The following is a 56,192-nucleotide window of genomic DNA, read 5'->3' as shown; positions in this document are numbered from 1 at the left end:
CCACAGACGGCGGGGAAATCCGTCTGCATGTCCGCGTGCTGCTCGACGGTCTTGCTGGTCGAGCGTGTGGCTGTCGGGGGCCTGCCAGCGTCGGTGTCACGGCGGCGGGACCCGATCAGAACGCATCCGGGGTTCCCGGATGCAGGAAGAGTCCCAGCCGGGAGCGGCCGTGAGGTCCGCATCGGCAGACCAAACGGAGGCGGACATTCGTCCGGATGCGACGACGTCCTCGACGCACCGCGATCGTGTCCGCGGTCACCATCGCTCGACGGCGCGAACGGGCAACGCAATGGTCATGTACCCGGCTCAACCTGCACCGGAAGCCACCCGATCGAGCGACTTGCCCTCCGGCTCGCACCTGTTCCACTGACATGATGTGGAAGCAGCCGGAACAAGGCCGCTCCCGGACAACGGAGTCGCCCGGCCCTGCCGTGGAGTTCACGGACATCACGACGATGCTCGACGAGTCCCCCGTGCTCTACCGGCTGGGGCTCCGCCTCGAACCGGGGCAGGTCACCGTCGTGATGGGCCCGTCCGGAGCCGGCAAGACCACACTCGTACGGCACCTGGCCGGCCTGACGCAGCCGGGACGAGGAGCTGTCACCGTCGACGGCCGTGACGTCTGGACTGCGGACGAGGCCGGACTCCGGAGCATCCGGCAGGATTTGAGTGTGCTCTTCGGCGGGCCATCCGTGTTCGAGGCCGGGCTGTTCGGTTCGTTGAGTGTGTACGACAACATCGCGTTCGCACTGCAGAGCCGTGGAATGGACGACGATAGCGTCGGTCGCATCACCCGCTACCGGCTCCGCGAGATGCGCCTGCACGACCGGGCATCGGCGATGCCGTCCGAGCTCGCTGCGCACGGCCGCAAGAGACTCGCTATCGCCCGCACCCTGGCAGTCGAGGCCCCGCTTCTCGTGCTCGACGAGCTCGAGGTCGGACTGGACTCAGCTCACGCGTCTGCTGTCGTCGGCGCGGTGCGCGAGCAGCACGAGCGCATCGGCGCGACGGTCCTGATCACGACGCACGACATCGATCTGGCCCGCGAGCTGGGCGACACCGTCGCGATCCTCTGCAACGGACACATCGTCGCTTCCGGTACTCCCGCCGAGCTGCTGAACGGGATCACCGACTCCGAGACCTTCGAGCACCGGTTCCGGACGTCCGACTTCCTGGGGCCACCCGACACGGATTCGACGCTGGCCGAGCTGGAACGACGCGAGGGCGGCCGCATGATCCAGCTGGAGCCTCAGCAGGTGATCGTCGCGCTGCTCGCGATCGCCTTCGTCACCTCGTTCTGCGTCTTCCTGTTGATGACGAGATGACACGGGGCGCCGGCCGACGGGAGGGTGCAGCTCCCGCCGACCGGCGCTGTCTATCGGCTCGTACCGGCGAGCCAGGCGTGGGCTCGGCCGAAGAGGAGCAGCGACGAGCCGACGATCAGGAGGACGATGGCCGGCACGGTGGTCCACTCCCCGTTCGACGCCAGCAGCACGACTCCGAGCGCTCCCAGGGCGACGAGCGGGATGATCAGCTTCGCCTGACGCCCCACGACCGCGAGTGCCCCCACCAGCAGCGTCCCGGCAAGCAGGACGAAGACCAGTGCCGGGATGCCTGTCGACTCGTGCTGGGCGACGGCGGAGTCACCGAGCTGGCTCTGGATCTGCGACACGGTGGCGTCATCCGGGGACTCCTCCGACCGGTAGCCGACCGCGCTGAGGAGCAGCAGCAGGGCGTAGAGCACCCAGGAGCCGACCGAAACCGGTATCTGCCAGGGTGTCTTCTGTTTGGGGCGATTGGCGTACCGCGAGGTCTGTTGGTGGGCGAGGTCGTCATTCTCCCGAGCCATCCGGGCAGACTAGGGACACGCGAACGCATGACGCGTCGTCGCGGTAGACGGAAAACCAGACGGAACTCCGCTACGAAGGACAGTTGAGCTCCGTCGCGCAGTTCGTCGCCGGTCAGATTCCTCGGTACTACCACGCTGGCCTCATCCATTCGGGGGTCGAACCGACGACCTACGGCATGCCGACCTGCCTCTGACGGTCACATCGCGCACTGACCTCCCGGTTGCGCAGGCGCCGATCCCATGGTGTGCAGCCCGTATGTGAGTCGCTCGGCCCGACTCCGGTCCCACTAAGAAATTTGCGAGATTGGATCTGAAGCCTCACGCCATCTCGATTCGAGCTACCCGGTGCTGCTCTACCGGATCCACCAGACCGCTCATACCGTAAGCATGATCGTGAGAGGTGACATCGCACTCGAGAAGGCTCCATTCCGCGTGCCTGTCCACACGCCGCCGGGAGGTAACGAGCCAGTCCGTAAAGCTACGAACCAGCGGTAGCGCATCTGAGACACCAGCGAGACGGACGCTGCTCCGGCAAGCGGACTCATCGATCATCCGAGATCTCGCTTAGCTCCCCATCAGCGGAACGACACCAAGCCCTCCCCCTGCTGTCGATAAATCTCACCGTGAGCGATAAATCGCCCGATTCATATAGCTGGGACCACAAGAGATTCCCATTTTCTCGGTCAGATAGAGCATCCATAAAAGCCTCACGGAGCCGCTCTGTCGCGTAGCCTAGAAGCTTTGGCGACGAGTCAGGACCCTTCACGGCATACCTGACTTCTGCATTCAACAAATTCTCGCCTGCTAAACTGGCGAAATCCGTAGCGTGTAGACCGGCAATCCGCTGCCATTAAAGCATACGACACCGGGCGTGCCCGATTCAACCATGCGAATCCAGACCGCAACCCGGCTCGCCTGCTCCCGGTCTTCGTTGGCGCGATGCAGCTCATCCGCACGCTCAAGCCGCCGAAGCTGCTTCAGCTGAACCTGATTTGCAACCCACGCCGCCCGGGCGGCTATTCCAGCGAAAACGACAGCCAGGATCGCCCCAGACCCGGCCAACCAGTCAGGGAACGTACCCCAGTCGATTCTCATTGCCCGTCCATTGGCGACTCAACAGCGACGAATGACCGAACAGATCCGCTTCGCAGCGCAACCAACGAAGCCGCATCCGCCGCCCACCCATCACGCTCGTCGACACAAGCATCCGGTCCGACGAAAAGAACTAGCGACCGTTGCTCGTCGACCCTGCTCGACGCCCAGACGATGCCTTCGATTGGCGATCTCCCCTCGGACTCCAGTGCGAATCTCTCGTGTAGGTACTCAGCGACAACTTGAGTAGGCACATAATCTAGGTGCTCCATATCATCCGGCCGTGCGACCCGGGCGACGTCGCTAGAGAAATCGCGTAAGAAGCTGATTGCTCCCCGAAGATGCCGCATCTCTTCATCGAAGAGAGATGGCAGCGCAGGCAGGCTTGCTAGATCCAGAATCGATACCTCTCGCGCCGTAATGAATGTGCCCAGCGCAATAGCACTGGCAGGCACCGCGTAGCCGCGAACCTCCGCAAGGGCACATTCCTCAGTCATCGCTGCATAGAATCCACTAATCCCTGCCGGCGTCATCCTGTTTGCTTTCGCACGCTCCCGAGGTGGCGCTCCCAGCTCTAGCGCCGTTCTCGGGTTCTCGCTGACCGAGTGCACCCGAGCACGAATGAGGCAGGTGCCAGCCGGAAGTGGCTTAACAAGGTCGGTGGCGTCGATCGCTCGCGCGAGGGCAAGCAGCATATCTTCGGGCGGAATCTCGCCGTAGTCACGCTGCTCTTGTGACTGCGCGTCAGGGAGTAAGAACGTAAATCGCTTTCTGTACATGACGTGCCTGCGAAATGCTTGCCATCCCCAGCTGAGTGCCTGGTGAGGACTCGGACGATAAGGGTCCTTCTGGCACCAGAGCTGGGTCTCGATTACATTTGTCAGATCGCTTATCAGTTTGCCCGAATCAGAAACGTCATGCTCATGAAGCAGATCGAATGTGTCTTGGTACGGCATAAGGTAGCCGCCTTCACGGCTATCATAGCCAACTTGAATTATTGGGTCTTCGTACTCAATAGACAGGCCATCGCTTATGGCTGCCGCCAATACATCAATAGATGCAGCTACTAGCTCGCCATCATCTGCAACTCTACCGCAATATCCGCACTCGGCTTCGGACAATGCCTCCTCTACATTTCACATCAAGGCGCGATCGTTCACACAGCTAGTGCATACGCCCGTCAACCTCGGCCACCATCCCGGTCCCATACTTTCCTGATTCTCGCCTCACGCGGCTCAAAGGATACTCCGGCAAGCAGTCCAGTTCAGGCATGCCACGCAGACCGACACCTCCATGCTGCTCACCCAGGAGCTGATCGCGGTGGGGACAATACAAGGAGGCTGGACTACTCCAACCGTACTCATCAAGTCCGGATTCCGACACCTGCGACGACTGCTCTTTGGAGACGGCGCAAGCTGATCCCTAATGCCGTGTCCAGAATCCGCTCGCTATCTTCCGCAGAGTCCGTCCTCCTCACAGCTACAGACCGCAAATCTAGTTGGCGAGCAATTCTAGGGTCGGTCGACTCTCATCTACCCCTAGCATCTGCCTCAGCTGTGGCACAGTCCACGCGAGTTCCCGCGCCAGCCCCCCGATCGTCATACCGTTCTCACAGGCGAGACTGAATGCCTTCGACAGAAGCGCCGGAAGCTCGCCAAGATAACCGGCTGGGGACTCAGGGGCAAATCCAGGTTGCCCTTTCAGGCTGTGCAGACGCTGATAGGCACGGCTCGCGGAGGAGTCGGACAGCAGACCGAGCTCCCGGGATCGGTAAAGCAGCGAATGGATCGACACCCCCCAGGTGCTACGCACTTCAGCAAGTCTATGAAAGTCGACTCGTTCTGGGAGTTCGGCAATTATCGCATCGCGAGGAGTCAAGAACTCAGCCGCGAAGGTGTCGGCCTCCCGCTCCTGATTGATATCCCCAGCCGCAGCCTCCCCGTGAAGAAGCAGATGACCTAACTCGTGGGCCGCACTAAATCGATGTCTGTAGATATCATTCGTTCGATTCGGCGTCAGAACGATCACCGGCCGCGGGAGCCTCGATGTGGAGAACGCATCAACTGCCCACATGTCCTCGTCCCGGTGTGGCGTTTGCACAACAATTCCCTGTGCTTCGAGCCGCCGAATAAGATGTGTTATTGGCCCCTTGCCTAGCCCCCACGAGCTCCTCAGAGCCCGGGCGGCGGCTACCGGCTCGGCGGGCAATTCTAGACCAGGATGGACTTCTCCACCAGTAAAGCCTGGCAAGTCTACCGGTGGCAGCTGTACACGCTTCTCCAGTGCATAAGCCAGCTCCCATACCATCTCGGTCAGAGCGATAGCCTTGGCTCGCTGATACGCACGCGTCGATCGGAGACTTCGGAAATGTGCGGCTGAGGAGTCGAGCCTCGCGTGAGGGCGGCCGGACAGAAAAAATGCAAGCGGTACGTCTAGGATCTCAGCGAGCGCTGGGAGGAGGTCAGCACGAGGACGATTTGTGCCCATCTCGTACTGGCTGACCGCCGCCGGACTCACACCAAGCTCGTCTGCGAGCCGCCGCTTAGTGAGACCAGCAAGATTACGGGCCTGAGCAAGCCTGACAGGGTCGAACGCCTCGTGTACTTCGAGTGGGCTCAGCTGCCCGCCGGCCCCCCGCTGCCGACGACGTCGATCGGACGATGCAGCGAAGAGCGACCGCTGCGAGTCGTCACTCATCGCCGGCTTCCGCCACGTCGTCCCGCTCTTCGAGTTCAGCCGACGGCAGCTCCACCGTCGCCGTACGCGCGGTAACTGTCAGAGGCGGCAGCTCACCTTGTGTGAAGCCCGCCCCGGACACGCCCCCACCCACGACCTGGGGACCGCCTGGTTTCGCAGCCTCGGTTGCCGCGACGGCCACGTCGATCGGTTCCGGATTCCAATTCATTGTGCCGTCGACTTCAAGCGACATGGGGGTGCCCCACCAGGCGGCCAAAATGTCATCGCTGTCGGCGTTGGAAACGTAACCGACGTAGACGACAGTGAGGTTCTGGCGGTGAGCGGCCGCAGCTGCCTCGGCCACAGTGAGATCTGTCTCCGCACCTTCTACCTCGAACAGCGACAGCGCTGGCGCCACTCCGTTCTCACGCGATACCGCGCGAGGAACTTTTGCGTCGAGCTTAGCCCGTGAGATCGGAACCTTGAGCGAAGTCGCGTGGCGGAAGGGGATCAACACCCGCCCACTGACTACCGCGAGACTGTACGAGGCTCCCTTCGGCCTGATCACTTGGTAACTCGGGAGATCGGCCAGCTCGAACTGATCGACCACGATCTTGTAGCGCGCCGCCCACATGCTGCCGTATGCCCGCTTGTCGCCGGCTCCTTCGTTAGAAGCCACCTCCTGCACGACTCGAGCAGAGCGCTGTCCCCGGATCAAACCCACCACGACGTGGCGTGCCACGTCGGATGCAGAGTCACCAAACTGGGCAACAGCCCAGTCCGACGGCGGGGCCTGCTGAACCATCTGACCTCCGAGCTACTGCCAGCCCCGCTCCATGTCGGGCGCGGCTTACTTTACCGAGCTGAGGGTACCACCTGAGCTTAATTTTTCTACAGCATCTGCCCATCGGGATGACGTCTCCCCCCTAGAAGGTCCTCCGGGGACAGCGGGTCCCACCGATCCGTTGGTAGCCGAGAGCGGTCGGCTGCTACTCAAGGCGCAGTACGTCCCGCTCGCCAGATCCGTCGTGTTGAACTCGCAGGGACGACGTCGCGCCGGAGATCGGGACCGAAACGACGGGCTCGCCGCGGGATATCGCCAGGCCTCGAGCCATGGCCTGATCGACCAGGTCGGCCGGGAGGTCGAGGACTGCGGCGATAGTGCGCATCAGCTCGTTCGCGCTGCCGATGAGGTACCTCGGTGGGGTGATCCAGACCTGCGGACCGTTCGCGTCGTCGACGTCGTTCGGGGTGAGCTGGGCGTAGTAGTAGTCGTCGTCAAGCCCCCACACACTCGTGTCGTCCCAGCCGTCGAGTAGGAAGATGTTGGCGCTCACGGTCGCCACACCGGCTGGCCGGAGGAATTTTGGCCGGTTTCACGGACCCGTTCGAGATTGCGGTGAGCAGTCAGGGAGCGCTGGGGCGGGACCTCGGTACGGCCGAGCGTCACCCCGGCGTCGGTGAGTATCAGTAGATCCAGGTGCCGGGTGCGCGTGGAACGCTCGGTCCACAATCGACCAGCCCGACGTGCCGGACCTGATATCTGGCGAGGACCGGTCGTACGGATCGGGTTCGTCGTGGTCTCGTTCGTTGTCATGTGCGCTCCCCGACGCCGGCGGACGTGGACCTGGCCGACTCAAGGATGACAGCGGGCACCGACATCCTCGTCCGTACTGCGAAGGAGGCCGGCCCGTTCGGGCCGGCCTCCGTGCGATGTGGTGCCGGTCAGGACATCGCGTCGTCCTCCCAGGAGTCGTCGGCGTGGTCGGCGGCGGCGGTGTCGTCGGTGTGCCAGCGGGTGAGCTGGGCGGCTCGTTCGTCGTTGTCGGGCTCGTCGGTGGAGTCGCGGTAGGCGATCTCGTCGAGGACCCGGCGGGCGTGCTGGACCGACTGTTCGGTCTGTTCGGCTTCCGGGACCCGCACGATGTCCTCCCCGGTCTGGATCGGTGGCACCTCGCGCACGTCCTCTCGGCCTGTCTCGGCGGCGACCGGATCGTCCGGGCGGTCGTAGTTCAGGTGGTCGGTGATGTCGTCTTCGGTGATCGGGCGGTGCTGGTCGTCCTCGGCGACGGCGGTGTCGTGGGCGGTCTTCCATTCGGCGGCGGTGACCCGGTCGTCGGGGTCGTCGTCGGCGTCGCGGGCGGACAGCTCGGCTTTGGACAGCTCGGCCTGGGCGCGGGTCTCGGCGGTGTGGGCGAGCCACCGGCTGCGGGCCTGGTCGACCTCGGCAAGCTCGGCCGCGCGCTGTTCCAGGACCGCGGCCAGGGCAGTGGCTTGGGTGGCTTCGTCGGTGAGGCGTTGTCGTTGGGCCGGGTCGGTCGCGGTGTCGGCTTCGGCGCGGCGCAGGGCGGCGTCCTGCTGGTGGCGGGTCGCGGTCTGGCGGGTGCCGGCGAGCTCGTTGGCGACGTAGCGGGGCGCGGCGGCGAGCTCACGCTCGTAGGCACGCACGCGCATCCGGAGCTGGCCGTTGGACAGCTCCAGGTGTTCGCGGTCGATCTCGGGGCGTCCGAGGTCGCGCCACGCGGCGCGGTAGGCGGCGAACTGCTCGACCTGCCCGGGCTGCGGGGCCGGGCCGAGGGCGTCGTCGGGGTCGTCGTGCCCGCGCGCCTCCCGGTAGGCTGCGACCCTCCCGACGGCGTCGGCCCACGCGGCTCGGGCAGGTGCGTCGGCGGGGGCCTCGCCGAACGCGGCGATGGCCCACGGCTGGGGTTCGTCGGCCTGCTCGGCGCCGAGCGTGCGGGCGCGGTCGTCAGCGGCCTCGGCGAGCGCAGCGAGGTAGGTGTCCCACTCCTTGTCGTCGGTGCGCGGGGTCCAGTCGGCCCAGGATTTGCCGGTCGGGTCGAACCGGTGGGCGTCGCGGATGCGGGAGTAGACGACGTTGGACACGTTCCGTGCGCCGGTGAGCGGGCCCCGTTCGACGGCGTCGGTCAGCACGGTGTCGGGGTCGTGACCGGCGAGTTCGGCGCGGCGCAGGATCCGCGTCAGGGCGCCCGTGCCGTCCTCGGCCGCGATGCGGGTGCGCTGCTCAACAGTGAGCGCTCCAGTGTCGACGAGGCGGTCGAGGGCGTCGCGGGTGCGTTCGGTCGCGGCGAGCTGGGCGGCGTCGGCGAGCAGGTCAGCGGCGGTGCGGGCGCTGCCGGCTTCGGCGACGGAGTCGGCAGCGAGAGTGAGTGAGGAGCGGGTCACGGCCTGCTCGCTGGTGTCGAAGATCGCCGCGAGGACGGCGACGGGGTCGCGGTGCAGGCTGTGCTCGGTGGTGGTGCCGCGGGCAGGGTCGTCGGGGCCGGTCCGGGTGGCGACGTGCGCGGTGTTCGCCTGCCGGCCGCGGGACATGCCCACGTAGAGCGCGGCGGGGGTGGTGGTCTGGGTGGCCACGGTGTGGGTGGTGTCCACGGTGGCGCCCTGGGCTGCGTGGACGGTGGTGGCGTAACCGAGGGCCAGGTGGGCGTCGACGTAGTCGGCGGGCAGCACCAGCCGCTCCCCGGCGCCGGTGCTGCTGGCGGGGTCGGTGGTGACTTCGAGTGCGCCGTCGTCGCGGACGGCGGTTACGCGGTAGGTCTCCCGGTTGATCGGGCCGCGCCGGTTGCCCTCGACACCGATGAGGTTCCAGCCGTTGCTGCGCGCCTGGACCAGGTCCCCGACCCCAGCGAAGGTGCCCTGCATTCCGAGCGGGACACCCTGCTCGGCGACGTGTCCAAGCCGGACCAGGTCGTTGCGCAGCTGCGCGGACAGGCGCGCTGCCTGGTCGTTGGTGTCGACCAGCAGCAGCGACCGGCGCCCGTCGAGGGTGTCGGCCAGCCACGCCCGCGCGGCCGAGGTCTCGGCGTCGTCGCGGGTCCCGCCGTCGATCAGCCGACCCTGCTGGTGGTACTCGCGCAGCACCGTCTCGTCCCCCGCCCGCAGGCGCAGCGACGCGGCGCGCTCCCACCCGCCGGTGAAGCGGCGGGCGTCGGTCAGCTCGTAACGCGACCCGGCCGCGGCGAGCATGTCCATCCCGCCGCCGGCGCCGACAGCGGCGAGCTGCTTGTGGTCCCCGACCAGCAGCAACTTCGCCCCCGCCGCGTGCACGTGGTCGTGGATCGCGGCGAGCGCGGCGGTGTCGGTCATCGCGGACTCGTCGACGACGACGAGATCGCCGTCGCGCAGCCGCCACGCCTCGCCCCCGTCGACGGTCCGGCGCTCCGACACCGCGTCTGCGAGCCGGTCCTGGGTCGCGAGCCACTGGGTCCCATTCCGCGCGGTCAACCCCTCGCCGGTCAGGACGTCGGTGGCGACCTGGCTGGTCGCCAGCCCGAACGCCCTCCTGCCCGAGTCGGGGTCGGTCCAAGCGCGGGCCAGGGTGCCGACGACGAACGACTTCCCCGTCCCGGCCGGCCCGATGAGGGTCTCGACCCGGGCGCCAGAGGTGAGGATGCCGCGCACCGCGGCGGCCTGATCGGCACCGAGACGCACCCCATCGCCGTCGAGGCGGGACAGGAACTCGGCCGCGGCCGACTCGGTGAGCGCGGCGCCGTCGCGAGAACCGGTCGCGGCCAGCAGGATCCGCTCGGAGCGGACCTGGTCGGGGGTGGAGTAGATCCGCCCGCCCGGCGCGCGCATCGCGGACTCGCCGTTGTCGAGACGCAGCTCGGGCGGCAGCAGGTCCTCGCCGGGACGTTCGGCGTCGATCGCGACCGCGTACTGCAGGGCCTCGTCGGTGAGCTGGTCGAGCAGCTCCCCGACGTCGGCGCCGTCGGCGACGCCGAGGTAGTCGGGCAGGGCGGCGTTGATGGCACGGGTCAGGTCCGCGCGGGTCCACCCCGCCTTGCGTGACGCGACATCGGCCAGCGCCAGCTCGATCACCGCGTGGGGGTTGAAAGCCTGTGGGGTGACGCCGTCGCGGCGGGCGGCCAGCGCGGCGTCGGCGACCGCGGCCAGACCGCCGTCGATGTCGGCGCGCATCCGGTTGTTGATCCGGTCGAGGAATTCCTCGCGGGTCTCACCGTCGTGGGATTTCGACGCCCTCGTGGCGAACGTGGCCTGCCGCGAGATCCGGTCGCGCTCGGCGGAGTTCGGGGCACGGCCGTAGCGGGCCTCGAAGAGCTCGAACAGCTCCGCGGTCTTGACCGTGACCGCGCGACGACGGGAGGAGAACAGGGCGAGGGCCTCCTCGGCGATGCCGACGACCTCGCGGGACTTGCCGTCCGGGCGGGTCGCCAGCCCCATCCCCAGCGCGTGGGTGATCCGCTCCTCGGTCGTGCGCTCGGCCACCGCCGCGGCCGCGGGCCGCCACCGGAACAGGCTGCGCCCGTCCAGGGTGCGCCACGCCCCGTCGGGGCCCTCGACGCGGTTGAGGATCGTGTTGTGGATGTGCAGCTGCGGGTCCCGATCCCGGGAGTCGTGCTGGAAGAACGACGCCACGACGAAGGCGTGCGAGTCCACCCACCGCCCGGCCGCGCCGCCATGGTGCCCGATCCTCGAGTAGCCCGCCTTGTCCTGCAGGTAGGCCAGGGCAGCGTTGTTACCGGCCCAGATCGCGTCCTCGACCGCCTGACGGAACTCACCCCACGCCGCCGCCGTCTGTTCGTCGCCGGCGTTGCGGGCGGCGACCTCGCGGGCCTCGAACGCGGTGTGCAGCAGCGTCACCGACTTCTGCACGGAGAACGTCGCGTCCAGGAACGCCACGTTGTGCCGGGCCGCCCTCCCCGCCTCGGTCCACAGTTCCGCGCGGCGTTCCGCCGCCGCGTCCGGTTCGCGTTCCAACGCCGCGGTGTAAAGGTCGTCCTCGGACAGGTACTTGCGTCCCGCGTGTCCCAGTGTCCCGACCTCGTCCCACCGGGACCGGTCACCGAACCCCTCGTCCCGCGGGTCGAGGAACCGCTCGTAGACCGCGCGCATGTCCTGGGCATCGACCAGTCCGGTGAGCCCCAGCTTGTTCGCGCCGGCGCCCCACCAGCGGCCCGGCGGCTCGCCCTCGGCGACCGCGCCGGTGTAGTAGTTCTCCCGCCCGGCCGCGACCTCCTTCAACAAGTACTCAGGGCTGTAGCCCGAAGCGACGCTCAGCACCCCGACCACCCCGAAACGATCTTGAAACGGGCCCGGTCACGATCGACAGCGCGTGGGGTGCCGCGTGGCCGGCCGGAGGCCGGCCCGCCCCTTCGGATCGTGATGCATCGGTGTGCTCGCTTTGATCTTGATCTGCTCTTGGTCTGTTCGGTGTAGTCGCGCTCGGTTCCGGTGCTGTGCTTGGTCGCGTCGGGTGCGCGCGTGCTCGGGTGGCTCTGTCGGGTGGAAGTGGTCATGGCTGGGTCCTGTCGTGGGGCTCGTCGGGGACCAGGTGCAGGCCGCCGGCGGTCTGCGGTGGGTGGTCGCGGAGCTGTTGGAGGGCTCGGGCGGCGGTGCCCCGGCCGACCTCAGCGAGGTCCTGGAGCTCGCGCACCGTGGGCAGAGCTCCATGGGTGTCGCAATGGCGCTGGGCGGTGCTGCGGGCGCGCTCCCGCGCGCCCGCACCCGCCCCGTCCCCGGGACGGGACGCCGGGCGCTGCGCGGGCTGGGACACCGGCCGCGGCGGCGCCGGGATCACCGGCCCGTCCAGCGCGGGCGGGACGCCCGACGCGGGTTCGACAGGGTCCGGGTGGGACGGGGGTGTCCCGTTGTCCCGTGGGACGGTGATGGTCGCCGGCACACGTGGCCGGGAGGATTTGTTCTCCTCGTTGCGCTCCGCGGCTGGCCGTTCGTCGGTGTCGGCGGGGTGGTCGGCGGCGAGGAGGTAGAGCAGGTGCGCCACGACGGCGGCGGCGATCGCGGGCCAGGCCCCGACCCCGAACCGCAGGGCGGGGCTCACTTCCAGCGCTCCGCCGGTGGTGACGGTGTCGGAGGCGAGATAGACCGCCTGGGCGAGCCCGGACAGCCCGGCGGAGACGATCACGACCGCCCAGGCGTAGCGGGCACCCGAGCCGCGCAGGCGCGCGGTGGCGCCGTAGGCGACCAGGGCCAGGCCGTCGGTGATCAGCGGGTAGATCCACGCGACCCCGACCGGGACCCGGGCGGCGACGGCGACCTCGAACAGGCCGTGCGCGGTCGCCACCGCCGCACCGATCGCCACCGCCAGGCCGGGCAGCCACAGCGCCACCCGCGACCGCGCCCCGCGCGTGGAGGCCGCTGTGGGGTGGGCGCTCACCGCTGATCGTCCTGTCCGTCGTCGGTCCCCGTGCCTCGCCACGTGTCCTCGCACGAGCCACGGGCGGTCTCGTCAGCGTCGTCGAGCAGGTCCAGCCGGACTGCGGCCAGCGCCTGGCGCGCTTGCTCGAGGGGATCCGGCACCAGACCACCGGCCCCGCCCTCGTCACCGCCGTCGCCGGCGGCGTCTGGCCGGGATGGATCGGCCTCGTCGCTCGGGCGCAGGTCGGGAGGGTCGTCGTCAATGGGTGAGTCGTCGAGTTCATCGGGCTGGCCGTCAGTCTCGGTCTGCCACTGCTGGCGGTCCCGCTCGTCATCGACGCCGGCGACGATCCAGTCCAGTTCATCGGCCTCGTCGAACGCGGCCTCCCACCGCTCCCGTTCAGCAGCGGTGATCTCCTTCAGCACCTCGGCAAGTCCGTCGAGGTCCGGGTCACGTAGTCGCTGGGCGTCCTGCCACGGCGGCCAGCTCGCGACCACCGGCCCCGCTTCGCCCGCAGCCTCGGTGGCTCGGGCGTCGACCACACCAGCGGTGTCCGCATCGTCGGTGCGCTCGATGAGGGGCTCCTCGGCGGCGGCCTCCGCGGCACTGTCCTCGGGGAACTCCCGGGTCTGTTCGGGCACCGGGCAAGTGCGGTCGTCGACCTTGTCGCTGTCCGGGTAGAGGCTGTAGGCCGTGGTGGCGGTCTCGGCCACCTCGCGGGCCTGCTCGATCAGCCAGGCGCTGTCCACCGGTCGGCCCCGGAGCGCATCGAGCAGGTCGGCCCTGGCCTGGTCGACCAGCGCGAACGACCGGTCTGCGCGCTCGTCTGCGACGTCGGTATCTCCTCGCCGCTGATCGACCAGCTCCCGGTACTCTTCATCGCCGTCCAGGTACGCCTCGGCCCGAGCCCGCATCTGCTGGGTGTCGATGTCGTAGGCGCGCTTGACCTCCCGTATCGCGGCCGCCGCTGCCCGCGACCGGGTCCAGTAGCCCTGCCTGGTCATGACCGATCACCCCCGACCGGCCCGGCGGGTGTGGTGGGCTCGGGTGGGGCGCTGTCGCGGGATTCGGCCCACCAGCGGGTGATCAGCTCGGTGTGTTCGACGCCGGGGGCCGTGACCGGGGTGCCGGGTGGGGTGTTCCAACCTGGGCGGGTCTGGTGGGTCTCGATCGAGCAGGACCCGACCGACTTGCGTAGCCGGGCCACGACACCGGGGCGCTGGCGGTCGTGCCAGTCCCCCGCCGCCCCGACCGAGGCGGCCGGACCCTGGTAGGCAGCGCACCAGGCATACATCAGCCAGAGCAGTTCCTCGACGACGTCGGGATGCCACAGCCAGCACTCGGCCAGCACCTTCGCCCCGTCCGGGTAGCGCAGGAACACCGACTCCACCCACACGCACAGCTCCTCGAGCAGCGCGGCGATCTCACCGGTATCTGTCGGGGCCATCAGCCACGACGGCGCCGCCGGGACCCGGCGCCGCGCGGTCACCGCGGCCAGGGCCTCAGACAGCTGCCCGACCAGCCGGCCCAGCTCCCCCACCTGCCCCGGAAGCGGCTCCAGCTCGGCGACCTGCCGGCGCAGCACCTCGACCTCCCGCGCCAACCCGGCCAGGGCCCCGCCGGCCTCGGCCGGGCCCGGGTCGGGGTGGGCCGGGTGGGAGGGCCCGCTCACTGCTCCCACCTCGCCGCGTCGGCTCCGGCATCAGCGTCAGTGGTTCCGGCTGGCGGTCGCCCACAGGTCGGTTCCTGGTCGAGCTCTCCTGCGACGGCGTCGGCCTGGGACTGCTGGACCAGGTGGGAGAAGTGGCGTATCTCGGCCTCGGTCAACGGCCGCACCTCGCCCTCGGCGTGCTCGTCCCGGGTGAACCACAGCCCGCCCGCGAACGCGCCCGGGCCCTCGTCGAGGACCCGCTCGCGATCTCCGCGCTCGTCGGTCTCGACCTCGGCCGTCGCGTCGTCGCGGTCATGGTCCGGGGCGCTCACTCGGTCCTCCTCGTCATCGCGATCGGATTGGTCGGTGTCGTCGGCGTGGTCGTCCTGGCTGTGCTCCTGGTGTTGGCTCAGCGCGGCGGCTTCTGCGGCGCGGACGCGGGCGTCGTGGGCGGCGGTGGCTTCGCGGTGCGAGCGTTCCCGCCCGTCCCGGGCGACGATCACCAAGCGCGGCTGCGGCTCGCATCCGGCGGTGGCGGTGAGCTCGTCGCCTGCCACCGGGTGGGCGCGGTAGCCCCACATCTCCGCATCCGAATGCAGCCCCTCCAGGCGCTCGCGGTCGGTGATCGCCGAGGTTCCGGCGGCCTCCCGCACCGCGGCCACCGCCACCCCCTCGGCGCGAGCCCGCGCTCGGGCGACGGTCTCCCCGCCGGCGAAGTCGACCCACCCGAACCGGGTTTGGGCGTCGTCGAGGTCGAACTCATCCAGTCGCCAGCCTTCGGATGGTCGGCCGTAGTTGCCGGTGGCGTCCTGCAGGTAGGAGGCGATGACCTGCTCGGCGTCCGCCCGGCCGCCGGGCAGGTCGGTCGCGAGCCGGTCCACGGCCTCGCCGGGGGTCAGAAGCTCGTAGTCCGCGGTGCTCATCGCTGCGGCTCCTGTTCGTCACCCTCGTGCGGAGCGTCGACGGGCTCGATCAGCGCGGGCCGGTCCTCGGGGTGGTCGGTGCTGCGGATGGCGCGCAGCTCGGCGAACATCGCGTTCGACGACCGCACCCGCGCCGCGGCCTCCCCGAACCGGCAAGGCCACCGCCCCGCCAGCACCGCCAGGACCCGCTCCCACCGCAGATCGCCCCAGGTCCGGACCGCCTCCCGGCGGTGATGCCGGCGGGACTCGGCCTCGACCCGCGCCAGCAGGCGGGCGCGGCGGCGGACATCGCGACGGCGCCACGCCATCCGGGCCCGGCCGATCACCGGCGAGATCCCGCGCCGGATCACCACGACCCGCCCGGCGGGCAGGTTCGCGATCTGCGCCGGCGCCAGCACCGGCACCTTTCGCACCGACCGCGAGGCGACCCGGCCGTGCTCGTCGGTGGTGGCGACCTTCTCGTCGCGTTCACCGGCCAGGGTGGACCAGAACTCCAGATCGGATTTGTCCCGCGTCCCACCGAAGATCATCACCGCGGCGGTGTTGTTCAGGATCGTCGCCGCCTTGTGCTCACCCCACCGCGCCAACAACTGCGCACGGGACTGGAACGCACACACGATCGTCACCCCGCGACCACCCATATCCGCCGTCCACGACTCCAACGGCACCGGCGAGATCAACGCGGCCTCGTCGAGAAACAACCCGAGCGGCGGATCCAGCCGCCCCTTCGGCTGGCCGGCCGCGAGACGGCGGGCCTCGCGGGCGATGTGCCCGGTCAGCGCACACACCAACGGCGCGGTCTGGGCCTCCTCCGCGCCCAGCAGGAACACCGTGGCCCGCTCGGTCAGCAGACGGGCGACGTCGAAGCCCTCCCCCGCCTCAGCCGCCGCAGCAGCGGCGGGGTGGGTGAGCCAGCCGAGGGCGGGCATCACGCTCGAGGTGATCGACGATCGGGTGCGCTCGTTGGTGGTCAGGAATTGCATCGCGTCCTGCTCGAACGCCGTCACCCCCGACCGCCGCAACAACGCCGGCACCTCACGCCCCGCCGTATCCGGATCCGCGACCCACCCCAGAACATCGGTCATACGCTTGCCGCCCAACGCCGCCGCGTGCAGCAACGCGGCCAGGACGCGGCGGGCTTGGCCGTCCCAGAACTCCCGATCCCCACCCGCACCAGACGCGACCGCGGCGAGCATGTCCGTGGCCCGCTCGGTCGCAGTCACCGGATCGGCACAGCCGGTCAGCGGGTCGAACCTGATCGTCGAGGACCGATCGCCGAGCCCGGCGGGGTTGAACACCGCCACCGGCCCCCGAGCCGCACGCAACGGCCCACACAGGTCCAGCAGGTCCATCCGGGTCGAGGTCACCAGGGCAGCACCCGGGGCGTCGAGGACCCGCCCGGCCAGCCATCCGGTCTTCCCGGTGCGGGGTCCGCCGACGACGATCACCACGTCCTCGACCAGCGCCCACACCCGCAGCGCCCCGGTGCGGCACAGCTCGACTGCCGCCTCGGTCGTGACAAGCCGCCACCGCTGGATCCGGGGCAGCTCGGCCAGAGACGGGCGCACGGTTCCGGTCCGGCGCCGGACCGCGAGCGTTCCGGCGTGGCACACGATGTCCAAGCTGGACGCGACGCCCACCTTGCGCCGTGAGCGAGACGCCCAGCGCGACACCGTCGCCGAGGAACGGCTCCTCCGATGCCAGACGAGGACGACGGCCAGCCCGAACATCGCGACCAGAGCGGGCCAGGACAGGGCGGTCACGATCGTCCCCGCCGGGAGCAGCGCGACCGCGGCGAGCACGACAGCAGGACCGCGGGCCCCGCGCGAGAACGCCAGCAGCGCAGCACCGACGAAGACGGCCAGCACGATGCTGGTGGAGCTGAACAGGATGCCCATCACTGGCCCCAACCCGTCCGCTCGACCCACGCCGCGATCTCGGCCCGGTGACGGGCACACGCCTCGGCGTGACCGGACTCGACGTCGGTCGGGTGCGAGCCGAAGGGGCCGGTGTCGGTGACCCGCTGCTCGCAGCTGGTGCACCGCCACGACACTGACTCCCGCCGCACACCGGGCCGGCCGCCGCGCTCGGCGACGTGCTCGAACGCCAGTACCTCCGGCTCGTCCCACTCGGCGAACCCGAGCACGCCCGCGACCTCGGCCCACGACCAACCCGCGCCGCGCGCGTCGCAGGCGTAGGCACGCTCCTGTGCGGATGCGACCCGCCGGACCAGCACCGTCGCCCGCAGCATGTCGAGCGGATCCGACAGGACCAGTCCGGTCCGCATTGTTGTCACGGTGAACCGATGGGACTCCCCCTGCCCGAACCACTGCATCGCCAACGCCCGGATCATGTCCCGGGCCTGCCACACCCGACGCTCGGCATCGGTCGGCTCCCCGATCACACCCATCACGCACCCCCACCCGGCGCGATGGTCGGGCTGGTGGTGGTCAGGTCGACGGCCCAGCGGTCCACCGTCCGGCGTGACACCCCGCACTCGACTGCGATTCGTCCGCGGTCACGACCGGCGGCCAGGGCGGACCGGCCGTCGGCGCGCTGCCACGACCCCCGCACTGCTCCCTTCGTCACCGGTCGGCGGACCGGTAGCGCCGAACGTCGCAGCTCGATCCGCTCGGACTCGGTAAGCCCAGCCGCGACACCGTGCGCCTGGCCGGCGATCGCCCACTCCCGGCACTGCGCCAGCACCGGGCACCTCGCGCACACGCCAAGCGCAACCTGCTCTTCCCGCTCCAGCGCGGGCCCGTCGACCGCTGTCGGAAAGAAGAGCTCTGGATCGGTGCCCCGGCACGCCGCACCGGCTCGCCAGTCCACCCCCTCGCCCGCAACAGGCACCCGGACTACGGTGAACATCTCTCCTACCTCCTGAAGGTCGGTGAGAACGGCCCGGCGGTGTGCTTCCGCCAAGAACCCGTCGCCGGGCCGCCCCATCTCTTGCCTGCTCGTCTCACCTGCTGCGTCGTTCACTGCGCTCCGCCTCCTCGTTCCGGGGACCGCGCCGGGGCTTCGAACAGCCCAGGCAGGGCATCCAGCTCCGCCCGCTCCGTGTCCCGTTCAGCCGCGGCCTCGCGAGCCCTGCGCGCTCCGGGGACGGCGTCGACCAGATGTGCCAGCCGCACCGGGAGTGGCTTGTTCTCCAGGAGGCACAGAGCAATCAGTCGCGACGGGCAGTCGCGCCGCCGCACCACCACCGGCCAGTCGCACCCTGGGCACCGGCCACTCGTCGGGGCGTCGTGATCAACCACCACCTGCAACAGGTCCGTCCGCCCAGCCAGGCGCAGCAGCCGTGCGTCCAGGTCGTCGGGCTGTGCGACCCGTTCGGGCACCGCCCACTCCGCCGCGGGCCTGGCGCTCACGACGTCCTCCCACGAACCTCGACCGGCCCCGGCATCCGTCCGTACTCGTCCGGGCACAGCACCGAGCCGTCCGGGTGCGAGAACTCGGGGGACCTCCCCGCCCGCGCCGGCCACCCCGACGGCGGCGCATCCACCACCGGCCCTGCACACCCCGGGCACATCAGGTCGGTCACGTCCACTACGGCGTCGCCCAGCTCCATCACGGGCGACTCGGGTACGGCGAATGCAGTCACGCTGAACTCCACGGTCGGAGAAGAGGAGGGGCGGCCGGGTCCGGCCCACCGGTGGCGGGCGCTCGCCCCGCCGCCTTGCGCGCAGCGCGCACGGCCTCCGAGGCTCGCCGTCAAGGGCCGGCCGCAGGCCGGTCGCGCAGCGACGCGAAGCGCCAGCGGAGCGCCCTTGATGGGGAGTGAGGCCGGGCCAAACTCGGGCCGGACGGCCCTCCACCCGCCGCAGGCGGGACCACCCGAGCTCACGGCCCGCCCGGCCCTGAGGGCAACGGTTCCCCTGTAGTCACGGTCGGCGGCGGTCACGACCCGGTCCCCGCGGACTCCGCCCGGCCGGTCCCGTTCAACGCGGGCGTAGCCGCTCGATCGAACGCCGCCACGAACGTCCCGATCGCGGCCGGCAGACCCGAACCGACCGGTGTGCTGACGAACAACACCAACGCGATCAGTGAGAACGCCACCGCGCCCATCGCCACGCGTGCCTTCGCACAGATGAACGCGCCGAGCAGCATGAAGAGGATCAGCACCCCGACACTGCTCATCGGCCCGCGCTCCCACGTGCTGCCGGGACCCACGTCGCTACATCGACGACTGTCTGTTGAGCGACGGCAGCGCTGACCATCTCCTCGAGAACCCGAGCCGGAACGATGAGCCGGCCCCGGACCCGCAAAGCAGGAAATTCACCATCGCGAATTGCGCGGTACAGCGTGACCGATGAAGTGCCGATCAACTTCGCAGCGTCCGGGACGCTGTAGAAGGTCGGGCCAGCTGCCGATGCGGCACCGGACCCTTCCCTGGCAGACGGACTGTTCACGAGCTTCTCCTCTCGAACTACTGACCACTGTCGGTCGGTGGAGATAGCCTGAGTCCGGTTCTGACGAAGGACCCGGAAGGAAATTCCGGGGTACATCTGGGACGGTCAGCGAGGCTGGTGCCATGCGAGGAATGACGACGGCGATGACCATCGGCGAGCGGATCGGCTTCTACCGTCGTCGCCGTGGGCTGTCGCAGCTCGTGCTCGCCGGCCTCATCGGCCGGACCGAGGACTGGCTCAGCAAGGTCGAGAACGGCCGGATCGACCTTGACCGACTCTCGGTGATCCGCCGGCTCGCAGAGGCTCTCGATGTCGCGATCGGCGACCTGGTCGGCGAACCGACCCTGCTGGAGTGGACAGAGGACAGCGGGGTCCAGACGGTCCCGGCACTCCGTGCAGCCCTCATGGACTACCGGCAGATCACGCCGCTACTCGCCACTCCCGCCGTCGCCGGCGAGGCGGTCGACCTGGGTTCACTGGAGTCGGACGTCTCAGCGATCTTCGACGCCTACCAGGCAAGCCGCTACGGCTACGTCACTGGTCGTACCCCGCTCGTGCTCACAGACGCCCTCAGCGCCGTGAGGAACGCCGAGCCGGTGGACCGCAGCCGGGCCCTGGCACTGTTGGCGCTCACCTATCAGGTGGCGGTCTCCGTCCTCACGAAGCTCGGAGAGACGGACCTCGCGTGGATCGCGTCCGAGCGCGGCCTCGCCGCGGCGCAGGAGTCCGGGAGCCCCGTCGTTCTGGGTTCGTTGTTCCGGTCCGTGGCCTACGCGCTGCACTCGACCGGACGGTTCGCCGCAGGAGTCGACCTCGTCCGCACCGCTGCCGGGGTGCTCGAAACGCACCTGAGCAGTCGAACCGACGAGTCCTTCCTCTCCGTCTACGGCACGTTGTTCCTGACCGGAGCGGTCGCTGCAGCGCGCGCCGACGACCGAGCCTCGGTGACCGCGTTCCTCCGCGAAGCGGAAGACAGCGCTCACCGGGTCGGCCACGACACCAACGCGATGTGGACAGCGTTCGGTCCGACCAACGTGTCGCTCCACCGCATGACGACCGCGCTGGAGCTCGGCGACGTTCAGGTGGCCGTCGACCTCGCTCCGTCGATCGACGTCTCGGGCCTTCCGGCCGAGCGACAGGTCCGCCATGCCATCGAGACGGCCCGGGCCTACGCAGCCCGGAACCGCCGGGACGAGGCACTGGCGGTTCTGCTGCAAGCGGAGCGGATCGCACCCGAGCAGATCCGGCACCACGCCCTGAGCCGTCAGCTCGTCCTCAGCTGGGTGAAGAGCAACCGCGCGCACCGTGACCCCGCGCTCGACGACCTCGCCGGGCGACTCCGACTCGTCTGATCGGCCCGACGTCTGCGCCGCAGGCTCCTGCAGCCCCCGGCCGGCAGCATCCTCGTTGCCCCGGCCGTACGCTCGCGGCGTGTCCGACCCGAGCGAAACGTTCGCCACCCCCCGCGTCGCCGCAGGTGCGCTCTTCTTCGACGAGACCGGCCGGATCCTGCTCGTCCACCCCACGTACAAGGACACCTGGGACATCCCCGGTGGCTACGTAGAGCGCGGCGAGTCACCCGCCGCTGCATGTCGACGCGAGATCGCCGAGGAGCTGAACCTCGACCGGGAGCCGCGTGCACTGCTCTCCGTCGACTGGGCGCCGAGCGACAAGGAGGGCGACAAGCTCCTGTTCATCTTCGACTGCGGCCAGCTCGGTGACGATGCCGAGCGCATCCGGCTGGCCGACGACGAGCTTGATCGCTGGCAGTGGGTCGCTCTCGACGGCCTGGAGTCCTTCGTCATCCCCCGGCTCGTCCGCCGGCTGCGCTCCACCGCGCAGAACGGGGGGCCGCGATATCTGGAGCACGGCGAGACCGTGGCGCACGTCGGGCGATAGCCGGCACGTGGAGCCATTCGTGGCGCGAACCGGGGAAACTCAAGCACCGTGGAGCTATCTCTGGAATCACAGGTGACAGCAGAGTCCCTGGTAGGACATGGCAGATCGGCCCTCCACCAGGACTCCTAAAGCGGGTGCCGCAGGTTCGAATCCTGCCGGGGGCACGCAGGTCAGAGGCACAACGACGATCCTCCGACCGATGCCGACAGGTCTTCACGACGACCGACCAGCGGTCGAGCAGCCGGCATCGACCGACCACTGCACAGCGGACGTCCCTCCTCGACCACGAGGTCGGCTTCTGCCACGCCCCATGCCGCAGGCGGGCATGCCTGGTCGCGGGACCGCCGCGAAAGACTCAGGCTTGGCCAGGGCCTGACATCGAGGCGGGGTCGCCCTCCGGGATTGGGCGAGCAGTCTCCGAGTGCGCAGCGAGAACCGGACCAGCGTGAGCTTTCGAACACTGTCCGATGGACAACTCAGCAGACGTCGGAGCCGCCGTACTCAGGCTTGTCGCGATGAACGACGCCGATCCCGGTCCTGTTCTCACCGACCTCGTGGAGTCCGTCCATCGCATCTCCGGGCTGCCGGCGGGAGCAGCACTGCTGTCGGACGGGGCCGTGCGTGGCGTCGTGCGGTCCGGCCCCGCCCAGCCCCTCGAAGCCTTGTCCGCAGGCTTCGGCCAGGGACCTGGCGGCGAGTGCGCCCGTACAGGTCGCCCCGTCCTCTGTCCGGACCTGAGGCGCGAGCGGCCCCGGTGGCTCGTGTTCGCCACGAAGGCGATCGCCGCCGGGGTCGGCGCTGCCTGGGCCCTGCCCATCCGCCACGGGGACGACACCCTCGGTGCACTGCTGATCCTCGGGTCCGGGACGGGAGACGCGGACCTGCGTGTGGCCGAGGTGCTGGTCGAGGCGGCGGCCGTCTCGCTGCTTCGAGCCGCGGCGGCCGAACGGATCGCGCTGGAGTCGAGCCAGCTCCGGGCCGCCCTGGCGAGCCGGGTCGTCGTCGAGCAGGCGAAGGGGATGCTCGCCGCCCACGGCACCGTCGATGTCGGCACCGCGTTCGCCTGCATGCGCAGCCATGCGCGTCGCAGCGGGAAGCCACTTCGCGACCTGGCAGCGGCCATCGTCCGCGGGGACGTCAATCCCGCGATCATTCTGCACGTCGACAGATGACGATCATCAAGCAGCGTCGGCACACTATTCGCAACGGGACACATGGCAGTTTTCACTCCATTGAGTGACATCAGATCTGTGCGAACCGCAACGTATAGCAGGATCCACATAGAGTCGGCCTGTCTTGCATATTCGCAGTTCACAGCCCCGCGCAGGTCGACGCTTCGCAGACCGAGACCACTTCGTTCATCTCATTACGGCGATTTTCACCACCCACCCCCGGCGCTCCGAACAGCGACTGCCCTATAGCGTCGTAATCAGCACTTCGGTCTACCCCGTTTGTGCATCACATTCAGAGGAGAGCATTCATGCGTAAGTCCGTGCGTACCCTCGTCGCCTCCGCGATGGCCGTTCCGATGACCGTCGGGGTGGCCGGCATGGCGTTCGCCGACGAGGGCGACTCCACCCGCGAGCAGTCCCAGACCACCGAGGGCACCGTGGCGGGCGAGCAGGGGTCCACCACCGAGCAGAGCAGCTCCAGCTTCGCCCCGGTGACCCAGCTCAACCCCGCCTTCAACGTCTCCGACGTGCTGGGCTTGAGCGACTTCGCCAACGAGGACTCCGAGGGCGGCAGCAGCCAGTCCGTCGTCCAGGACAACTCGATCGACTCGACCAACGAGCAGGGCAACAGCGCCTCGACCGAGCAGGCCCAGAAGAGCGTCCTCGACCAGGTCACCGGTCTCGGGGGCTGAGAACGGCCACCCACAGAGAGAAGGGCCGGTTCACCACGGTGTGGTGAACCGGCCCTTTTCCGTGTCAGGGCGACCTGGTCTCGCGGGGTCAGCCGTTCGCGTCGCTGGTGTCCACCGTCCCGTTGACGCCCTCCGGGAAGAACCCTCCCGACGTGACGGCCTCGGGGTTCAGGTAGACGATGTTGAGAACCTGACCCGGGGTCCGGGAGAACGCGATCGAGTTCTCGTCGGCCGGGACGATGTTGGCGTTGCCGTTGCCGTCGACGATTCCCTGGTCCAGATCGGACGGCCCGTCCAGCGAGTCCCGGGCGTCGGAGATCTTCCCGACCACGTCGGCCGCACCGCCCTGGAGCAGCAGGGTCCGCACCAGACCTGCGTGGTAGGCCTCGACGGCGAGGATGCCGGCGGCCGCCTCCAGGAAGGTCTTGTTCGACACCAACGGCGCCGCGCCCTTGTAAGCGGTGACGCCGACGTCCTCGAAGATGAAGGCGCCGAGCAGGAAGCTCGTCTCGTCCTTGAACGGGTCGAACGTCTCGTTCTTGCCGATCACCCCGGCAGCCTGCGCGGCTGCGGTGAAGGCCTCCTGCAGGTTGATCTCCGGACGCGCCACGCGGGCCTCGCCCAGGGCGGAGCGCAGGAAGTCGACGTGCGCCCGCTCGTCCTGCGCGATCTCCTCGGCGTACTGGCGGCCGATCTTCGTCTCGAATCGGACCTTGTAGCCGCCGGTGACGCCGCCCAGGTCTCCCTTGCCGTCGATCTGGGAGTCCTTCAGACCTTCGCCGGTGACCGCGCGCAAGTAGAACTCGGCCTCCAGGTACTCGAGGTTGAGCGCGAAGTTCAGGACGGCGGCGTCGGAGACTCCGCCGTCCTCGCTGCCGCCGCCGCTGTCACCGAGACCGAGCCCGCCCAGCAGGCCGCCCTCGCTTGCGGACGCGATGCCGCTGCCGAGAACACCGAGACCGGCAACCCCCGCACCGGTGAGCCCGGCCGCGCGCAGGAAGCGACGACGGTCCATCGCGTTGTCGGTGCTGCGCTCGATCGAGTCGTTCAGGAACTTCTTCGTGAAACCGTGAAACACGAGGTCTCCTCGTGTCGGCCCGACGGGGCGACCGGGTCCGGGGCCGCATCTCCGAGGTCGGGATTCGTGGGGCGCCACTCCGGAGCCCCTGCCCTGAACAACGACACGCCCGCCATGGCAGTAATCCCCCAAATGGGGGATGCAGACGGTGGGACCTCAGAGCCTGGCTCGGGCAGCGCTCTCGATCGCCACCCTCGCCTGCAGCAACAGCCTGGCCCGTGACACGACGTCCTGCGCCTCCGACGAGGTCAGAACTCCCGCGGCGACCACGGTCGCGATGCGGTGAGGAAGCTCCTCGACCAGGGCGATGTGGGCTTCCAGCGAGATCTCGTCTTCCGCCAAGGACACACTCTCTGCCGATAGCGCACCACCAGCGCGCTCGACGTCCGCGGGCACAGGGTCCGGGCGACCACGGCAGTCGGATGAGCCCCCGAAGCTACGTCATAGCGCGCAACCGAGCCCCAAGCCACCGGGCGTGGAGCCATTCGTGGCGCGAACTCGCGCCCACTCACCCCCGTGGAGCCATTGACGCCCGGCCCTCTGCCACTGAAATCCCTGTTCACCGGCTATCGAAACAGATAGGTGAAAGCTCCTAAAGCGGGTTCCGCAGGTTCGAATCCTGCCGGGGGCACTACACCGTGACTAGCGGAAACGCTGGTCACGATCGCAAACGACTTCGTGCCGTGGAACGAAACCCGCTGCGGCCGGGCCACGCTCGGGGTCCCGCACGAGTTCGCCGAGGGCACACCTCACGGCAAGCACGGGTAAGCATGCGTCACCTGCCTGCCGCCCGGGGCCTGCGACACCGGCGGCCGGTCCCTCGGGAGCGGACCGGCATGGTCGCTCGCCGGCTACACCCCGTCCCCGATGGCGGACACCGGCGACGACATCTGCTCGGCGTGATCGAGGAGGTCAGTCCCTCTCGTGCGGTCGCGCGGCGTGGCCCGGGCGCCCGCGCGTGCGGCGCTGCTCCTTCATCTCAGCCTCCATCAGATGCCGCCGCCCACCGACCAACGCGTCGCGCACCGCTCGGTCCAGGTCCAGCGTGGTGCGGTAGTAGCCGTCGTCGTACTCCTCCACGACCTGGAAGCTCCACCGCCCCGCGACGACGTTGAGCCCGATCAGCTCGGTGGTGATCCGGTCCGCCAGATCGTCGCGACCCATCTCCCGCAGGCCGCCGACGACCTCGTCGAGCATCTCGTCGGCGTACCCGGTCATCTGGTGGAAGGCGTAGAGGTGCCCGCGGGCCCGTTCGATCGTCTCGACGGCCTCGGCCAACTTGCCCACCGTGGTCACCGCCTCGTCCGACACACCGTCCGGTCGGCGGTGCTCTGGGGCCGGTCGGTCGTCGTCGCGGCGGTCCTGCCGACAGCTCTCGGACATGCGGGGGTCTTCCCGGTTCCGGCGGCCAGGAACCGTCCTGCCGTACTCCCGCCCTCGGCGCCGTCCGCGACGGCACACCGAACGGAGCAGTGAGCGCAGCGCGCGACCGAAGCCCACCGTGGCCGACAATCGGTGCGCACCGTGTCCGGCGCCGTTCATCGACGCTGCCGCGGTGTTCGGTGATCGTCAGCGGAGCGCGACCGAGAAGTGAACTCGACGCAGTAGGCATCGGGATGGATGCCGGAGTCGAGCACACGACCCGGGGACGGGCCGACGCCGGTGCGGGGCCGTGGTCCGGCGTCCAGCCGACGTCAGAGCCAGCCGCGTTCGTGCGCGTGGCGCGCGGCGTCGTGGCGGGTGGCGGTGCCGGTCTTCTGCATCGCGCTGGACAGGTAGTTGCGGACCGTCCCGTGGGCGAGGTGCAGCCGGCGGGCGATGTGTGCCACGGAGTAGCCCTCGCGGGTCTCGGCGAGGGCGTCGATCTCGCGGTCGGTGAGCGGGCAGTCGTCGATCACGGATGCTCGAGGACCTCGTGGGCGATCCACCGACGCCCGGCCCGCAGCTCGTGGACGACCGCGACGATGTCCTCGGGGTCGGCGCTCTTGCTCATGAACCCCTGCACCCCGAGCTTGAGCGCCCGGCGCAGGACACCCGGGCGGGCGTGCCGGGTGAGCATGAGCACCGCCTGCTCGGGGTGGTGTTCCCGGATCCGCGCGACGGCGTCGAGGCCGTTGGCCCCGGGCATCTCCAGGTCGACGACGAGCACGTCGGGACGGTGCTCGAGGGTCTCCCGAACGGCCCCGTCGCCGTCCTCGGCCTGGGCGACGACGACGATCGTCCCGTCCTGGGGCAGCAGCGCCGCCATCGCGGTCCGCAGCAGCTTCTCGTCGTCGGCCAGCACGATGCGGACGGGCTCAGCGCCGGCCATGGCCCCCACCTCCCGTGGGTCGGGCCGTGCCGGTACCGCGCGTGCCCGCCCCGGGGCTCGCGAGCCGGGCCGCCACGGTGAACGTCGTCGGGGTGGTGGTCACGTCCAGGTCGCCGCCGGCCGCGGCCAGGCGGTCCCGCAGGCGGGCGAGGCCCCGCAGCTCCGGTCCGGCGTCCGCGGCGGGGGCGACCCCGTCGTTGGTGATCTCGACCCGGGTCGCCGACGTGGTGATGCGCACGGTGCTCGGGCGGGCGTGGCGGAGCAGGTTGGTCGTGGCCTCGCGCAGCACCTGGGCGAGCAGCGGGTGGGCGGGGGCGGCGCCGGGGTCGTGGTGGACCTCGACCGTGATCCCGGCGGCCTCGCCCAGCCGACGGGTGTTCTCCAGCTCGGCGGTCAGGTTGAGCTGGTGGCGCGCGTGGGCGAGCTCGCGGGTCCGGGTGAGGGCGTCGTCGACGAGTCCCCGGATCTCACCGAGCTCGGCGACGGCCGTCGCGGTGGCGTCCTCGCCGCCGCCGCGGACGAGGCCCTGGGCGTAGGCGGCCTTGAGCTTGATGACGTGCAGCGAGTGCCCGTGGATGTCGTGCAGGTCGCCCGCGAACCGCATCCGCTCGTGGGCGACCGCCAGCTCGCGCTCGGCCTCGCGGGCCCGTTCCAGACGACGCACGACGACCCACGCGTACTCGGAGACGACGATGACGCCGGCGACGAACAGGGTGCCGAGCAGAGGCAGGAGCACGTACTGGCCGGCGAGGGTCACGGTGGGCGGCCGGGGCAGGAGCGCCGCGGCACCGGACGCCGCGACGACCACGGCGAGCGCACCGACCCACACCCGCCGGTGACGCGGGCGGGCGGACACCAGCAGCGACCCGATGAGCGCGAAGGGCACGAAGGTGATCGGGCTCGCGGCGCTCAGGGCCGCGACGAGCCAGTTCACCCCGGTGAAGGCCAGGGTGAACACGGCGCCGCGCGAGTAGCCGTCCAGGCTCCACTGCCGCAGCACCCCGAGGGCCAGGACCAGACCCACGGCGACGATCAGGCCCTCCCACCAGCTGTGCGCCGTGAGCACGACACCGACCACGCACAGCGGGGCGATGGCGGCGAGGGCGGTGAGCATCGCGGCCCGGCGCGCCCGGGCGGCCGCGGTCCCCGCGGCCGCACCGGTGTCGGCGCCATCGCTCACGACGACATCGGTCACGGCGGCGGCATCGGAGTCGGTCACGGGGCTCCCGGTGGGGCGGTCGGTCACGACCGCGTCGGCTGCGGGCGGCGCTGCTTCAGCGTGCGCCCGACCAGAGTCTTGCCGATCAGCCCCACGACGAGCACGGCGAGCGCCACCCACTGCAGGGATCCGTTCCGCAGGAAGAACGCGGTGACCGGCTCGGGCAGGACGGTGAACAGCCCGGTGTCGTAGGCGAGTCCGACGTAGGCGATGACCACGGTCACGGAGAGGACGGTGACGGCGGTGAGGACCAGGTCCAGCAGCTTCATGGTCGTCAACGGTCCGGCACGCTCCTCGGCGACGGTAGTGACACGGCGTCATGTGCTGCGGTGACCTCACGCCACTGTGCCACCGGTGCGTGCGCGGGTGCGATGGGACACGACCCGATCGACCCGAGGAGACGACATGTTCCGCTCACACCTGCTCCGGCTCGCCGTGGGAGTGGTGTCGCTGACCGCCGTCGCCGCCTGCGGCGCCCCCGCCCCACCCGGAGCAGCCGCCGCGGCCGCGACCACACCGCCACCACAGCTCGCCGCCGTCCACGACCAGCAGATCACCTGGCAGCCCTGCGACGGGTTCGCCACCTCGGCGGCCGACCGGGCCCTCTACGCGAACGACCGCTTCGACTGCGCACGCGTCCAGGTCCCGCTGGACTACGCCGACCCCGACGGCCCCCGCGGGCAGGTCGCCCTGCTCCGGGCGAAGGCACGCGGCGAGAAGATCGGTTCGCTGCTGGTCGACCCCGGCGGTCCGGGTGGGTCCGGAGCGAGCTTCGTGGCCTCCCTGGGCCCGGTCTGGGACAACGTCCCGGTCGGGGAACGCTTCGACGTCATCGGGTTCGACCCGCGCGGAGTCGGCGCATCGACACCTCGGGTGGACTGCTTCACCGACGCCGAGACCGATCGCAACGCACTGCCCTCGACCTACCTGTTCGATGTCGCCGACACCGACCGGGCCCGCGACATCGCCCGCCGCTGCACCGACGCGACCGGCGGAGTCGAGGCGCTGACCAGCGTCGGGAGCGACAACGTCGTGCAGGACATGGACGTCCTGCGCGCCGCCCTGGGCGAGGAGAAGCTCACCTACCTCGGCTACAGCTACGGCAGCGAGCTCGGTGCGATGTACGCCCAGACGTTCCCGCAGAACCTGCGCGCCATGGTCGTCGACGGCGCCGTCGACCCCGACATCTCCGAGGCACAGCTCCGTCTGTCGCAGTTCGCGGCCTGGCAGAAGGCCTTCGACGGCCTCGCCGCCACCTGCGCCACCGAGCCGGACTGCCCGCTGGGCACCGACCCGGCCCGCGCGACCGAGGTCTTCCAGGACCTCACCCGCCCCCTGCTCGACCACCCCGCCCCCACCACCGACGGCCGCACACTCACCTACACCGACATGGTCCCGGCCGTCTACAGCTCGTTGTTCTCCCCCGCCCAGCGCCCCCAGCTCCTCCAGGGCCTCCGTGACCTGGCCGCAGGACGCGGCGACACGCTGCTCGCCCTGCGCGACGCGGCCCTCGGACGCGGCCCCGACGGCCACTACGGCGGCTCCACCCACATCGACGCCAACCTCGCCACCCGCTGCATGGACAACCCTCGCCGCACCCCCGCCGAACAGGCCGAACTGCGTGACCGGGCCCGGCGAGCCGCCCCGTTCCTCGACCCCGGCCGCCCCGGCGGACCCACCCACTACGAGTGCGAGGGGTGGCCCGAGCCCCCCAGCCGGACCCTCCCCTGGAGCACCGACACGGCCGGGCTGCCACCCACCCTGACCCTCTCGCTGACCGACGACCCGGGAACCCCCTACCAGGGCGGTGTCCACCTCGCCCGAGCTCTGGGCGGCAGCCTGCTGACCGTCGAGGCGGCCCAGCACGGCATCGCCCTCTACGGCGGCAACGCCTGCGTCGACCGGGCCGTCACCGACTACCTCGTCGACCTCGTGACGCCGCCGCCGGGCGCGCGGTGCGGCGGCTGACCGGCCTCGGGAGCCCGGCCCCACGCACGATCAGCGGTGCCGTGCTCCCGGTGGACCGGGACAGCGCCGTGCGGCGGTTCTCGCCGCCGGTCACCCGCCGTGCCCGACAGCCGTACCACCGGCTTCCCGGGAGGGACACCATGACCGCGCTCCGCCGGACGACCGGCATCCTGCGCTCGGACCCACGGGGGCTGACACACGTGGCGTCGCGCGCCTGGCGGGTCCTCGGCGGCGCGGGTGCGGCCCGGGAGCGCCCCCGTCCTCCGGGCGCGGTCCCGGGCCGCTGATCCACCGCACCCGTTCCCGCCCGGGAGTGCCCCGGTCAGGGCAGCTTCGACGCCACGACGTCGAGCCGCACGATGTCGGGCGCCGTCGCGAACAGCTCGTCGGCCCGCTCACCCAGCGCCTGGCCGACCCGGCCCTGCAGGTGGGCGGTGCGGCCGTCGTCGTCGGGGAAGAAGTCGACGATCGCGTACGTCGTCGGACCGAGCCTGACGGCGAACCAGGCCACGGTGGCCGGCTCCTCACCGACCAGTGAGCGCCCCGCCTGCAGGAACTCCTCGACGTCGCTCTCCTTGCCCGGCCGCGCCTCCAGTGTCACGAGCAGTCCCACTCCGACCGACATGTGTTCTCCCCTCGACGGTGGTCCGATCCGGCTGCCCGGGTCCGGCCGAGATCAGGATGGGAGGCGCGGAGGGCCGCGGCCTCGGCCCGCCGGGTCCGACCTCGGCGGTGTGGCTGGACGTGCCGGGCCGGGTCACGGCACCGAAGCGCGACCCCGCTCCCCCCGCTGCCGCCGGGTCGTACCGGGCGGTGACCACGCACCATGTCCGTTCGGTGTAGTGCAGGTCCAGATCCTGCCCGGCCTCGCCCGCCGGTGCGGTGACAGGGCCGCGCCGGTCACCCCCGACCGCGTCCTGAGCGTCGCCGAGCTCGAGGCCCGCAACCGGGCCCGGGTGATCTCCCGGGCACGGACACACGGCCTGCTCCGACCGCCGGTGCCGGCCTGCCCCGGCCGGGGCGGCCACGGCCCGCCGGGCCGGACCTCGACGGTGTCGCTGGCCATGTCGGGCCCGATCGCGGTGCCCCGGGGCTCTCTAGCGTCGTGACCGCGCCACAAGGACCCGCCGGGCCCGGCGCACCAGCTCACCGCAGCCACCGGAAGGGGAGCACACCCCTGATGTCGCCACAGCTCGCCACCGACCACCCGGGACGGGAACGGCCCCGCACGGCCACCGGACCCGACCAGGACCCGACCACCGTGCTCCAGCGGCGGGTGGACAACCTCGCCCGAGCCTTCCACACCCGGGACGCGATCGGTCAGGCCAAGGGCATCCTGGTCGCCCACTACGGCATCGAGGCCGACGAGGCGTTCGCCCTGCTGACCCGCATCTCCCAGCACACCAACACCAAGCTCGCCGACCTCGCCCTCACCCTGGTCACCCGGGTCCGCGAGCGCAGACCGGCACTCCCGCAGCACTGCCGCGTCGTCACCGAGGTCGTCCAGGGCCTGCTCGAGCGGCCCGGGCACCCCGGCGCCGGCCGGCCCGTCCGGGACGGGGTCGACCGGTGACGGCCGGGGACCTGCACGGCCGGACGGTCGCGATCCTCGCCGCCGACGGCGTGGAACGCGTCGAGCTCGACCTCCCCCGCGGCGCGCTCTACGGCGCCGGGGCCCGGGTCGAGGTGCTGTCCATCCACACCGGATCGCTGTGGACCCGGGAGTGGGACAAGGACCCCGCGGGCACCGTCACCGTCGACCGGGAGGTCGCCGAGGCCTCGGTCGACGACTACGACGCCCTGCTGCTGCCCGGGGGCACGGTCAACCCCGACCAGCTGCGCACCCACCCGGTCGCGGTCGAGTTCGTTCGGAACTTCGTGGCCACCGGCAGGCCGGTCGCGGCGGTGTGCCACGGCCCGTGGACCCTCGTCGAGGCCGACGTGGTCCGGGGGCGCCGGCTCACCTCGTGGGCGAGCATCCGCACCGACCTGCGCAACGCCGGCGCCGAGGTCGTCGACGAGGAGGTCTGCGTCGACGGCCAGTTCGTCACCAGCCGGTCCCCGTTCGACCTCCCCGCCTTCTGCGCCGCGATCGTCACCCGGTTCGCCGCCGTGCCCGCCCGGGCCTGACCGACGCACCGAGCACGGGGCGGACAGCACACGGACCCGTCTGCGGGAGGACCCGCCACCCGATGCCCTCCGCCATCGCCACCGCCCGCGTGGACGGCCGGACCGAGGTCGTCCGCACCCCCTCCGGAACCGGCTGCCCGAGCAGACCGGCCGGACCGCCGCACCCGGCGGCCGGCCCCGAAAGGACACGACGATGCGACAGATCGAGACAGTGACCCTCGAGGAGGCCCGCCGGGTGATCGCCGCGGGCGAGCGGAAAGCCCACGAGATCGGCTCTCCGAGCAACGTGGCGGTGGTCGACGCGGGCGGGAACCTGGTGGCCCACATCCGGATGGACGACGCCTGGATGGGCAGCATCGACATCTCGATCAACAAGGCCTTCACCGCACGGGCCTTCGACATCCCGACCGGCGACCTCGCGACGAGCTCCCAGCCCGGCGAGCAGTTCTTCGGCATCAACGGCTCCAACCACGGCCGAGTGATGATCTTCGCCGGTGGGGTGCCGCTGCACGGGAGCGACGGGAACGTCGTCGGCGCGGTCGGGGTCTCGGGAGGCAGCGGGGAGCAGGACCGGGTCGTCGCCGAGGCCGCCGAGGCCGCGTTCCGGCCCGTCCCGGCCCCGGCCTGACCACCGGCCCGAGTGACCGGAGCCCTCGTGGCGGCGCTCCTCGGGGCCCGCGCGTCCGTCCCGGCCCCGGCGGGTCCGATCAGCCCGCGGTGAGGAAGGGCTGCAGGAGGACGTCCGCGACCTCCGTCGCGATCTGATCCAGGGACAGCGGGCCGTCGGGGCGGTACCAGGAGTGCAGGTTGCCCAGGGCCCCCAGCGCCGGCAGCACGGCGATGCTCGCCCGTCGGGGCGGGACGCCGTGCTGCTCGGCGACCTCACGCGCGAGGGACCGGAAGACCTGTCCGTGCTCGCGGCGCAGCTCCGCGAGCCGGGAGGCGATCGCCGGGACCGGCACCGACATCAGGAAGAGCGAGGCGAACGCACGGAAGTCGCGGAACTCGATGATCGCCTGCTCCACGAACAGCAGCCGCAGCCGCTCCCCCGCGGGCAGGTCGCGCGCCGCGATCGCCCGGAGCCGGTCGAGCACCTCGGCGTGCCCGTTCTCCACGGTGCGGAGGAACAGCTCCTCCTGGGAGGAGTAGGAGTGGTGGAGGCTGGGGCCCCGCAGGTCCAGCCGGGCGCCGATCTCGTCGAATCCCGCACCCTCGTAGCCGCGCTCCGCGACGACGTCGGCGGCGGTGTGCTCGACGAGCGGCGACGGGCGGCCCGCTTGCGGGCCACCCGGTTCTCCCCGGCGTCGTGAACCCCTGATCGCGCCCCTGCAGTGTCTCCAGCAGGCGATCGAGGACAGCGCGGTCACGAGCTCGTGCAGGTCACCGGGGTCGAGGGGCGCGCACCCGGGGTCGACGTCACGACCGCTGCGGGACCGCCCGGCCAGGTCCACCGCGCGGTCGATGAGTCGTCGACGTGATCCCGAACGAACACGGGACGGCGCAGGGCGATGCACCGACCTCCCATCCTCGGAACTACCAGCGGCCCGGACGCATCCCGTCCAGGACGGGACGCCCCGCACTCAGCCCCGGTCGGCGGGCGGACGGCCTCCCAGCTCGTGGGTCGCGTCGCGGGCGGCCGTGACGACCGGGCCGACGAGCCGTTCGACGTCGGCCGGACCGATACGGGAGGTCGGGAACCCCACGCCGAGGACCACGGCGAGATCCCCGGTGTGGTCGCGGACCGGGGCGGCGACCGAGCCGACGTCGGGATGCCGCTCCCCGAACGCCACCGCGACACCGGCGGCGCGCACCTCGTCGAGCTGCCGGTCCAGCTCCACGGTCGAGGCCGGGGTGCGGTCGGTGAACCGTTCGAGCGTGGCCTCCCCCAGCTCGCTCCGGGCGCCCGGATCGAAGGCGAGGAACACCTTGCCGGGCGCGCCGGCGTGGATCGGCATGACCATGCCGACCCGGAACGGCCGCATCACGACGTGCCGGGTCTCGGCGGCGGCGACGATCGTCCGGAAGGTGCCGTCACGGACGTAGAGGCAGGCGCTCTCGCCGGTCTGGTCGCGCAGGTCCGCCAGGAGCGGCCGGAGCAGCCGGACCGCGTCGAGCCCGAGTGCCCCCGGCGCGGCCCAGCGCACCAACGCGATCCCGATCCGGTAGCGGTCGCCGTCCCGGTCGAGATAGCCCTCGGCCACCAGGTCCTGCACGAGGCGCTGACACGTGCTCGACGGCAGCCCGGTCGCTTTCGCCAGGTCCCGCAGCGTGGGCTCGGGGGACTCCAGGGTGAAGCTGTCGAGGATCGAGCTGATCTTGCGCAACACCAGCGTGCCACCGCGCCCGTCCCCCTTGCTCCCCGTCACGAGATCACCCTCCGGCCGTCGGTCGCCTGTTGACATCGCAGCCTACAGCCCGGATTCTGGGTTGGCCACCCACTATGTGGGTTCAGATCACGGCACAACGGAGTGAGGTCCCCGCACATGACCGGTTTCACGCAGTCCGGAGCCCCCGGAGCGTCGCCCCCTCGGCCGACCCGCGTCGGCCTGATCGTCCCGAGCTCGAACACGACGATGGAGACCGAGCTCCCCGAGCTGTTCGCCCGTCAGACCGCGGCCACCGGGCACCGGTACACGTTCCACTCCGCACGCGCGGCACTGAAGAACGTGACGCGCGAGGAGCTGCTCGCGATGGTCGGGAAGGCCGCCGAGTGCGCGGTGGCCGTGTCCGACGCCGACGTCGACGTCATCGCCTACGCCTGCCTCGTGGCCGTCATGGCCCAGGGCCCGGGCGCGCACGCGGAGTCCGAGCGGCTGATCGCCGAGGCGGCCGCCGGCAACGGCCACCCCGCCGAGGTCGTCAGCAGCGCCGGAGCCCTGGTCCGCACGCTGACCGGGATGGGCGTCGGCCGCGTCGCGATGATCACGCCCTACATGCGGCCGCTCACCCGGATGGTCTCCGACTACGTCGAGGGCTCGGGGATCGAAGTGCTGGACGCGACGAGCCTGGAGGTCGACGACAACCTCGCCGTCGGCTGCCTCGACCCCGGTGCGCTGCCCGGGATCGCCCGCAGGCTCCGGCTCGAGGGGGCAGAGGCCGTCGTCCTGTCCGCGTGCGTGCAGATGCCGTCGCTGCCCGCCGTCCAGGCCGTGGAGGACGAGCTCGGGCTGCCGGTGGTGACCGCGGCCACCGCGACCACCCACGAGGTGCTCCGGGCGCTCGGACACACCCCCGCGATCAGCGGCGCCGGCCGCCTGCTGGCGGGATGAGGGCGTCATGACACTCTCCGTCCTCGCCTTCCTCGTGCTCGTCGCCGCGTTCGTCATCGGTTCGCTGACCAGCATCAGCGCAGGCCTGCTCGCGCTCGTCGCGGCGTTCGGGGTCGGTTCACTGGCCGCCGGCCTGCCGCTTTCCGACGTCATCGGCGAGTTCCCCGCCGGGCTGTTCCTCATCCTGGTCGGGGCGACGCTGCTGTTCGGCATCGTCCGGGAGACCGGGACCATCGACCTGATGGCCTACTGGGCCGAGCGGCTCGCGGGCGGCCGCCGGCTGCTGGTCCCCGTCCTCATGTTCGCCCTGGCCGCGCTGCTGGCCGCCGCCGGCGCGTTCACCCCGGCGGCGATCGCCATCGTCGCGCCCGTCGCCCTGGCCCTGGGATCCCGGTTCGGGATCAGCTCGCTCGCGATGGGGCTGGTCGTCATCCAGGGCGCGAACGCGGGCGCGTTCTCCCCGGTCAACCCGTTCGGCGTCATCGCCAACGACATGCTCGACCAGGCCGGGGCCGGTGGCGACGCGACCCTGCGGCTGTTCCTGTCGGTGTTCGCGTTCAACGCGGTGCTGGCCGTCGTCGCCTACGCGGTCGTGCAGTCCGCCGTCGGATGGCTCGACCGGCGGTCGTCCGCCGCGAACCCGGCGGGCGACACCGACAGCCCGGCGGCCGGGCGGGAGCCCGGTCCGGGCGGCGGCGCGGCCACCGCGGTGGCCGAACGCACGGCCGTCTCCGGGATCACCCGGGTCCGGGCCACCCCGATGCGGATCCTGACCCTCATCGGGATGGGCTCGCTGCTCGTCCTCACCACCGTGCTCGGGATCGACGTCGGGGTGGCGACGCTGGTCATCGCCCTGGTCCTCATCATCGTGCGCCCCTCGGTGCAGAAGCCCGTCATCGACGCCATGCCCTGGTCGGCCATCCTGCTGGTGACCGGCATCGTCACCTACGTCGGCATGCTGGAGACCATCGGCGCCCTCGACGATCTCCAGGAGGGCATCGCCGGGCTCGGCAACGCGTCGCTCGCCGCGCTGGCGGTCAGCTACGTCGTGGGGCTGGTCTCGGCGTTCGCCTCGACGACCGGCACCCTGACGGTGATCGGCCCCGTCGTCGCCCCCATCGCGGCGGACCCGACCCTGTCGGTGGTCGGCGTCGTCACGGCGGTCGGCATCAGCTCGTCGGTGGTGGACACCAGTCCCATGTCGACCAGCGGCGCGCTGCTGATGGCGAGCGCGCCGCCCCGGCTGGAGCGGATGTTCTTCCGCGCCCTGCTCCTCTGGGCGATCGCCATGATCGCGATCGTGCCGGTGGTCGCCTGGCTGCTGTTCGTGCAGCTCGGCATCGGCTGAGGTCGCCGACGCCGACCGGGCGCCCAGGGCCGGGCCATGGCGCCCGGCGGGGCCCCGGCATCCCCGGGGCCACGCGGGGTCAGGCCGCTCCGGCGCGGATCGCGGTACGGCGTCGCTCCTCGTCCGCGGTCACCTCCTGGGCGCGGACCGCGGTCGCGGCGGCGCGGGCCGCGGGGACCACGATGACGCCGTCGTCGTCGGCGGCGACGACATCGCCGGGCTGCACCACCACCCCGCCGACGGCGACCGGCTCGTCGATCCGTCCGGGCCCGTGCTTGAACGGCCCGGCCGGCGTGGTCGCCCGCGCCCACACCGGGAAACCGATCCTCTCCAGCTCGACGACGTCGCGAGCCGCCCCGTCGATCACCATGCCGGTCACGCCGCGGGCCAGTGCCCGCTCCGCGATGAGCTCCCCGATCAGGGCCCGCGTGGTGTCGCCGTGCCCGTTGACCACGATCAGGTCACCGCGCCGGACGTTCTGCAGCGCCCGGTGGATCGCCGCGTTGTCCCCGCTGCGGACCCACACGGTGCGGGCCCGGCCGACCGCGCGGGCACCCTTGTAGAGGGCGTGGATGCCGCCGTCCATCATGCCCATGCGGTCCTGGGCGTCGCCGATCGTCGCCACCGCGAGCCCGCGGTAGGTGTCCAGGAGGGCCTCCTGGTCGACGAGCTGTTCGTCGGCGAGGGTGTGGTGCAGCTGCGCCGTCGCGCGGGTCATGTCCGGTGCCACCCCCAGCTGGTCGAGCAGGTGGACGGCCGCATCGGACTCGCCGGCGCGGCGCGCCGCGTGCTTGGCCGTGCCGATGTGGAGGCGCTCCCGGGTCGCCGTGCCGTCGGCCAGCTCCCCGTCGATCTGCCGGGCGACCCACTCCTCGGCACCCGCGGCCCGCCCGGCCCGCAGCGCCTCGGTGATGAGCGCTCCGAGCCCCTTCATCCACGTCGTGCGCAGCAGCTTGCGCGCCGATGCGTCACCGGGGGCTCCCCCGATGTCGTCGACGTCGGCACCGAAGGAGCGGAACCGTCCGGCCGCGGCCGTGGCCCCGGCCCCGCTGATCACCACGCTCGTCGCGATGCCGTGGCGCGGCACCGGCCCGATCACCGAGACGTCGGCGAAGCGGCCCGCCCCGACGGCGTCGGCGATCAGGATCTTGGCCGCCGGGTCCCCGGCGTTCATGTCGGCGTAGACGGCCGACTCGTCGAGGTGTGGTGCGACGGCCTCGGCGGCCGACTGCGCGTGGCGCCCACCGACGAGGCTGAGCACCAGGTCGGCGCCGCGGACGGCGTCGGCGGGACCGGCCTCCCGCCGCACCCCCACGGGCGTGGGGACCGACGCCGGGTCGTAGCCGGTGACGGTCCATCCGTGAGCCGCGAGACCGGAGGCGTAGACGGCGCCGGCCTCGCCGAGTCCCAGAACGGTGGCGTGCATGAGAGAGCCTTTCTCGAGATGGAGCGGGTGTTCGGGCGGCGGGATCGCCCGGTGTCAGTCCCCGGTCGACGCGTCCTCGGCGGGCTCGCGGTCCTCCAGGTAGCCACCGGCGAAGGCGATGAGCCCGAAGACGACCGCGGCGCCGATGGCCGGGACCAGCAGCACGTCCGAGGCCCCCGAGACGAGTGCGGGTCGCATCAGGACGACACCGAGGGCCTGGAGCACGACGAGGGCGGCGCCGATGAGGACGAACACCGCCATCGCCGTGAGGAACAGGATCCTGGCGACGGACCGGGCGCGGTCGCGTACGCCGACGGGACTGGTGCGTGTGGTGGTGGACATCGGCTCGTCTCCTCGGGGCCGGGCGGGATGCGGGCGGGGTGCGTCGTTCACAGCGACACCGGCAGGACGCCCCACGCGATCAGGCATCCGATCAGCAGGACGGGGAGCATGAAGTAGACGATCAGCGGGACGAAGGTCTTCTCCGGCTTCGCACCGGTGAGTCCGGCTGCGACGAAGATGGATCCGGAGGCCGGAGGCGACGAACCCTCGGTCGAGGCGAACACGAGGATGGCCGTCACGGCGAGCACGGGGTCCACGCCGACGGCGACGAGCGCGAGCAGGGACACCTGACCGACCGCTGTCAGGGTCGCGGTCGAGGACAGCGGCCCGGCCACCACGGCCACCAGCACCGCGACGAGCAGGACCATCACGTACTGGTTGATGGCCAGACCGCCGAGGATGCGGTCGACGTCGTCGGCGAGCCCGAGGCCGTTGAGGACCTCGCTCGCCGCGACGGCGAAGAACAGCAGCGAGCCGATGACCGCGAGGCGGGGCATGGCGCCGGTGGTGAAGTCGAACCAGCCCGCGCGGGTGCTCGGCAGCTGCTTGCGTCCGACGACCAGTGCGATCGCCGTGATCAGCACCGGGATCCAGATCAGGATCGAGATGTCGCCGAGGGAGTCACCGAGAGGAGTGTCCGTCCCGAGGAGATCCGACAGCGGGCCGACGGTGAGCAGGATCGGCACGAACGCGCCGACCATGATCAGCGGGGCGGCTCCCGCCGCACGGACGCTGGCGCGCAGCGGGGTGATCGCCTCGTCGTCGACCCGGGTGATGCCGTCGCGGCGGACGAACCAGAAGATCAGCAGGAACCGCCACACGATCTGGTAGATCCCGGCCATGAGCAGGGCGAGATAGATCTGACCGGTGGTCACCATGGAGCCGGCGAAGCCGATCATGATGACCATGGAGGCGCTCGGCGGGAGCGCCGCGCCCATGCCGCCGTTCCCGGCGAGCATCGTGGCACTGCGTGTCGGGCTCCAGCCGCTGCGGACCATCCACGGCCCCGTGAAGGAGCCCGTGGCGGCGGTGTTGCCGGAGTTGGACCCCGACAACGCCCCCATGACCGCCGACCCCGCGGTGTCCACGAGTGCGGGGCCGCCGCGCAGTCGCCCGAACACCGAGTTGAGGATCGCCAGCAGCCGCTGGATGAGCCCGAGGCGGTCGATCACGTACGCCATCAGCACGAACGCCATCGCGGCGAAGAGGACCTCGTGCTCCAGTGCGCCGACCATGCCGTCGAGCAGGGCCCGGGGCGCTCCGGTACCGGCGAACAGCGCCGTGACCAGCAGGCCGATCAGCATGGCCTCGCCCATGTTCCGGCGCAGGACCACGTTCCAGGTCACGATGACGGCGATGAACGCACAGAGCGCTAGGAGCGCGATCGGCATGTGGACCAGTCCCGACGTCGATGTTGGACTCTGGTGAGAAGATGTCTCACAGAATGGAAGTCTTGCTCGCGGAATGAGTGTGGGTCGTGGTTCCGGGCCTGTCAAGGGCGTCGTCGCGCCCGCCTGGCGAGGCGATCTACCACTGTGTGAGAAGGTGGGCGTGCGTGGTCGGCGACGGAAGTGGGGCGGCATGGACAAGAGCTCGACGATGCGGTCCCTGGAACGGGCCATCGACGTCCTCGAGGTGCTCGACGAGGCGCGTCAACCGCTGCGGCTCACCGAGATCGCGCGGCGCGCAGGACTGCCGGTGCCCACCGCGCAGCGCATCCTGGCGGTGCTCGAGTCGCGGGACCGGGTCGAGCGCAGCGGCGCCGGCTACCGTCCCGGCGTCGCCCTCACCTTCGGTGCGCACGCCTACCTGACGACCAACCCGCTACTGCTCGTCGCGAGTCCGGTCCTCATCGACCTGGCGGTCGAGACGGGGCTGACCGCGTCGCTGTTCCGGGAGTACCACGACACCCGCGTCGTCCTGACCCGGGCGCACGCGCAGCGCAGGCTCCGGTACGAACTGCCGGTCGGGGCCCGGCTGCCGTTGCACCTCGGCGCCGGCAAGGCGCTGCTGGCCCAGCGGAGTGCGGAGGACGCCCGCGCGCTGCTGGAGAGCCTCGGCGAGACCGCCGAGTACCCGGCACCCGACGTCGAGGCGGTGCTGGCCGACCTCGCCCGCACCCGCGAACTCGGCTACTCGGTGGCCTACAACGAGCGGGCCCCCGGGGTCGCCAGCGTCGCCGCGGCGATCCCGCTGCACGGCGACGTCCGGGCCGCCGTCCAGGTGGCGGGCTACACCGAGGACGTCCCCGAGGCCCGCACGGCCGCGCTCGGCCTCGAGGTGCAGCGCGCCGCGCTGGCCATCGGCCGCGCGGTCCCCACCGGCTGAGACTCCGCCCGGGCGGCAGTGCCGCCGGTCACGAGGTGGTGGTGCCCCCGTCCGCCGAGCGGGAGGCGTCGAGCAGGAAGGGGACCCGGGCCCGCTCGCAGACGGCCTCGAGCTTCCGGAGCAGGCTGCCGGGCAGGGGAACGCCGTGTTCGGCCCGTTCCTCGCGGTGCCTACGTTCGGGATCGCCGGCGACCACGACGGGCGCCTCGGCGTCCACGGGCGGCGTCTCGCGCAGGGTGTCGAGCAGCTCGTCGACGTCGTCGAGGTATCCCCCGTCGGGGCGCAGGACGGACGGGTCGAGAGCGAGGAGGAAGTGCCCGATGTCCTCCGGGGCCCCGGGCGGCCGACGCGCGGCGAGATCGGCGCCCGACAGCGCGGCGCTCAGGATCTGGACCATGACCGCCAGGCCGTACCCCTTGTGGCCGCCGGTCGCACCGTCGCCCCCCAACGGGGTGAGCCCGCCGTACAGGTGCTCGTGGAGGTAGGCCATCGCGGCCGCCGGATCGGTGACCGGGTCCCCCGCCTCGTCCGTCACCCAGCCCTGCGGCACCGGCCGGCCGAGCAGGTCGAAGACCTTGACCTTGTTCGCGGCGACCGTGCTGGTCGACATGTCCAGTACGAACGGCGGATTGCGCCGCGCGGGCGCGGCGAACGCGATCGGGTTGGTGGTCAGGCGCGGGAGCGCACCACCGGTCGGTACGACGCTCACCACCTTCGCCGACGTCGTGACCAGGCCGATCAGCCCGGCCTCGGCCGCCATCGCGGCGTAGTAGCCGGCCGCGCCGAAGTGGTGGGAGTTGCGCACCGACACCACCCCGACACCGGCCGCGCGGGCCATCCCGATCGCCAGCTCCATCGCGGCGACGGCGGCCGGATGACCGAGTCCCCCCTGCGCGTCGACCAACGCCATCGCGGCGGTCCGGCGGACGACCTCCGGCTGCGCGTCGAGCCGCAGCCGTCCCGAGCGCCACAGCTCCTCGTAGGACATCAGCATCGATATCCCGTGCGAGTCGATCCCGGACAGGTCGGTGTGGGTCATCACCGCGGCCGTGGTCACGACCTGCTCCGGTGCCATCCCCCACGCCGTCAGCACGCCGGCGATCTGGGCCCTGATGGTGTCCGCAGGGAAACGGAGCATGTCCACGGGAGTCCTCACCTCGGTCGAGCGCGCCGGTCGTCGCGACACGAACCCGACTTTCTCCCGCTGGACGGTAGCAGCTTCCACGAAGTGAGAGAGACGGTCGGCCCGTCCCCGGCTCACTGCCGGGACGGACCGACCGTCCGGTCCCAGGCGGCTCGGCGGACACCGCCCCGGAGAGTTCCCGGGGAGGGCGGTCAGCCCTTCAGCTCCGGGAAGTCCTCGTAGCGCCACTCCCCGCACGCTGCCGCCCCGGCCTCGTCGCGCTCGCGGGCCCGCAGCTCCACCCGCCGGATCTTGCCCGAGATCGTCTTCGGCAGCTCGGAGAACTCGATGCGCCGCACCCGCAGGTAGGGCGCCAGGTGGTCCCGGGTGTGGGCGAAGATCGCGGCCGCGGTCTCCCGGGTCGGCTCGTGGCCGGGGGCGAGCGCGACGTAGGCCTTCGGCACGGCGAGCCGGACCGGGTCGGGCTGGGGCACCACGGCCGCCTCCAGCACCGCCGGGTGCTCGACGAGCACGCTCTCCAGCTCGAACGGCGAGATCTTGTAGTCGCTGGCCTTGAACACGTCGTCGGTGCGGCCGACGTAGAACAGGTAGCCGTCCTCGTCGCGGGTTGCGGTGTCACCGGTGTGGTAGAAGCCGCCCGCCATGGCGTCGGCGGTCTTCTCCGGCATGTCCAGGTACCCGACCATCAGGCTGGTGGGCCGCCGGGACAGGTCGATGCAGATCTCGCCCTCGGTCCCGGAGACCTCGCCGGTGAGCTCGTCGACCAGCACCACCGGGACGCCGGGCAGCGGACGCCCCATCGACCCGGGCTTCACCGCGGAGCCGGCCGTGTTGCCCACCGACGCCGTCGTCTCGGTCTGGCCGAACCCGTCGCGCAGGGTCAGACCCCACTGCGCCCGGACCTGCTCGATGATCTCCGGGTTGAGCGGCTCGCCCGCCGCGATGACCTCGCGCAGCGAGCCGGGTCCGCCGGACAGGTCGGCCTTGATCAGCATCCGCCAGACCGTCGGCGGAGCGCAGAACGTGGTGACGCCCTTGTCCCGGATCTGGCCGAGCAGCGACGCCGCGTCGAAGCGGGTGTAGTTGTAGAGGAAGATCGTCGCCCCGGCGATCCACGGCGCGAAGAAGCAGCTCCATGCGTGCTTGGCCCAGCCCGGCGAGCTGATGTTGAGGTGCACGTCGCCCGGGGTGATGCCCAGCCAGTACATGGTGGACAGGTGCCCGACCGGGTACGACGTCTGGGTGTGCTCGACCAGCTTCGGCCGGCTGGTGGTGCCGGAGGTGAAGTACAGCAGGAGCCGGTCGTCGGCGGTGGTGCCCGGGTGCTCGACCGGGGCGTCGTCGACGTCGCGGGAGTCGGCGAGGTCCAGCCAGCCCTCGGCGGACCCGCCGACCGAGACCGCGGTGAGCCCGTCGAGCAGGCCGTCGAACTTGCCCGTGCAGGACGCGTCGGCGATCACGAACCGCGCTCCCCCGCGCTCCAGCCGGTCCGGCAGGTCGACGGCGCCGAGCGCGGTGGTCGTCGGCATGATCACCGCGCCGAGCTTCATCACCGCGAGCATCGACTCCCACAGCTCGACGCGGTTGCCGAGCATGACCAGCACGCTGTCCCCGCGCCCGACGCCGTGCGAGGCGAGCCAGCGGGCCACCTGGTTGGAGCGGCGGCGCAGCTCGTCGAAGGTCCAGGCACCCTCGGCGCCGTCCTCCTCGACGATGCGCAGCGCGGTCCGCGACTCGCCGTCGGCGATCACGTCGAACCAGTCGTGCGCCCACTGGAACGCGCCGTCGAACTGCGGCCAGGTGAAGTCGGCGACGGCCTTCTCGTGCTCGCCGTGCAGCGCGACGAGCCGGTCACGGGCGTCGCGGTAGATGTCGTGGTTGGCCATGGGGCGGACGACCTCCGGGTCGGTGGTGCGGGTCAGACCGTCGTCGGGGCGGTCGCGGGGCGCTCGTGCTCGAGCGCGACGTTGCGGGTCTCGTGCAGCAGCGACACGCAGACCAGGGAGATCACGCCGATCAGCGAGAGCATCACGCCGATCGCGATCGAGCCGTACGCCGCGGCCAGACCGGGCGCGACCAGCGGCGGGATCGCCCCGCCGAGGACGCCGGCGAGGTTGTAGCCGAGCCCGGCGCCGGTGTAGCGGTGCCGGGCCGAGAACAGCTCGGGCAGGTAGGAGCCCGCCGGGCCGTAGGCGACCGCGAAGATCACCAAGGTCCCGCAGAGGCCGATCGCGAACGCGGTGGCACTGCCGGTGTCGAGCAGCGGGAACAGCGCCAGCGCCCAGACGATCCCGGCGACGCAGGACGTCCGGATGACCGCGCGACGCCCGAACCGGTCCGACAGCATCCCGGCGGCGACGATCGCGAGCCCGAACACGACGGCCGCGGCGATGCCGATGCCCAGCACCACCGGGCGGTCCAGGGCCGCACCCTGCGGGTTCGTGCCGTAGGCGGTCAGGTAGGCCGTGCCCATGTAGAAGAACGCGAACAGCATCGACAGTGCACCGGCCGACAGCAGGACCTCACGCGGCTGCGCCCGGACGGCCTCCAGGAAGGGCAGCCGCTTCGAGCGGTCGAGCGCGGCCGCCTCCGCAGCCGCGCGCCGCCGGGCCTCGGCGAACGCGGGGGTCTCCTCGATCGAGAGCCGCACCCACAGCCCGACGCCGACGAGCAGGATCGACAGCAGGAACGGGATCCGCCAGCCGTAGGTCAGGAACGCGTCGTCGGTGTCACCCATGACCAGACCGGTGACCAGGAAGGTGCCCGAGGACAGCGCGAACGCGATGGCCGGGCCGAGCTGGGGGAACACCCCGTACAGGCCGCGCTTCTCCTTCGGCGCGTACTCCGCGGTCAGCAGGGTCGCACCCGCCCACTCGCCGCCGACGGCGAAGCCCTGGCAGAACCGCAGGAAGACCAGGATCAGCGGGGCCGCGACGCCGATCGTCTCCGCGCCCGGGAGCAGTCCGATCAGGACGGTCGCGATGCCCATCAGCAGGAGCGTCGAGATCAGGGTCTTCTTCCGGCCGATCCGGTCGCCGTAGTGACCGAACACGATCGCGCCGACCGGGCGGGCGAAGAACGCCACCGCGAACGTCGCGAAGGAGGCGACGGTGCCCGCGGTGGAGCCCAGGGCCGGGAAGAAGACCTTCGGGAACACCAGCGCCGCGGCCGTCCCGTAGATGAAGAAGTCGTAGAACTCGATGGTGGTGCCCGCGCAGCTGGCCGCGGCCACCCTTCTCAGGGGGACCGGTGCGGGGGTGGTGGTCATGCGTGGCTCCTCGTCGAGCGCGGCCTGGTGGAAGCACCGAGACTCGCCGCAGCGGACCACCACCCGCTACCAACCGAAGTCAGTGTTCGGATCCACGGATCGGGCCCCACGGCCCGGTCGACGTGCCTGCCGCCGTGCGGTCGCCGGTGCGGCAGGCACAGCTGATCTGCCCCGGCACTCGGGCAGGTGACAGGCTGGAACCGACCGGGCCGATTGACGTGCCGGGGCGTGTCTGGCACAACAACCCCGCCGGACATGACTCGTTGCACGTGACGAGGTCGTCCGGAGCCGGCGACGACGCCGCCAGGACGGGGAGGAGCACTCGTGCAGGACGACGACGCAGTCGCGCGGGCCCTGGACCGGGTCATGCCCCGGCGTCTGCACGAACTCAGCGCGACGACCGGCCTGCCCGTCGTCTTCGGAGGGACCACCCGGACGGTGGGCGACGAACAGCAGCTCTCGATCAACCAGCTGATCGGCACCTTCGGCGACTCGCTGCGGCTGCTCAGCGTCCTGACCGGACGCGGACTCGGCGGTGCCGCGATGGCCCGCCGGATCCCGTGCCGGGTGAGCGACTACGCCTCGACCCCCGGGATCACCCACGACTACGACCACGTCGTCGTGGAGCACGAGCGGCTCGCGTCGATCCTGGCGTACCCGATCGTCGTCCGCGGCGCGGTCCGCGGGGTGATGTACGGGGCGATGCGCGAGCACCGGCCGATCGGCGACGTCGCGGTCCGCAACGCCGGCATCGTGGCCGCCACCATCGCCCGGGACGCCACGACCCTGCTCGACCAGCACGCTCCCCCGGCCGTTGCGTTCCCGGCCGCGGCGGACGCCGGGAGCCGGACCGACGCACTGCTCGAGCTCGCTGCGCTGATCGAGAGCACCGGTGACCCGGAGCTGCGCGAGCGGCTGCGCCGGATCCACGCCGGCCTCGCCGGGGTGCGCCCGACCGCGGGCCGGACGGTCGGGGAGACGCCCGCCCTCTCCCCGCGGGAGATCGAGGCGCTGCGGCACGTCGCGGTGGGCGCGACCAACGCCGAGATCGCCGCGCAGCTCGGGATCACCGTGGGAACGGTCAAGGCCTACCTGCACAGCGCGATGCGCAAGCTCGACACCCAGAACCGGGCGCGGGCGGTCATCGCGGCCCGCGCGGCGGGCCTGATCTGACCCGCGGCACGCGGCCGGTTCCGTGACCGTTCGTGGCCGGTGGTTCCGCCGCGCTGCCACCGCAGCGGGTCCTCCCCCGGCGCGGCGTGGCCCCACCGGACGGACGCCGGGGATCCCGACAACGTGCCGCCACCGGTCCCCCGGGGGACTGCCGTCGCCGTGGCCCGCTGGGTCCGCCGCCGGACCGGGGTGAACCCCTCGCGCCCCGCGCACGAATCCAGGGGTGGAGGTGAGGCGGATGCTCCTGACCCGCGACGAGTCACGGGCCCTGGAACTGCTCGACGCGCGCGAGGTGGACGTCGACCTGCTGCGCCCGGCGGTGGCCCGGCACCTGCTCGCCCTCGGCCTGATCGACGCCGACGGGAGCGTCACCGCGGCCGGTGCGGCCGCCGTCGAGGAGGTCTACGCGACGCGGTTCGCCGACGGCGTCGCCGAGATGAAGGCCCGCATCCGGCACCACGGGCTCGGCCGCCCCGGGGGCTGAGCTCCGCCGCACACGCTCCGCTGCCCGGGGTCCGGAACACGTCACCCGCGGTGATATCCGGGCCCCGGGGCATTCTTTCCCGCATTTCTCCGAACCTCCGCGCTCCGGCCGTCGAATACAGGAGCAGAGGTCGCCGGGAATCGCCCGTCGGTCGGTGTGATCCGAGGAGAACCACCATGGCGAATTCCGTACGACGTGTGATCGGTCTGGCCACGATCGGCCTGGTCACCGCCGCGACGACCGCGCTGGGCGCCGGGGTCGCCTCCGCGCAGGAGACCCCTCCCCCGGTCGCGATGATCTCCAACCTGACCGGCAAGAGCACCTCGGTCGCGCTGGACAAGGGCTTCACCGACGCGCTGACCTCGCTCGACGTCACCCCCGGCCCGTTCGGGTCCGCCTCGATCACGGACGGCTCCGCGTCGTTCCCGATCACCGGTGGCAACGTGACCGTCTACAAGCCGGACGAGGTCCTGCCCTACGTGCAGGGCAGGATCGAGCACATGGGCAGCGGGCTCACCCTCACCAAGGGTGGCACCGAGGTCACGCTCGACAACTTCGTGATCGACCCGGGCGACCCCGCCGTGCTGACCGGCCGGGTCCGCGCGGGCGGCCAGACCGTCGCCGAGTCGACCACCCTGTTCGATCTCAACGGCTCGACCCTGAAGCCCATCACGATCGACCAGTCGGCGGGCACCGCGACGCTGACCGGCACGACCGTCACCCTGAACGCCGGGGCCGCCGAGGCCCTGAACGGCGCCTTCGAGACCGACGCCCTCAAGGGCGGCACCACCATCGGCATCGCGACGATCGTCGTCAACACGACGAGCGGGACCATGCCGATGCCGCAGGGTGGCGTCGAGACCGGTGGTGGCAGCACCTCCGGCACCGACACGGCGCTGGTCGTGACCGGTGTCGCGCTGCTCGCCGGCTCCGCGCTGGTGCTCGTCGTCCGCCGGCGCGGCGTCCGCGGGCACTGATCCACTCCGGGTGTGCCGTCCGCACAGGCGGGCGGCACACCCGGCTCCGGTCGTGGTGGACCACCACGACCGCTTCCCCGATCGGCACCAGGACCGGAGCACCCGATGACCGCACCACACCCGACCCGCGTCCGGCGGCCGCTCGCTCCGCTGGGCGCGCTGCTGCTGGCCGTCGCGGGTGTGGTCGTACTGGTGTCGGCGCTGACCGCGGGCGGTCCCCCGGAGCCGGTGGCCGCGGCCGCCGGCCCGGTGGGACCGGCCGTGGTGGGCACCGCGCCCGCGGGGGCCCGGCCGGTGGGGGAGGTGCTCCCGCCCTCCCCGCCCCGGTCGATCTCGATCCCGTCGATCGGGGTCGAGTCGGTCGTCGACCAGTCCGGTCTCGCGCCGGACGGCACCCTCGAGGTTCCGGCCCCGGGCCCCGGCTACGACCGGGCGTCCTGGTACCGCGGGTCGTCGGCACCGGGCTTCCGCGGCCCGTCGGTCATCCTCGGCCACGTCGACTCGGCCGCCGAGGGACCGTCGGTGTTCTACGACCTCGGCCGGATGCGTCCGGGCGAGGACGTCACCGTGACACGGGCCGACGGAATCGCTGCGACGTTCCGCGTCGACGAGGTCCGATCATTTCCCAAGAACGAATTCCCGACCGAGTCCGTCTACGGCGACGTCGACCGGGCGGAACTGCGCCTGATCACCTGTGGCGGATCTTTCGACTCGAGCGCACGAAGTTATCGGGACAACACCGTGGTGTTCGCCCATCTCGTCGGCAGCAACCGCGGCTGATCACGACGGTCGGTCCGCGGCCGGCGCCGTGACGCCCTCTCCGACGGCCGGGTCGTCTCCTACGCCCGGCGCACCACATCCGAGGTGCCCGTCCGCCACCCCGTCGGAGGCGCCGTGCCGCCCCCCGCCACCGACCGGCTCCCGGTCGTCGACCTGTCCCGCTTCCGCGCCGGTCCGGATGAGCGGGCGGCCTTCCTCGCGGAACTGCGTCGCGCCGCGCGCGAAGTCGGGTTCTTCTCCGTCACCGGTCACGGCGTCCCCGACGACGTCCTGACCGGTACGGACGCGCTCGCCCGCCGCTTCTTCTCGCGCGCTACGGGGAGAACGCGCTGACCGGCTGGCTGCGCTCGCACCCCCGGGTCGCGCAGCGGCACTGGTCCGACGTGCCGGCGCGACGCGTCTGACCCGGCGCCGCCGTGGGACGCACCGTCACCCGGCCCCCTCGGCGACCGCGCGCCGCAGTCCGCCCCCGATGCGCTCCATCGTGGCGCCGTAGGCCTCGGGGAGGTCGACGTCGAGCCGGTCGGCGAGCACGAACAGCCACCACAGGCACTCGGCGAGCTTGTGCCGCAGCTCGGCGTCGGTGTCCCCGTCGATGTCCCAGGTGCGCTCGGCCGCGAGCACCAGCCGTCCGACGTAGGCGGCGTCGTGGGTGAACCCGAGCGCCAGCTCCGGGAGGGTCCAGGTGCGCCCCAGCAGCCGGCCCTCGAGCTGCTCGTAGAGCGCGCGCACCTCGCGGGCGCGGCTGCGTGCGTCGGCCAGCCCGTCGTCGGCCGGCCCGGTGTCGTCGGTCATGGTCACGCCCCTCGTCTCGTGTGACCACGACGCTAGGTCCGGTTCCGGACCGCTCCTGTCCGGAACCGGCGACGGTGGCCCGCGTCACGGGTTGTGCTGCAGCGCCAGCAGCTCCTCCAGCCGGGCCACGACGTGCTCGCGGACCTCGTCGGGTCCGAGTACCCGGAACGGAACCCCGAGCCGGAGCAGGAACTCCGCGATCCACCGTGCGTCGAGGCCGCCGACCGTGCTCAGGGTCCGGTCCGGGCCGTCGGCGCGGTGCCGCGCGATGGTCGCCGGGAGCAGTGCTCGGGTCTCGTCGAGGGAGCGGTGGATCTCGACCTCGGCGTAGGTCGTGTAGGGCGTGGTGGTGATCGCCTCCTCGACCAGCGCCGTCGCGTCGACCTCCCTGCGGCGCGGGTCCGCCGGGCCGGTGACGGCGACGGCCGCGACGCGGTCGACCCGGAACACCCGCCAGTCCCGGCGGTCGAGATCCCAGGCGACGAGGTACCACCGGTGGGCGGTGCGGACGACCTGCTCCGGCTCCACCGCGCGGGTGCTCTCCGCCCCGTGGCGGTCGCGGTAGCGGAACCGGACCCGGTCGCGGGTCCGGGAGGCGCCGGCGAGCGCGGTCAGGGTCTCCGGGTCCACCTCGCCATGGGCGTCCGGCCGCACCCCGGCCTCGGCGATCGCGAGGTCGAACCGGCCCAGTGCCTCGGCGGCCCGGGACGGCAGGGACCGGCGCAGCTTGAGCAGGGCCGCCGGCGCCGCGCGTCCCTCGCTGTCGGGGTGGCTCCACGCGAGCCGCCGCAGCGCGATCGCGGTGGCCAGCGCCTCGTCGTCGTCGAGGCTCAGCGGGGGCGTCCGTGAACCGGCGACGAGCCGGTACCCGCCGAACGGTCCGGTCGACGTCTCGACGCCGTACCCGAGCTCACGCAGCTTGACGACGTCGCGGCGGACGGTCCGCTCGTGCACGCCCAGCCGGTCCGCCAGCTCGGCACCCGACCACTCCGGGCGCGTCGACAGGACCGTGAGGAGCTGGAGGAGCCGGTGCGAGGCGCTGAGCACCGTCGCAGGATAGGTCCGGGTTCCGGACGGGAACGGTCCACAACCGCTTCTACCGTCAGCGGTACCGCGACTCCCCACCGGAAGGACCCCGATGACCACCGACGCCGTGCCCACGACCCCGCACCTGGCCGCCGCCGACGAGCCGGAGCTGGTCGTGGCGCCCGCCACGACCTTCGTCTCGCTGCGCGGCAGCGGGCGCCCCGGCACCGAGGCGTTCTACCGGGCGAAGCGGACCGTGCGCACGGTGGAGCGCGCGCTGCCTCCCGCCCGGCGGGTGCCCGGCGCCGGTGACGTCGTGGAGATCCTCTACCGGTACCCCGAGGGCTCGGCCCCGGTCGGGATCGCGGACTTCTACTGGGTCAACCCGGTCGACGACCTGGAGTACCGGGTGCTCGCACAGGTCGACCCGGCGACGACCGACGAGGAGCTCGCCGCCGCGGCGGACGGGGCGGACGTCGAGCTGCACACGCTGCCCGGACGCCTGGTCGTACAGGTCCTGCACCGCGGCCCGTTCGCCGACGAGCGGCGGACCCTCGCCGACCTGGGCTCGCTCGCCGCGGGCCACGGATTGCGCCGGGTCGGCGACCACCACGAGATCCACCTCGACCCGTTCACCGCGAGCACGCCGCAGGACCACCTGCGGACGATCCTGCGCGACCCCGTGGGCCGGTGAGGGTCCGATGTCCCGCAGGGCCACGTTCTCGGTGTCGTGCCCGGTCGTGCCCGGTCGCGCCGCGGGCGTGGCGGAGCAGCCCGGTACACGGCGGGGGCGCTGCCCGCGGCCATCACCCCGGGCCTCGACGGATCATGCGGCCCGCGGGACACGGCGGTAGCGTTCGCACCACGGTCTCCCGACCGTACGAGAAGCGCATCCGCCGCCCCTGACCCCGGCGACGTTCCGACGGTGATGGGGCAGGCGTGGGTCACGAAGGCGACAGGCGGACTCCGGCGGAGCTGCGACGGGATCCCGACGGTGTGGTCCCCGGCGCGCCGGAGCTCGCAGGGCTGCTGCGCGGGATCCGCCGCGGGGATCTGGACGCGCTGCGCCGGTTGTACGACGCCACCGGGGCGCTGGTCTTCGGGATGCTGTTCACCGCGTTGCAGGACCAGGACCGGGCCGCGGAGGCGACGGAGCGCTGCTTCCTGTGGGTGTGGCGCACGGCGCCGTCGGTCGACTCCGGCCACCCCTGCGCGCTCACGTTCCTGTGGCGCGCGGTGCGACGGGAGCTGGCGGACCCGCCGCCGGAGCCCTGATCGTGATCGCGGCCGGGGGCCTGCTCCAGCGGTCCCGCGCCGTCGTGTTCCCACTGAGCGTGACGGTGCTCGGCCAGGACGCGGAAAGCCTGCACGGGTGAGGCGGTGGGATCCTCGGTCAGGACCTGGATGCCGAGGTGATCAGCGCCGGCGGTGAGATGGTCGTCGACCCGAGCGTTGATCATCTCCGGGGAACCGTGAGCGACCAGGGCGTCGATGAGTGCGTCTCTGCCCGACCCGTCGATATCGGCGTCGGTGAACCCGCGCCGCAGCAGGTTGTCGGTGTAGTTGCGCAGGCCGAGGTAGGGGTTCTGCACCGCAGGCCGGCCCGTCCTCCGCCCCCGATCGGCGTCCTGGCTCAGTACGACCTTGTGTTCGGGAGCCAGGAAGGCGTTGGCGCCCGGCATTTACCGGGCAGGGCGGGTGTGTGCGGGGACGATGATCGCGCTCTCGGTAGCGGCGACCATCTGCTCGATCAGGACCAGGTCACCGTCCGGGGCCGCCCCGATTCCCACCCAGATCGTCCGATATCCCAGGCCTCGAGTCGAGGCGCGTAGTCGATACGAGGGGCATCACCCGGTGCAGGGTTGAGTCATGCCCCACGGGTGCCGAATCGGTCGTGCACGTCAGTGGTCTCCTGTCATGCCGACGAGGCGGCGGTACCGAAGATCGGCCAACAGATCTCGGTGGCGGTGAACCGGGCCGGATCTGTGGGAGTGCCGCCGAAGTAGTGTTCGCGAATGGGCCCCTGACTGCTGATCAGATGCTCGTTGACATAGATCCCCAGGGCCGCGTAACTGCGGTCGATGCCATCGTGGCCGCCCGGATGGAGGAGCACCGCGAACTCGGTCCTGGGGAGGACCTCGGCCCGGACACCAGCCGGCGGATCGACCGATGGTGGTGCGGGGACGAACAGGGTTGCGCGGCCCTGCTGTTCGAGGAACAGCGCTCTCTCGTAGAGGCCGCCCGGCACCACCGCGTCGGGCGCGCCTGCGGCCGTGGCGACAGCCCGGTGCAGTGTCCGCAATGCGGCTGCGAACCAGTCGTCGATCTCGGAGACGTCGATGGTGGCGCTGACGGACCACACGGCGAGCGCCGGCTCGTGGCGCAACGTGACGTCGGCGGGAGGGCTCGCCGGGGCGAGCAGTTCACGCAACGCCCCCACGGTCTCACGGGTCTGCGCGAGCGCAGCCTCCATCTGCTCGAGATGGGTGGTGATGATCTCGGTGCGGGCCCCGGCGTCATCGGTGCTCAGGAGCGCCTTGATGTCGGGGATGGACATGCCCAGGGAGCGGAACCGGCGGATGATGTGCGCATGGTCGACCTGGCCGGTGTCGTAGAAGCGGTAGCCGGTTCCGGGGTCGATTTGGGCCGGTTCGAGAATGCCGATGTCGTGATAGTGGCGTAGTGCCTTACGGCTCAGACCGGTCATCAGCGCGAAGTCACCGATCGAGACCTGGGCCCCCATGGCGTCCTCCTCCACGTCGCGTCGCCTGTCGGACGAGGCGATCCTGGAGCCTCCCCCCAGGGCAAGGTCAACATCGCGGGATGCTCGCGACCTCGGGTTGACCTTCCCCTCACGGGAAGCTCCACCGTGGGGCCATGTCCACAGCAGAATGGGAAGCAGTCCCGGAAACCGTGAAGACGTTCATGACCGCACTCGACTCCCGGGAGTTCGATCGGGCGCTCGCCACCTTCACCTCCGATGCCGTGGTGACCGATGACGGGCGCGACCACGCGGGCACCGAGGAGATCGAGGCCTGGCTGGCGACCGCGGTCACCGGGTACACCTACACCGCCGAGTTCACCGGTGCGTCCACGACCGACGGAGGCGTCGACGTCGGGCAGCATCTGGAGGGCGACTTCCCGGGCGGGGTCGTCGATCTGAACTACCGTTTCACCCTCGATGGTGCAGTGATCAGTCGGCTGGTGATCGAGCCGTGACGCGGCGATGGTTCATCACCGGTGGCACGCCCGGCAACTTCGGGATGGCCTTCGCCGAGGCGGCGCTCGACACCGGTGACCGCGTGGCGGTGACCTCCCGCCGCCCGCAGGAGCTGGCGACGTGGGCGGACCAGTACGGTGACCGCGTTCTCGTCGTGCCGCTGGAACTGACCGACGCGACGCAGGTGCAGCGCGCGGTACGAGCAGCCGAGGAGCACTTCGGCGGTATCGACGTGCTGGTCAACAACGCCGGCCGGGGCTGGTACGGATCCATCGAGGCGATGGACGAGTCCGCGATGCGGTCGATGTTCGAGCTGAACTTCTTCGCCGTGATCTCCGTGACCCGCGCAGTGCTGCCGGGGATGCGCGCCCGCGGCGACGGGTGGATCGTCAACGTGTCCTCGGTGGCCGGGCTCGTCTCGGCGCCCGGATTCGGCTACTACAGCGCGACGAAGTTCGCCGTCGAAGCCGTCACCGACGCGCTGCGCGACGAGGTCGCCGCACAGGGCATCTCCGTGTTGACCGTCGAACCGGGAGCGTTCCGCACCAACGCCTACGCCGGATTCGCCGACGACGCCGTCGAGGAGGCGATCCCGGTGTACCACGAGATGCTGGAGCAGGTCCGGGCCGTCTTCGTCGGGATGGACGGTGTGCAGCCCGGCGACCCGCACCGCGGTGCCCGTGCGGTGATCACGGCGATGTCCCAGGATCCGCCGCCCCGCCGGCTGGTCCTGGGCAACAGCGGATACGACGCCGTGACCGATGCGCTGGAGAAGGACCTGGCCGACCTGCGGGTGAACGAAGACCTGTCCCGCAGCGCGGATTTCCCCGCCTAGCCGTGCTCCCCGAGAGGCTGCCCGGGACCGGTGGGTGTGGCTGCCTGACGACGACGGCATCCCCCGCTCCGGTGGTGACGGGGAGGGGGAAGCCGCCTTCCGACCGGCAGAGGATCTCGAGAGCCGGCCCTCCGGATCTCACGACACGCTCAGGCTGTCGCGCGGGTCCCGACTCCGGCCAGCAGCGTCGCGACGTCGTCGTCGTTCCCGGCGGCCGACGCCCGATCGAGGCAGCGCCGCGCGTCGGCGTCCGAGGTCTCCGGCGGCACGACGAGCAGGCACAGCCGGCCGTGCACCCCGAACACGTCGACGACGTCGGGCGGGGTGCTGGCGAAGCCGCCGAGGCGGATCAGGTGCCCGTCGGTCGTCGTCCGGCGCGGCACCGACGACCAGGTCCGCAGGCTGTACCCGACCCGGGTCACCGGGCCGAGCCGGTCGCCGACCCCCGCGCCGAGCTCACGCAGCTCGTCGACCAGGACGCGCGAGCGCGGCCACCACGCCCCGTCGACCTCCCCGACCGGCCTCGGGTCCTCCTTCAGCGCGACACGCGCCGCGGACGGGCGCGGCGGGGCGGCGGGGCGGGTGGGTGACGGGGTACGGGAATCGCTCACGGTGTGGCTCCGTTCGGCCGCCGCGGGCCGGCGGGCGGCGCCCTGCAGGGCGGCCGTCCGGCGGGACACGGGCGTGGTCACGGCGGAGCAGGACGCGTCGCCGTGTGGACCCGGGAACCCCGGCGGATCCTCCGGTTCGTGCGTGCCCCGGACTGCGGGGCGTCCGGCTGTCCAGCAGCACAGGGCCGTGGCATCGACGGTACGCCGATCGGGCCGGCCGCGCGGGTCCGTCGCCACGCCCCCGGGCCGAGGTCGTCACCGGGGCTCCCCGCGGGGCGGGCGGGTGTCAACGATCCTCGCGGGGCGGGGCGCCGGCTGGCTACGCTCGGCCCGTGGATACCGGCGCCGGGGTCGAGGCGGCCGCGCGGCGGGTGCGGCACGCCCGGCACGTCGGTGACGTGGGCGCCCACGTCCGCCCGGTCGTCGCGGAGTCCTGGCAGCGGTCGGTCGACCTGGGCGTCGACCTCGCCCGGTCCGCGACCTACGTCGGCCACGAACCCGGGCCCGCCGCGGTCGCCGAGGCCGAGGAGGTGTTCGACCGCTTCCTCGACGGCGCCGCCCGCCTGGACTGCGCGGTGCTGCTCGTCGACGGTGACGGGATCGTCCGCGTCCGCCGCGACGCCTGCCCGGACCTCGCCGCGCTGCTCGACGCCGTCCTCGTCGCACCGGGCTTCCGGATCGCCGAGCAGGACGTGGCGACGACGGCGTCCGCGCTCGTGCGGGTCACCGGTCGCGCCGCCCGGGTCGACGGTCCCGAGCACCTGCACCCCGACCTCGCCTGCCTCACCGAGGCCGCCGCGCCGGTACCGTCCGACACCGACGCGGCACCGCAGACGGTGGTGGTCGTGGCGCACCTGTCGGCGCCGGGCGGCGCGTCGGCGTTGCGCGCTGCCGTCGCCGCCGAGCTGGCCCGCCAGGTCGGCGAGCGCGTCCGGGACCGCGAGCACCGG

The 56,192-nt window shown here is 71.4% G+C and carries 54 protein-coding genes and 3 pseudogenes; 23 read left to right on the top strand and 34 right to left on the bottom strand.

Annotated elements, in window-relative coordinates; translation table 11 throughout:
• Window positions 1-473: 473 nt before the first annotated feature.
• Window positions 474-1,325, top strand: a complete 852-nt coding sequence (locus GTW08_RS07245; protein ID WP_161151624.1) for an ATP-binding cassette domain-containing protein — start codon at window positions 474-476, stop codon at window positions 1,323-1,325.
• 50 nt (window positions 1,326-1,375) lie between these two features.
• Here GTW08_RS07245 and GTW08_RS07240 read toward each other — a convergent pair whose 3' ends face one another.
• The 15 genes and pseudogenes from GTW08_RS07240 to GTW08_RS07170 all read right to left on the bottom strand — a co-directional run bounded on the left by GTW08_RS07240 (window position 1,376) and on the right by GTW08_RS07170 (window position 19,843).
• Window positions 1,376-1,849 (bottom strand): hypothetical protein, encoded by a 474-nt coding sequence (locus GTW08_RS07240; protein WP_161151623.1) that lies wholly within the window; start codon window positions 1,847-1,849, stop codon window positions 1,376-1,378.
• A 1,091-nt stretch (window positions 1,850-2,940) separates the two neighbouring features.
• On the bottom strand, window positions 2,941-4,062 hold the full coding sequence (locus GTW08_RS07235; RefSeq protein ID WP_161151622.1) for a HEPN-associated N-terminal domain-containing protein: 1,122 nt from the start codon (window positions 4,060-4,062) through the stop codon (window positions 2,941-2,943).
• Window positions 4,063-4,435: 373 nt separating this feature from the next.
• Window positions 4,436-5,638, bottom strand: a complete 1,203-nt coding sequence (locus GTW08_RS07230; RefSeq protein ID WP_161151621.1) for a helix-turn-helix domain-containing protein — start codon at window positions 5,636-5,638, stop codon at window positions 4,436-4,438.
• Window positions 5,631-6,422 (bottom strand): hypothetical protein, encoded by a 792-nt coding sequence (locus tag GTW08_RS07225; RefSeq protein ID WP_161151620.1) that lies wholly within the window; start codon window positions 6,420-6,422, stop codon window positions 5,631-5,633. Before GTW08_RS07225 ends, GTW08_RS07230 begins: the two co-directional genes overlap by 8 nt.
• A 184-nt stretch (window positions 6,423-6,606) precedes the next feature.
• Window positions 6,607-6,954 (bottom strand): hypothetical protein, encoded by a 348-nt coding sequence (locus GTW08_RS07220; protein ID WP_161151619.1) that lies wholly within the window; start codon window positions 6,952-6,954, stop codon window positions 6,607-6,609.
• A 388-nt stretch (window positions 6,955-7,342) separates the two neighbouring features.
• Window positions 7,343-11,662, bottom strand: coding sequence for a MobF family relaxase (mobF, locus tag GTW08_RS07215; protein WP_346009871.1), 4,320 nt, complete (start codon window positions 11,660-11,662; stop codon window positions 7,343-7,345).
• A 232-nt stretch (window positions 11,663-11,894) separates the two neighbouring features.
• Window positions 11,895-12,776 carry a hypothetical protein gene (locus GTW08_RS07210; RefSeq protein WP_161151617.1) on the bottom strand — a complete coding sequence of 294 codons (882 nt, stop codon included), beginning with the start codon at window positions 12,774-12,776 and terminating at the stop codon, window positions 11,895-11,897.
• Entirely contained in the window at window positions 12,773-13,762 is a 990-nt protein-coding gene (locus GTW08_RS07205) for a hypothetical protein (protein WP_161151616.1), read from the bottom strand. The genes GTW08_RS07210 and GTW08_RS07205 overlap by 4 nt, the downstream gene beginning before the upstream one ends.
• Complete coding sequence (locus GTW08_RS07200; protein WP_161151615.1) at window positions 13,759-14,430, bottom strand: hypothetical protein; 672 nt, start codon at window positions 14,428-14,430, stop codon at window positions 13,759-13,761. The genes GTW08_RS07205 and GTW08_RS07200 overlap by 4 nt, the downstream gene beginning before the upstream one ends.
• The gene (locus tag GTW08_RS07195; RefSeq protein WP_161151614.1) at window positions 14,427-15,332 is read right to left on the bottom strand and encodes a hypothetical protein; all 906 of its coding nucleotides are present in this window, start codon (window positions 15,330-15,332) and stop codon (window positions 14,427-14,429) included. The genes GTW08_RS07200 and GTW08_RS07195 overlap by 4 nt, the downstream gene beginning before the upstream one ends.
• Window positions 15,329-17,230 carry a type IV secretory system conjugative DNA transfer family protein gene (locus GTW08_RS07190; protein WP_161151613.1) on the bottom strand — a complete coding sequence of 634 codons (1,902 nt, stop codon included), beginning with the start codon at window positions 17,228-17,230 and terminating at the stop codon, window positions 15,329-15,331. Before GTW08_RS07190 ends, GTW08_RS07195 begins: the two co-directional genes overlap by 4 nt.
• Window positions 17,230-17,745, bottom strand: a complete 516-nt coding sequence (locus GTW08_RS07185; protein WP_161151612.1) for a hypothetical protein — start codon at window positions 17,743-17,745, stop codon at window positions 17,230-17,232. The genes GTW08_RS07190 and GTW08_RS07185 overlap by 1 nt, the downstream gene beginning before the upstream one ends.
• Window positions 17,746-17,939: 194 nt before the next feature.
• Window positions 17,940-18,164 (bottom strand): annotated as a pseudogene (locus GTW08_RS31610) (WhiB family transcriptional regulator); the annotation flags it as partial.
• 1,071 nt (window positions 18,165-19,235) lie between these two features.
• Complete coding sequence (locus tag GTW08_RS07175) at window positions 19,236-19,475, bottom strand: hypothetical protein (protein WP_161151611.1); 240 nt, start codon at window positions 19,473-19,475, stop codon at window positions 19,236-19,238.
• Window positions 19,472-19,843, bottom strand: a complete 372-nt coding sequence (locus GTW08_RS07170) for a helix-turn-helix domain-containing protein (RefSeq protein WP_161151610.1) — start codon at window positions 19,841-19,843, stop codon at window positions 19,472-19,474. Before GTW08_RS07170 ends, GTW08_RS07175 begins: the two co-directional genes overlap by 4 nt.
• Window positions 19,844-19,878: 35 nt before the next feature.
• On the opposite strand from GTW08_RS07170, the gene GTW08_RS07165 reads away from it, so the two are divergent.
• From GTW08_RS07165 to GTW08_RS07150, 4 genes are all read left to right on the top strand, one after another.
• Window positions 19,879-21,099 carry a helix-turn-helix domain-containing protein gene (locus tag GTW08_RS07165; protein WP_161151609.1) on the top strand — a complete coding sequence of 407 codons (1,221 nt, stop codon included), beginning with the start codon at window positions 19,879-19,881 and terminating at the stop codon, window positions 21,097-21,099.
• A gap of 79 nt (window positions 21,100-21,178) precedes the next feature.
• Window positions 21,179-21,646 carry an NUDIX domain-containing protein gene (locus GTW08_RS07160; protein WP_161151608.1) on the top strand — a complete coding sequence of 156 codons (468 nt, stop codon included), beginning with the start codon at window positions 21,179-21,181 and terminating at the stop codon, window positions 21,644-21,646.
• Between the two features lie 467 nt (window positions 21,647-22,113).
• A complete protein-coding gene (locus GTW08_RS07155) occupies window positions 22,114-22,818 on the top strand; it encodes an ANTAR domain-containing protein (RefSeq protein ID WP_073577557.1) in 705 nt (234 codons plus the stop codon).
• A gap of 308 nt (window positions 22,819-23,126) precedes the next feature.
• Complete coding sequence (locus tag GTW08_RS07150; RefSeq protein WP_073577556.1) at window positions 23,127-23,510, top strand: hypothetical protein; 384 nt, start codon at window positions 23,127-23,129, stop codon at window positions 23,508-23,510.
• 88 nt (window positions 23,511-23,598) lie between these two features.
• Here GTW08_RS07150 and GTW08_RS07145 read toward each other — a convergent pair whose 3' ends face one another.
• The 6 genes and pseudogenes from GTW08_RS07145 to GTW08_RS07120 all read right to left on the bottom strand — a co-directional run bounded on the left by GTW08_RS07145 (window position 23,599) and on the right by GTW08_RS07120 (window position 28,387).
• Complete coding sequence (locus tag GTW08_RS07145; protein ID WP_073577774.1) at window positions 23,599-24,525, bottom strand: ferritin-like domain-containing protein; 927 nt, start codon at window positions 24,523-24,525, stop codon at window positions 23,599-23,601.
• Between the two features lie 219 nt (window positions 24,526-24,744).
• Window positions 24,745-24,930, bottom strand: a complete 186-nt coding sequence (locus GTW08_RS07140) for a hypothetical protein (protein WP_139282967.1) — start codon at window positions 24,928-24,930, stop codon at window positions 24,745-24,747.
• A 570-nt stretch (window positions 24,931-25,500) separates the two neighbouring features.
• Window positions 25,501-25,884, bottom strand: coding sequence for a hypothetical protein (locus GTW08_RS07135; protein WP_346009870.1), 384 nt, complete (start codon window positions 25,882-25,884; stop codon window positions 25,501-25,503).
• A gap of 398 nt (window positions 25,885-26,282) precedes the next feature.
• Window positions 26,283-26,899: pseudogene (locus GTW08_RS07130) on the bottom strand (response regulator transcription factor).
• Entirely contained in the window at window positions 26,886-28,118 is a 1,233-nt protein-coding gene (locus GTW08_RS32905; protein ID WP_161151606.1) for a histidine kinase, read from the bottom strand. The pseudogene GTW08_RS07130 and the gene GTW08_RS32905 overlap by 14 nt, the downstream one beginning before the upstream one ends.
• 23 nt (window positions 28,119-28,141) lie before the next feature.
• Window positions 28,142-28,387, bottom strand: coding sequence for a hypothetical protein (locus GTW08_RS07120; protein WP_073577552.1), 246 nt, complete (start codon window positions 28,385-28,387; stop codon window positions 28,142-28,144).
• Window positions 28,388-28,523: 136 nt separating this feature from the next.
• Between GTW08_RS07120 and GTW08_RS07115 the strand changes: the two genes are divergently transcribed.
• Entirely contained in the window at window positions 28,524-30,086 is a 1,563-nt protein-coding gene (locus tag GTW08_RS07115; RefSeq protein ID WP_073577551.1) for an alpha/beta hydrolase, read from the top strand.
• Window positions 30,087-30,408: 322 nt separating this feature from the next.
• Here GTW08_RS07115 and GTW08_RS07110 read toward each other — a convergent pair whose 3' ends face one another.
• Window positions 30,409-30,711: a putative quinol monooxygenase gene (locus GTW08_RS07110; RefSeq protein ID WP_073577549.1), complete on the bottom strand. Its 303-nt coding sequence runs from the start codon at window positions 30,709-30,711 to the stop codon at window positions 30,409-30,411.
• A 217-nt stretch (window positions 30,712-30,928) separates the two neighbouring features.
• On the opposite strand from GTW08_RS07110, the gene GTW08_RS07105 reads away from it, so the two are divergent.
• The 4 genes from GTW08_RS07105 to GTW08_RS07090 all read left to right on the top strand — a co-directional run bounded on the left by GTW08_RS07105 (window position 30,929) and on the right by GTW08_RS07090 (window position 32,844).
• Complete coding sequence (locus GTW08_RS07105; RefSeq protein ID WP_073577548.1) at window positions 30,929-31,195, top strand: hypothetical protein; 267 nt, start codon at window positions 30,929-30,931, stop codon at window positions 31,193-31,195.
• Window positions 31,196-31,266: 71 nt separating this feature from the next.
• Window positions 31,267-31,659: an ANTAR domain-containing protein gene (locus GTW08_RS32900; protein ID WP_073577547.1), complete on the top strand. Its 393-nt coding sequence runs from the start codon at window positions 31,267-31,269 to the stop codon at window positions 31,657-31,659.
• Complete coding sequence (locus tag GTW08_RS07095; RefSeq protein ID WP_073577546.1) at window positions 31,656-32,216, top strand: type 1 glutamine amidotransferase domain-containing protein; 561 nt, start codon at window positions 31,656-31,658, stop codon at window positions 32,214-32,216. The genes GTW08_RS32900 and GTW08_RS07095 overlap by 4 nt, the downstream gene beginning before the upstream one ends.
• Window positions 32,217-32,409: 193 nt before the next feature.
• On the top strand, window positions 32,410-32,844 hold the full coding sequence (locus tag GTW08_RS07090) for a GlcG/HbpS family heme-binding protein (RefSeq protein ID WP_073577545.1): 435 nt from the start codon (window positions 32,410-32,412) through the stop codon (window positions 32,842-32,844).
• Window positions 32,845-32,923: 79 nt separating this feature from the next.
• On the opposite strand, the gene GTW08_RS07085 is transcribed toward GTW08_RS07090, so the two are convergent.
• Window positions 32,924-33,667, bottom strand: a complete 744-nt coding sequence (locus tag GTW08_RS07085; RefSeq protein ID WP_073577544.1) for a TetR family transcriptional regulator — start codon at window positions 33,665-33,667, stop codon at window positions 32,924-32,926.
• 129 nt (window positions 33,668-33,796) lie between these two features.
• Entirely contained in the window at window positions 33,797-34,582 is a 786-nt protein-coding gene (locus GTW08_RS07080; protein WP_253066884.1) for an IclR family transcriptional regulator, read from the bottom strand.
• Between the two features lie 117 nt (window positions 34,583-34,699).
• Between GTW08_RS07080 and GTW08_RS07075 the strand changes: the two genes are divergently transcribed.
• A complete protein-coding gene (locus GTW08_RS07075) occupies window positions 34,700-35,485 on the top strand; it encodes an Asp/Glu racemase (protein WP_073577542.1) in 786 nt (261 codons plus the stop codon).
• Between the two features lie 7 nt (window positions 35,486-35,492).
• The gene (locus tag GTW08_RS07070; RefSeq protein WP_073577541.1) at window positions 35,493-36,833 is read left to right on the top strand and encodes an SLC13 family permease; all 1,341 of its coding nucleotides are present in this window, start codon (window positions 35,493-35,495) and stop codon (window positions 36,831-36,833) included.
• Window positions 36,834-36,912: 79 nt separating this feature from the next.
• Here the strand turns inward: GTW08_RS07070 and GTW08_RS07065 are convergent, their stop codons facing one another.
• The 3 genes from GTW08_RS07065 to GTW08_RS07055 are packed head-to-tail and all read right to left on the bottom strand — an operon-like array spanning window position 36,913 to window position 39,992.
• A complete protein-coding gene (locus GTW08_RS07065; RefSeq protein ID WP_073577540.1) occupies window positions 36,913-38,259 on the bottom strand; it encodes a DUF1932 domain-containing protein in 1,347 nt (448 codons plus the stop codon).
• A gap of 54 nt (window positions 38,260-38,313) precedes the next feature.
• Window positions 38,314-38,601, bottom strand: a complete 288-nt coding sequence (locus tag GTW08_RS07060) for a hypothetical protein (RefSeq protein ID WP_073577539.1) — start codon at window positions 38,599-38,601, stop codon at window positions 38,314-38,316.
• Between the two features lie 47 nt (window positions 38,602-38,648).
• Window positions 38,649-39,992, bottom strand: a complete 1,344-nt coding sequence (locus GTW08_RS07055) for a TRAP transporter large permease subunit (protein WP_073577538.1) — start codon at window positions 39,990-39,992, stop codon at window positions 38,649-38,651.
• Window positions 39,993-40,182: 190 nt separating this feature from the next.
• Here GTW08_RS07055 and GTW08_RS07050 point away from each other — a divergent pair, with 190 nt between their 5' ends.
• Window positions 40,183-40,929 carry an IclR family transcriptional regulator gene (locus GTW08_RS07050; RefSeq protein ID WP_073577537.1) on the top strand — a complete coding sequence of 249 codons (747 nt, stop codon included), beginning with the start codon at window positions 40,183-40,185 and terminating at the stop codon, window positions 40,927-40,929.
• A gap of 28 nt (window positions 40,930-40,957) precedes the next feature.
• Here GTW08_RS07050 and GTW08_RS07045 read toward each other — a convergent pair whose 3' ends face one another.
• From GTW08_RS07045 to GTW08_RS07035, 3 genes are all read right to left on the bottom strand, one after another.
• Window positions 40,958-42,067, bottom strand: a complete 1,110-nt coding sequence (locus GTW08_RS07045; protein ID WP_073577773.1) for an Ldh family oxidoreductase — start codon at window positions 42,065-42,067, stop codon at window positions 40,958-40,960.
• 197 nt (window positions 42,068-42,264) lie between these two features.
• Window positions 42,265-43,959 carry an AMP-binding protein gene (locus GTW08_RS07040; RefSeq protein WP_073577536.1) on the bottom strand — a complete coding sequence of 565 codons (1,695 nt, stop codon included), beginning with the start codon at window positions 43,957-43,959 and terminating at the stop codon, window positions 42,265-42,267.
• A gap of 32 nt (window positions 43,960-43,991) precedes the next feature.
• Entirely contained in the window at window positions 43,992-45,341 is a 1,350-nt protein-coding gene (locus GTW08_RS07035) for an MFS transporter (protein ID WP_073577535.1), read from the bottom strand.
• 324 nt (window positions 45,342-45,665) lie between these two features.
• Here GTW08_RS07035 and GTW08_RS32895 point away from each other — a divergent pair, with 324 nt between their 5' ends.
• From GTW08_RS32895 to GTW08_RS07010, 5 genes are all read left to right on the top strand, one after another.
• A complete protein-coding gene (locus tag GTW08_RS32895; RefSeq protein WP_083658980.1) occupies window positions 45,666-46,514 on the top strand; it encodes a helix-turn-helix transcriptional regulator in 849 nt (282 codons plus the stop codon).
• A gap of 238 nt (window positions 46,515-46,752) precedes the next feature.
• Entirely contained in the window at window positions 46,753-46,998 is a 246-nt protein-coding gene (locus GTW08_RS07025) for a hypothetical protein (RefSeq protein ID WP_073577534.1), read from the top strand.
• A 176-nt stretch (window positions 46,999-47,174) separates the two neighbouring features.
• A complete protein-coding gene (locus GTW08_RS07020; RefSeq protein ID WP_073577533.1) occupies window positions 47,175-47,975 on the top strand; it encodes a hypothetical protein in 801 nt (266 codons plus the stop codon).
• A 105-nt stretch (window positions 47,976-48,080) separates the two neighbouring features.
• On the top strand, window positions 48,081-48,755 hold the full coding sequence (locus GTW08_RS07015; RefSeq protein ID WP_073577532.1) for a class F sortase: 675 nt from the start codon (window positions 48,081-48,083) through the stop codon (window positions 48,753-48,755).
• 114 nt (window positions 48,756-48,869) lie between these two features.
• Window positions 48,870-49,088 (top strand): 2-oxoglutarate and iron-dependent oxygenase domain-containing protein, encoded by a 219-nt coding sequence (locus tag GTW08_RS07010; protein WP_083658979.1) that lies wholly within the window; start codon window positions 48,870-48,872, stop codon window positions 49,086-49,088.
• A 96-nt stretch (window positions 49,089-49,184) separates the two neighbouring features.
• Here GTW08_RS07010 and GTW08_RS07005 read toward each other — a convergent pair whose 3' ends face one another.
• Together GTW08_RS07005 and GTW08_RS07000 are read right to left on the bottom strand one after the other, a co-directional pair.
• The gene (locus tag GTW08_RS07005; RefSeq protein WP_073577771.1) at window positions 49,185-49,550 is read right to left on the bottom strand and encodes a hypothetical protein; all 366 of its coding nucleotides are present in this window, start codon (window positions 49,548-49,550) and stop codon (window positions 49,185-49,187) included.
• An 84-nt stretch (window positions 49,551-49,634) separates the two neighbouring features.
• Entirely contained in the window at window positions 49,635-50,597 is a 963-nt protein-coding gene (locus tag GTW08_RS07000; protein WP_073577531.1) for a helix-turn-helix transcriptional regulator, read from the bottom strand.
• Window positions 50,598-50,688: 91 nt separating this feature from the next.
• Between GTW08_RS07000 and GTW08_RS06995 the strand changes: the two genes are divergently transcribed.
• Together GTW08_RS06995 and GTW08_RS06990 are read left to right on the top strand one after the other, a co-directional pair.
• Complete coding sequence (locus tag GTW08_RS06995; protein WP_073577530.1) at window positions 50,689-51,270, top strand: GyrI-like domain-containing protein; 582 nt, start codon at window positions 50,689-50,691, stop codon at window positions 51,268-51,270.
• A gap of 302 nt (window positions 51,271-51,572) precedes the next feature.
• Window positions 51,573-51,851, top strand: coding sequence for a hypothetical protein (locus tag GTW08_RS06990; RefSeq protein WP_073577529.1), 279 nt, complete (start codon window positions 51,573-51,575; stop codon window positions 51,849-51,851).
• A gap of 640 nt (window positions 51,852-52,491) precedes the next feature.
• Here the strand turns inward: GTW08_RS06990 and GTW08_RS06985 are convergent.
• Window positions 52,492-53,334: a MerR family transcriptional regulator gene (locus GTW08_RS06985; protein ID WP_346009869.1), complete on the bottom strand. Its 843-nt coding sequence runs from the start codon at window positions 53,332-53,334 to the stop codon at window positions 52,492-52,494.
• A 119-nt stretch (window positions 53,335-53,453) separates the two neighbouring features.
• On the opposite strand from GTW08_RS06985, the gene GTW08_RS32890 reads away from it, so the two are divergent.
• Both GTW08_RS32890 and GTW08_RS06975 read left to right on the top strand, forming a co-directional pair.
• A complete protein-coding gene (locus GTW08_RS32890) occupies window positions 53,454-53,795 on the top strand; it encodes a nuclear transport factor 2 family protein (protein ID WP_304580194.1) in 342 nt (113 codons plus the stop codon).
• The gene (locus GTW08_RS06975) at window positions 53,792-54,631 is read left to right on the top strand and encodes an SDR family NAD(P)-dependent oxidoreductase (RefSeq protein WP_073577528.1); all 840 of its coding nucleotides are present in this window, start codon (window positions 53,792-53,794) and stop codon (window positions 54,629-54,631) included. The genes GTW08_RS32890 and GTW08_RS06975 overlap by 4 nt, the downstream gene beginning before the upstream one ends.
• A 149-nt stretch (window positions 54,632-54,780) precedes the next feature.
• On the opposite strand, the gene GTW08_RS06970 is transcribed toward GTW08_RS06975, so the two are convergent.
• Window positions 54,781-55,242 carry a DUF5994 family protein gene (locus tag GTW08_RS06970; RefSeq protein ID WP_139282966.1) on the bottom strand — a complete coding sequence of 154 codons (462 nt, stop codon included), beginning with the start codon at window positions 55,240-55,242 and terminating at the stop codon, window positions 54,781-54,783.
• A gap of 332 nt (window positions 55,243-55,574) precedes the next feature.
• Here GTW08_RS06970 and GTW08_RS06965 point away from each other — a divergent pair.
• Window positions 55,575-56,192: pseudogene (locus tag GTW08_RS06965) on the top strand (hypothetical protein); the annotation flags it as partial.

Source organism: Pseudonocardia sp. SID8383 (assembly GCF_009864975.1).
Taxonomy (GTDB): Bacteria; Actinomycetota; Actinomycetes; order Mycobacteriales; family Pseudonocardiaceae; genus Pseudonocardia; species Pseudonocardia alni.
The sequence above is the reverse complement of the archived record's forward strand: the minus strand, read 5'-3'. Positions and strand labels throughout refer to the sequence as shown.

What these genes read in the sequence shown, in the direction of transcription:
- GTW08_RS07240 (WP_161151623.1), bottom strand. Translation starts at nt 1,849, where the DNA reads ATGGCTCGGGAGAATGACGACCTCGCCCACCAACAGACCTCGCGGTAC.
- GTW08_RS07230 (WP_161151621.1), bottom strand. Translation starts at nt 5,638, where the DNA reads ATGAGTGACGACTCGCAGCGGTCGCTCTTCGCTGCATCGTCCGATCGA.
- GTW08_RS07225 (WP_161151620.1), bottom strand. Translation starts at nt 6,422, where the DNA reads ATGGTTCAGCAGGCCCCGCCGTCGGACTGGGCTGTTGCCCAGTTTGGT.
- GTW08_RS07205 (WP_161151616.1), bottom strand. Translation starts at nt 13,762, where the DNA reads ATGACCAGGCAGGGCTACTGGACCCGGTCGCGGGCAGCGGCGGCCGCG.
- GTW08_RS07195 (WP_161151614.1), bottom strand. Translation starts at nt 15,332, where the DNA reads ATGAGCACCGCGGACTACGAGCTTCTGACCCCCGGCGAGGCCGTGGAC.
- GTW08_RS07190 (WP_161151613.1), bottom strand. Translation starts at nt 17,230, where the DNA reads ATGGGCATCCTGTTCAGCTCCACCAGCATCGTGCTGGCCGTCTTCGTC.
- GTW08_RS07175 (WP_161151611.1), bottom strand. Translation starts at nt 19,475, where the DNA reads ATGAGCAGTGTCGGGGTGCTGATCCTCTTCATGCTGCTCGGCGCGTTC.
- GTW08_RS07170 (WP_161151610.1), bottom strand. Translation starts at nt 19,843, where the DNA reads ATGTACCCCGGAATTTCCTTCCGGGTCCTTCGTCAGAACCGGACTCAG.
- GTW08_RS07165 (WP_161151609.1), top strand. Translation starts at nt 19,879, where the DNA reads ATGACGACGGCGATGACCATCGGCGAGCGGATCGGCTTCTACCGTCGT.
- GTW08_RS07155 (WP_073577557.1), top strand. Translation starts at nt 22,114, where the DNA reads ATGGACAACTCAGCAGACGTCGGAGCCGCCGTACTCAGGCTTGTCGCG.
- GTW08_RS07150 (WP_073577556.1), top strand. Translation starts at nt 23,127, where the DNA reads ATGCGTAAGTCCGTGCGTACCCTCGTCGCCTCCGCGATGGCCGTTCCG.
- GTW08_RS07145 (WP_073577774.1), bottom strand. Translation starts at nt 24,525, where the DNA reads ATGGACCGTCGTCGCTTCCTGCGCGCGGCCGGGCTCACCGGTGCGGGG.
- GTW08_RS07120 (WP_073577552.1), bottom strand. Translation starts at nt 28,387, where the DNA reads ATGAAGCTGCTGGACCTGGTCCTCACCGCCGTCACCGTCCTCTCCGTG.
- GTW08_RS07115 (WP_073577551.1), top strand. Translation starts at nt 28,524, where the DNA reads ATGTTCCGCTCACACCTGCTCCGGCTCGCCGTGGGAGTGGTGTCGCTG.
- GTW08_RS07110 (WP_073577549.1), bottom strand. Translation starts at nt 30,711, where the DNA reads ATGTCGGTCGGAGTGGGACTGCTCGTGACACTGGAGGCGCGGCCGGGC.
- GTW08_RS32900 (WP_073577547.1), top strand. Translation starts at nt 31,267, where the DNA reads ATGTCGCCACAGCTCGCCACCGACCACCCGGGACGGGAACGGCCCCGC.
- GTW08_RS07090 (WP_073577545.1), top strand. Translation starts at nt 32,410, where the DNA reads ATGCGACAGATCGAGACAGTGACCCTCGAGGAGGCCCGCCGGGTGATC.
- GTW08_RS07075 (WP_073577542.1), top strand. Translation starts at nt 34,700, where the DNA reads ATGACCGGTTTCACGCAGTCCGGAGCCCCCGGAGCGTCGCCCCCTCGG.
- GTW08_RS07070 (WP_073577541.1), top strand. Translation starts at nt 35,493, where the DNA reads ATGACACTCTCCGTCCTCGCCTTCCTCGTGCTCGTCGCCGCGTTCGTC.
- GTW08_RS07065 (WP_073577540.1), bottom strand. Translation starts at nt 38,259, where the DNA reads ATGCACGCCACCGTTCTGGGACTCGGCGAGGCCGGCGCCGTCTACGCC.
- GTW08_RS07060 (WP_073577539.1), bottom strand. Translation starts at nt 38,601, where the DNA reads ATGTCCACCACCACACGCACCAGTCCCGTCGGCGTACGCGACCGCGCC.
- GTW08_RS07055 (WP_073577538.1), bottom strand. Translation starts at nt 39,992, where the DNA reads ATGCCGATCGCGCTCCTAGCGCTCTGTGCGTTCATCGCCGTCATCGTG.
- GTW08_RS07050 (WP_073577537.1), top strand. Translation starts at nt 40,183, where the DNA reads ATGGACAAGAGCTCGACGATGCGGTCCCTGGAACGGGCCATCGACGTC.
- GTW08_RS07045 (WP_073577773.1), bottom strand. Translation starts at nt 42,067, where the DNA reads ATGCTCCGTTTCCCTGCGGACACCATCAGGGCCCAGATCGCCGGCGTG.
- GTW08_RS07040 (WP_073577536.1), bottom strand. Translation starts at nt 43,959, where the DNA reads ATGGCCAACCACGACATCTACCGCGACGCCCGTGACCGGCTCGTCGCG.
- GTW08_RS07035 (WP_073577535.1), bottom strand. Translation starts at nt 45,341, where the DNA reads ATGACCACCACCCCCGCACCGGTCCCCCTGAGAAGGGTGGCCGCGGCC.
- GTW08_RS07025 (WP_073577534.1), top strand. Translation starts at nt 46,753, where the DNA reads ATGCTCCTGACCCGCGACGAGTCACGGGCCCTGGAACTGCTCGACGCG.
- GTW08_RS07020 (WP_073577533.1), top strand. Translation starts at nt 47,175, where the DNA reads ATGGCGAATTCCGTACGACGTGTGATCGGTCTGGCCACGATCGGCCTG.
- GTW08_RS07015 (WP_073577532.1), top strand. Translation starts at nt 48,081, where the DNA reads ATGACCGCACCACACCCGACCCGCGTCCGGCGGCCGCTCGCTCCGCTG.
- GTW08_RS07005 (WP_073577771.1), bottom strand. Translation starts at nt 49,550, where the DNA reads ATGACCGACGACACCGGGCCGGCCGACGACGGGCTGGCCGACGCACGC.
- GTW08_RS06995 (WP_073577530.1), top strand. Translation starts at nt 50,689, where the DNA reads ATGACCACCGACGCCGTGCCCACGACCCCGCACCTGGCCGCCGCCGAC.
- GTW08_RS32890 (WP_304580194.1), top strand. Translation starts at nt 53,454, where the DNA reads ATGTCCACAGCAGAATGGGAAGCAGTCCCGGAAACCGTGAAGACGTTC.